The sequence below is a fragment of the Micromonospora sp. NPDC047738 genome (assembly GCF_040642675.1).
Lineage (GTDB): Bacteria > Actinomycetota > Actinomycetes > Mycobacteriales > Micromonosporaceae > Micromonospora.
The window spans coordinates 1-55,614 of record NZ_JBEYSO010000012.1 but is presented as its reverse complement, the minus strand read 5'-3'; the positions used below and the strand labels follow the sequence as shown (position 1 = coordinate 55,614).

Genomic DNA, 55,614 nt, shown 5'->3' with positions numbered 1-55,614 from the left:
CCGGCAGCTACCAGGCCATGCAGGCGGCCGTGCGCAACGTGGGCCGCCCCGGCGTCGCCGCCTACGCCATCTCCGCGGTCGACGTGGCGCTGTGGGACCTCAAGGCCCGCCTGCTGGGGATCCGTCTGGCCCGGCTGCTCGGCCTGGCCAGGGAAACCGTGCCGGTCTACGGCAGCGGCGGCTTCACCACCTACGACGAGGCACAACTACGGGCCCAGTTCACCCACTGGGTGCACGAGCAGGGCATCCCGCGGGTGAAGATGAAGATCGGCGAGTCGTGGGGGACCCGCGTCGAACGCGACCTGGCCCGGGTCGGCACGGCCCGGCAGATCATCGGCCCGGACGCCGAGCTCTACGTCGACGCCAACGGCGGCTACCAGCGCAAACAGGCGATCCGGGTGGGGCAGGCGCTGGCCGACCAGGACGTGCGGTGGTACGAGGAGCCGGTCTCCTCAGACGACCTGGCCGGCCTGCGGCAGGTGCGCGACGCCGTCCTGCCCGACGTGGCCGCCGGGGAGTACGGCTATCACCTGCCGTACTTCGCCGCCATGGTGCGGGCCGGCGCGGTGGACTGCCTGCAGGTGGACGTGTCCCGGTGCGGCGGCATCACCGAGTGGCAGCGGGTGGCCGCGGTGACCGCCGCGGACAACCTCCAGCTCTCCGGCCACTGCGGCCCGCACCTGCACCTCGACGTCGCCGCCGCGACGCCCAACCTGCGGCACCTGGAGTGGTTCCACGACCACGTCCGCATCGAGTCGATGTTGTTCCAGGGCACGGTCACGCCAGAGCCGGGCGGCCTGCTGCGGCCCGACCTGTCCGTGCCCGGGCACGGGCTGCGGTTCGACGAGTCGGCGGCGGCGCCATACCGGATCGGGTGAACCCGGCGCGTCCGCGCCGTGATCGGGCAGGACTGAACGGCGCCGGAACGGGTAGGCCCGGCGCCGGGAGGCGGGCGCCTCCGGGATTGAGGGGGACCATGGCAGTCGCCGCCATCGTCGCAGTGGTGATCGTCGTCGTGCTCGCGCTGATCGTGCTGTCGCTGAGCGTCCGGCTGGTGCAGCAGTACCAGCGCGGTGTCGTGTTCCGCTTCGGCCGGGTGCTGGACCGCATCCGCCAACCCGGGTTCCACCTGATCATCCCGGTCGCGGACCGGATGGTGCGGGTCAGCATGCAGACCACGGTGATCGGGGTGCCGGCACAGGGCGTCATCACCCGCGACAACGTCACGCTCACCGTCGACGCGGTCGTCTACTACCGGGTGGTCGACCCGGTGAAGGCCCTGGTCAACGTGCGGGACTATCCGGCGGCGGTGCTCCAGGTGGCGCAGACCGCGCTGCGGTCGGTGATCGGCAAGGCCGACCTCGACACCCTGCTGCGGGACCGCGACAAGATCAACGCCGAGCTGAAGGCCGTCATCGACGCGCCCACCGAGAAGCCGTGGGGCCTGCTCATCGAGCGGGTCGAGGTCAAGGACGTGTCGCTGCCCGAGGGGATGAAGCGGTCGATGTCCCGGCAGGCCGAGGCGGAGCGGGAACGGCGCGCGCGGGTGATCGCCGCCGACGGTGAGTTCCAGGCCTCCCGCCGGCTCGCCGACGCCTCGCGGGCGATGGCGAACACGCCTGGGGCGTACCAGTTGCGGTTGCTGCAGACGGTGGTGGACGTGGCCGCGGAGAAGAACAGCACGCTGGTCATGCCGTTCCCGGTGGAGCTGCTGCAGTTCTTCCAGGAGTACGGGCGGCGCACCCGCGAGCAGGCGGCGCCCGGTGGGCCGGGGCGGACAGAACCGGCCGAGGCGCTCGGCCCGACCACGGAGGGCGTCGCCGCGGCGGCCGAGGGGGACGGGCACCGACCGCAGCGCTGACCGGGACAGCGCATATACCGGTAATCTGTATATCCTTGTTGCCATGAGCGACAGTCCACTGCGGGAACCCACGTTCCTCGTCCTCACCGCGCTGGCCGAGACACCCCAGCACGGGTACGCCGTCATCGAGGACGTGCGACGCATCTCCGAGGGCCGCGTCCAGCTGCGGGCCGGCACCCTCTATGCCGTCCTCGACCGGCTGCGCGCCGACGGCCTCATCGAGGTCGACCGCGAGGAGGTGGTGCAGTCCCGGCTGCGCCGCTACTACCGGCTCACCGCGCTGGGCGCGACCCGGCTCGCCGACGAGGTCGCCCGGCTGCGCCGCAACGCCGACGCCGCAGGCCGGCGGCTGCGCCGCGCCGGCCTGCTGCCCGAGGGAGGCGCCGCATGAGTAGCACGCGGACCATCAGGCTCGGCAGCGGAGCGGCGGCGTGAGCGCCGGCGGGCTGGAGCGCCGCTACCGCCGGCTGCTCGCCGTCTACCCGTGGGAACACCGCCGGGCGTACGAGGAGGAGATGCTCGCCGTCCTCCTCGACGGCGCGCGGCCCGGCCAGACCCGCCCGAGCGCCGGGGACGCGGTCAACCTGATCGGCGCCGGCCTGCGGGCCCGGCTACGGGTGAGCGCACGGGGGTTCACCGAGCCGGCCTGGGCCGACGCTGCCGCCGTGACCGGCGTCCTGGTGGCGTTGCTGCTGCTCGCGGCCGCCGGCAAGAGCCTGCTCGAACAGGTGGTATCGGACCCGTCCCTGCCGCCGCGGCTCGCGCCGGGCGGTCCCGATCTGGTCGACTGGCTGCGCGTGGCGGGTTGGGCGGCGGTCGGCCTCGCCGCCCTGATCGGGCTGCGCCGGGTCGCGGCCGGACTCGCCTGGGCCGGGGTCGTCGGCTGGCTGGTGCTGGTGGGGCCGGGCATCACCGGCCAACCCAGCTATGTGATCGACACCCTGCCTCAGTTCGCGCTCGCCCTGGTGGCGGCCGCCGCGCTCACCGTGCCCGCGCCGCCCCGCCGGGCGTTGGCGGTGCTGGGTACGCGCCGGCTGGCGGTGTTGCTGCTCGCGCCGCTGGCGGCGGTGGCCCTCCTGGCGCTGAACCGCGCGACCCGCCCGGCCTTTACCTCCGGGCCGGTGTCCTACCAGCGTCTCTACGAGCTTGAGGCGAGCAGTTCGACCGTCGTCTGGCTCTACGTGGCCGGGTTCGCCGTCGCCGGGCTGGCCGTCCTGGTCAGCCTGGCCACGCTCGCCCCGGGGGTACGGCGGCGTGTCGCCGTCATGCTGGCGCCGGTCGCCGCGCTGGCCCTGCTCATCGACACCGCGCTGGCCGGCTGGGCGGCGTCCACGATGCACATGGGGCACGTCATCCCGCTGGTGCCGGCACAGTGGGCAGCGCTGGTGCTCACCCCCGCGGTGACCTTCCTCGCCGGGGTGCTGCTGGTGCGCCGCCGCGAGGAGACGCTGCGCATGGTGGCCCTGGGCCGGGCCGCCGACCGGGAACGGCCCACCGCCTGAGCCGCCGCCGGTGGCCCCGTGCTCAGGCCGGGGCCACCGGCGGCCGTTGGCCGGACTTCGATCAGTCGAGCAGGCCACCGGTGGGTAGCGGCAGTCCGGGCAGCCCGGGCAACAGGGGTGAGAGGCTGGGCGAGGGCGGCCGCGGCGGCTTGGGCAGCGGCAGCAGACCACCGCCGTTGCTCACGGCGCCGCCCGGCGTGATCGAGGCCGGCGGCTGGGACGGCCCGGGCGGCGGAGCGACCGTGCCGGTGCTGGGGCGAGTGGCCGGGGTGGTCGGGACGACGCCGGGCATGGGAGAGACCGGCACGGCGGTGGGCAGGAGCTTTGCCCGCTCCGCGGTGAGGTCCCGCCCGAGCACGTCGAGGTCGACGCGCAGTCGGGCCGCGCTCGCCGGGTCGGTGACCTGGTCGAGTTCGCCGTGCGCCTGGTCGACGAGTGCCTGGGCCTCGTCGAACCGGTGCTCGGTCAGGGCCGTGCGGGCCCGCGTGATCGTGTCCTCGACGTCCCGTATCTCCGCCTGCTGCGGGTAGAGCAGCCTGGTCAGCGACCACAGCGGACTGCCCGGCTCGGCGTTGCGACTGCTGATCCCGAGCCCGGACGCCAGGGCCAGCAGCGCGACGGCGGCCGCCGCGAGACGCACCGCCCAGGGGCGGGGTCGCCTGGTCCGGGCCGGACGTACCGGAAGTGGCGTGGGCTCGACCGGGTCCGCGGCCGGCGCCCCTGGACGGACCTCGGCCGGTTCGGGGACGCCGTCGGCGATGTCGGCCCGCCAGGCGGCGAGCAACTCGGCCAACTCCTCTCCGGCCGGCACCGGCTCGCCTCGTCCCAGCGCGTCGAGCAGCGCATCGTCGCGGGCCAGGATGTCCAGATCCACCGCCTCGCCGCCGTCCGGCGTCCGCCCGCTCATGCCGCCACCTCGTCCAGGGAACCCCCGGCAAGGGTACGGAGCCGGGCGAGCGCGCGAGACTGGGCCATCCGTACCGCCGCCGCCGTCATCCCCACGATGGTGCCCACCTCGTCGGCGGACAGGCCCACCGCGACGCGCAGCAGGATGATCTCCCGCTGGACGTCGGGCAGCCGGTCCAGCAGGGCGGACAGCCGCCGGGCCAGGTCGGTGGCCAGCACCTGCTGCTCCGGCCCGGGCGCGGCGTCGGGCTGATCCAGCGGGGCGTCGGTGGGGGTGACGGCCGCGTCCCGGATGGCCGCGCGTTGGGCGTCGGCGACCTTGTGCGCGGCGATCCCGTAGACGAAGGCGGCGAACGGGACGCCCTGCTCGCGGTAGCGGGGGAGCGCGCGCAGCACCGCCACGCACACCTCCTGGGCCACGTCGTCCGCGGTGGTGTACGCCCCGCCGACCCGCCCCAGGCGGGCCCGGCAGTAACGGACCAGGCCGGGGCGCACGTCGGTGAGCAGTGTCGCGGTCGCCGCCGGGTCGCCCGCGGCGGCCCGGCGGACGAGATCTGGCTGCTGGATCACTGTCATGAGCTCGCGAGGCACCTTCATTACCGGCGGGTTAACCGGCACGCTATCGAGCCTTGCTCAATTTTCCTAGCTCACGGTTTGTGACCAACCCACGCCGGAAAGAAGTTTGTTGCGTTCTCCACGGTCACGCCGATGTGTCAGGCAGCGACGGAGAGGGGAGGGATCAGTGGGCGTCGAGGTCGCCGTGCAAGGGCTGACCAAGTCGTTCGGCGGGCAGCCGGTCTGGTCGGACATCACCCTGACCCTGCCCGCCGGGGAGATCTCCGTCCTGTTGGGACCCTCCGGCACGGGAAAGTCGGTCTTCCTCAAGACACTGGTCGGGCTGCTGCGGCCCGACCGGGGTGCCATCCTGATCGAGGGCAAGGACCTGCCGCGGCTGTCCGAACGCGAGCTGTACGAGGTACGCAAGCTGTTCGGCGTGCTGTTCCAGGACGGCGCCCTGTTCGGCTCGATGAACATCTACGACAACGTGGCGTTCCCGCTGCGCGAGCACACCCGCATGTCCGAGTCCCAGATCCGGGCCGTCGTCACCGAGAAGCTGGACATGGTGGGCCTGGTCGGAGCCGAGAAGAAGCTGCCCGGCGAGATCTCCGGCGGCATGCGCAAACGGGCCGGCCTGGCCCGTGCGCTCGTGCTCGACCCGCAGATCATCCTCTTCGACGAGCCGGACTCCGGGCTGGACCCGGTGCGCACCGCCTACCTCAACCAGCTCATCATCGACCTCAACCAGCGCACCGAGGCGACCTTCCTGATCGTCACCCACGACATCAACACCGCCCGCACCGTGCCCGACAACATCGGCCTGATCTACCACGGCCACCTGGCCATGTTCGGGCCGCGAGAGATGCTGCTGTCCAGCACCGAACCGGTGGTCCGGCAGTTTCTCAACGCCCAGCGGATCGGGCCGATCGGCATGGCCGAGGAGAAGGACGCCGACGAACTGGCCGCCGAGGCGGAGTCCGGGGTAGAACTGCCGCCGCTGCCGCCGATCCCACTGCAACTGCAGCCGTCGGACGGGCTGCCCCGCCGGGCCGAACGCCCACCCGGGCAGTGGTGCCGCGAGCACGGCGTCACCCCGCCGCCCGGCTCGTTCGAGGGCCTCCGGCAGGTGGAGCGACCGACCATCGACCTGGCGCAACACCTCACCGGCGACCCGGGCAGGCACGGCCGGGAGGTGGCCCGATGAGCGCCCCGACCGCCGCCGTCCGCCGCTCCGGTGAGTTCTTCGCGTTCTGTCTGGACACCCTGCGCGGGCTCGGCCGGCGGCCAGTGCAGGTACGCGAGTTCGTCCAGCAGGCGTGGTTCATCAGCTCGGTGTCCATCCTCCCGGCCGCCCTGGTCTCCATCCCGTTCGGTGCGGTCATCGCCCTCCAACTCGGCTCGCTGGTCCGCCAGCTCGGCGCGCAGTCGTTCACCGGCGCCGCCTCGGTGCTCGCCGTGGTCCGCGAAGCCGGCCCGATCGTCACCGCCCTGATCATCGCCGGCGCCGGCGGCTCGGCGATCTGCGCCGACCTGGGCTCCCGGAAGATCCGCGAGGAACTCGACGCCATGCAGGTCCTCGGGATCGACCCGATCCACCGCCTCGTGGTGCCCCGGGTGCTCGCCTCGATGCTGGTCGCCGTCCTGCTCAACGGCCTGGTCAGCGTCGTCGGCGTCACCGGCGGGTACGCGTTCAACGTCGTCCTGCAGGGCGGCACCCCAGGGGCGTACCTGGCCAGCTTCCAGGCCCTCGGGCAACTGCCCGACCTGCTGGTCGGCGAGGTCAAGGCGCTGCTGTTCGGGGCCACCGCCGCGCTGGTCGCCTCCTACAAGGGGATGACCGCCAAAGGCGGCCCGAAGGGCGTCGGCGACGCGGTCAACCAGAGCGTCGTCATCACCTTCATGCTGCTGTTCGCGCTGAACTTCGTCGTCACGGCCGTGTACTTCCAGGTCGTACCGCAGAAGGGAAGCTGACGTGGCCGTGCTGCGCTACCTGGACGACCTCGGCGGGCAGCTCGCCTTCCACCTGCGCGCCCTCGCCTGGGCGCCACGCACCCTGCGCCGCTACAAGCGCGAGGTGATCCGCCTGCTGGCCGAGGTCAGCTTCGGCACCGGCGCACTCGCCGTGCTCGGCGGCACCGTCGGCGTGATCTGCTTCCTCACCTTCTTCACCGGCACCGAGGTCGGGCTGCAGGGCTACCAGGCGCTCGACCAGATCGGCAGCAGCGCGTTCACCGGGTTCGTCTCCGCGTACTTCAACACCCGGGAGATCTCGCCGCTGGTGGCCGCGCTGGCCCTGTCCGCCACGGTGGGCTGCGGGTTCACCGCCCAACTCGGCGCGATGCGGATCTCCGAGGAGGTCGACGCGCTGGAGGTGATGGGGGTGCCGTCCCTGCCGTTCCTGGTCACCACCCGGATGATCGCCGGCTTCATCGCGGTCATCCCGCTGTACGTGATCGGCCTGCTCTCCAGCTACCTGGCCACCCGCACCATCGCGGTCGTCTACTTCGACCAGTCCGCCGGCACCTACGACTACTACTTCCACCTCTTCCTGCCCCCCGGGGACGTGCTCTGGTCCTTCGGCAAGGTGCTGGTGTTCAGCGTGATCGTGGTGCTCGTGCACTGCTGGTACGGCTACACCGCCCAGGGCGGGCCGGCCGGCGTCGGCGTCGCGGTCGGGCGGGCCGTGCGTACCGCCATCGTCGCCGTCAACGTCGTGGACTTCTTCCTGTCCCTGGCCATCTGGGGCGCGACCACCACCGTCCGGATCGCGGGGTGACCATGCGACACCGTGTCCTCGGCATCGTCTTCATCGCCCTGCTCACCGCGGCGCTGACCGGGTCCGTGCTGCAGTACCGCAAGGCGTTCACCCCGGTCGACCGGGTCACCCTGCACGCCGACCGCGCCGGCCTTCACCTCCTCGAGGGCGCCGACGTCAAGGTACGCGGGGTGGTCGTCGGCGACGTCCGCTCGGTCCGCAGCGACGGTGGCGGCGCCGTCATCGGCCTCGCGCTCGACCCGGCCAGCACCGGCCGGATCCCCGCCGACGTGACCGCCCGGCTGCTGCCCAAGACCCTCTTCGGGGAGCGGTACGTCGAACTGGTCCCGCCGGCGGGCAGCACCGCCGGACCGATCCGTGACGGCGCGGTCATCAGCCAGGACCGCAGCCGCACCGCCGTCGAGCTGGAACGCGTGCTCGACCAGGCGCTGCCGCTGCTGCAGTCGATCCGCCCCGACCAACTCGCCACCACCCTCGGCGCGATCTCCACCGCCCTGCAGGGACGCGGCGACCAGCTCGGGGCGAACCTCACCCGGCTCGGCGCGTACCTGCGGCAGCTCAACCCGGAACTGCCCACCATCGCCGAGGACCTCCGCAAGCTCGCCGTCGTGCTGGACAGCTACGACGCCGCGCTGCCCGACCTGCTCGCCCTGCTGCGCGACGTCACCGTCACCGCCGGCACCGTCAGTGACCAGCGCACCCAGCTCGCCGCGTTCCTCGCCGACACCACCGACACCGCCGACACCGCCCGGGGCTTCCTGGACCGGCACGGCGACCAGCTCATCCGCCTCGGCGAGGTCAGCCGGCCGGTGCTGGAACTGCTCGCCACCTACGCCCCCGAGTACCCCTGCCTGGTCAGCGGGCTGGTCGCCCTGCAACCCCGGGTCGAGGAGGTCTTCTCCGGCGGGCGGATGCACATCACCCTCGAGGTCACCCGCGACGGCGGCCCCTACGAGCGGGGCCGCGACGAGCCGGTCTACGGCGCCCAGGACGGCCCGAACTGCCGGCACCTGCCCGACCCGCCGATGCCCGCCCCGCAGGTGCCGGTCGCCGACGGCTACGACTACCGGGGCATCCGTACCCCGCCGCTGCTGCCCGTCGGGCTGCCCGCCGCGTCCGGCGGCGCAGCCCCGGCCGCCGCCTCCCCGGCCATGGGCCAGGCCGGCACCAGTGCGGAACAGGCCCTGGTCAAACCCCTCGTCGGTGGGCTCACCGGCACCCCGCCGGCCGAGGTGCCGGACATCGCGGTGCTGCTCTGGGGGCCGCTGCTGCGCGGAGCGGTGGTGAACGCGCGATGACCGGGAAGACGACCCCCGCGCTGGTCAAACTGGTGATCTTCGCGGCGGTGACGCTGCTGGCCACCGCGCTGCTCGCGCAGACCCTCGGCGCGTTCCCGCCCGGCGGGGTGGCCTACCGGGCCCGGTTCACCGACGTTACCGGCCTGCTGCCCGGCGACGACGTCCGCATCGCCGGAGTGCGGGTCGGCAAGGTCAGCGACATCGCCGTGGTCGACGACAGCGTCGCCGAGGTCACCTTCACCGTCGACCGGGACGTGCCGGTGGCCACCAGCGTCCGCGCCGCCATCCGCTACCGCAACCTGGTCGGCCAGCGCTACCTGGCGTTGACCGAGGGACCGGGCGACGGCCGGCCGCTACGGGCCGACGGGCTGATCCCGCTCACCCAGACCAAACCGGCGCTGGACCTGACCGTGCTGTTCAACGGGTTCCGGCCGCTGTTCACCGCGCTCAACCCCGACGACGTCAACAAGCTCGCGTACGAGATCATCCAGGTGCTGCAGGGCGAGGGCGGCACCGTCGCCAGCCTGCTGCGTCGCACCGCCTCGCTGACCAACACCCTGGCCGACCGGGACGCCGTGATCGGCCGGGTCGTCACCAACCTCAACCAGGTCCTGGCGACCCTGGCCAGCCACGACCAGCAGTTGGACGAGAGCGTCACCCAGCTCCAGCAGTTCGTCTCCGGGCTGTCCGCCGACCGCACCGCCATCGGCGAGGCGCTGGTCAGCCTCGGCGAGCTCACCGACACCACCGCCGGGCTGCTGCGCCAGACCCGGCCGCCGCTGGCCGCCGACGTCCGCGCCCTCGGCGACCTCGCCGGCACCCTCGACCGCAACTCCGCCGTCATCGACGCCACCCTGGGCCGGCTGCCGCAGCGCTACGAGTCGCTGACCCGGGTCGCCTCGTACGGCTCCTGGTTCAACTTCTACCTCTGCGACTTCGACGGCCGGGTGGCCGTCGCCGGCCAGCCGCCGCTGACCACGCCCGGCGTCAGCGCCACCGCCGCCCGCTGCGCCACCGGAGGCAGCCAGTGAAACCCTTCCGCGAACGCAACCCGGTCGTCGTCGGCGCCGTCGGGCTGGCCGTGATTCTGGCCGCCCTGCTCGGCGCCTTCCAGCTCGACCGCCTCGCCGCGCTCACCGGCCGCAGCTACCAGGCCGCGTTCCACGACGCCAGCGGACTCGCCACCGGCAACGAGGTCCGGGTGGCCGGGGTGCGCGTCGGCGTGGTGACCGCCGTGGAACTCGCCCGCGACAGCCAGCCGTATGTCCGGGTCCGCTTCCGGCTCGACGACGACGGCGTACGCCTGGGCCGGGACACCGGCGCCACCATCCGGATCAAGACCGTGCTCGGCCAGAAGTACCTCGCCCTGTCCCCGGCCGGACCGGGCAAGCTGCCCGAGCACGCCCAGATCCCGCTCGACCGCACCGCCGCCCCGTTCGACGTGGTCCAGGCCGTCACCGGGCTCGCCGACACCCTCGACAAGGTCGACACCGACCAGCTCGCGCAGGCGTTCACCACCCTGTCGCAGACCTTCGCCGACACCCCGGCCAGCGTCAGCACCTCCCTGACCGGGCTGTCCCGGCTGTCCCGCACCGTCGCCAGCCGCGACGCCGAGCTGCGCACCCTGCTCGCCCGCGCCCGGGACGTCACCGGCGTGCTCGCCCAACGCGACGAGGAGTTCCGCAAGCTCGTCACCGACGGGGAGAAGCTGCTCACCGAGGTCAGCCGCCGCCGGGACGCCATCCACCAGCTCCTCGTCGGCACCGACCAGCTCGCCACCCAGCTGTCCGGGCTGGTCGCCGACAACCGCACCCAGCTCGAACCGGCCCTGCGCAAGCTGCGCGACGTGGTCGCCGTCCTGCAACGCAACCGCGACGACCTGGAGCAGACCATCAAGCGGATGGGGCCGTTCGTCACCGCGTTTGCCAACGTGGTCGGCAACGGCCGATGGTTCGACTCGTACGTCGACGGCCTGCTGCAGCCGTACCTGCCCACGACGGGAGGACGCTGATGCCCGGTCCGGTCCAGCGCTGGCGGCGCCCGCTCGCCGCGGCCACCGTCCTGCTTCTCGCCGGCGCCGTCGGCGCCGTGGTGTGGCGGCACGAGACACCCCAACGGCGGGTCGTCGCCTACTTCACCCGCGCGGTCGGCGTGTATCCCGGCTCGGACGTCCGGGTGCTCGGCGTCCGCGTCGGCGAGGTCGAGAGGGTCGTCCCGCAGGGGCGCACCGTCCGGGTCGAGATGCGCTACGACCCGGCGTTGCGGTTCCCCGCCGACGCCCAGGCCCTGATCGTCCCGCCCAGCGTGGTCAGCGACCGGTACGTGCAGCTCACCCCGGCGTTCACCGGCGGATCCGCGCTCGCCGACGGCGCCGAGATCCCGGTCGGGCGGACCGCCGCGCCGATGGAGATCGACGACATCTACCGGGCGCTCGACGAGTTCAACCGCACCCTCGGGCCGACGGGCGCCAACGCCGACGGCGCCCTGTCCGACCTGGTCACCACCGGCCGGGCCAACCTGGAGGGCAACGGCGCCAACCTGCACGACACCCTCGACGGGCTGTCCCGCGCGCTGACCACCCTCTCCGACGGCCGCGGCGACCTGTTCGGCACGGTGGCCAACCTGCAACGCTTCACCACCACCCTGGCGCGCAGCGACGAGCAGGTACGCCGCTTCCAGCAGCAGCTCGCCGATGTCGCCGAGCAGCTCGCGGGGGAGAAGGAGGAACTGGCCGCCGCGCTGCGCAATCTGGCCGCCGCGCTGGCCGACGTGACCACCTTTGTCCGGCAGAACCGGGCCGCGCTCACCTCCAACGTCACCGCGCTGGCGGACATCACCCGCATCCTGGTCCGTCAGCAGCAGGCCGTCGTCCAGATCCTCGACGTGGCCCCGCTGGCGCTGAGCAACCTCAACCTCGCGTACAACGCGCGCTCGGGGACGCTGGACACCCGCGACAACCCGCTCGGCCCGTACGACCCGGCCAGCTTCGTCTGCTCACTGATCGTGGACCAGCTCCCCGCCGCCGAGGTGCCGGCGAAGTGCACCGCGCTCGCACAGACCCTGCACTCCCGCAACCTGCCCCTGACCGACCAGCTGCGCAAGCTGCTCAAGCTGCCGCCCGGCGCCCCGGTGGCCGGCGGGTCCCCACCGGGCTCCATCAGCTCCCCCGGTGCGCCGACCGCCGACGAGGCGCCGGGCGGCTTCCCACCCACCACCACGAGCGACCCGACGCTCGGCGGCATCCTGCGAGGCAGCGCATGAGCGAGCGCCAGCGAGTGAATCATCGGCACAGCGCCGTGGTGCTTCATGACGGCGCCGAGCGGAGCGAGGTGGCGGCATGAGCATCCGGCTGCTCCGCCTGCTGGCCGGCGCGCTCGCGGTGGCGCTGCTGCCCGCCGGCTGCGGCCTGCCCGAGGTCGCGGACCTGCCGCTGCCCGGCGGCAAGCCGGCCGGCGACGGCTACACCATCAACGCCGAGTTCGCCGACGTGCTCGACCTGGTGCCGCAGGCCGCCGTCAAGGTCGACGACGTCACCGTCGGCAGCGTGGAGAAGATCTCCCTGTCCGGCTGGCACGCCCGGGTCCGGCTGCGCATCGACCGCGGCGTGCGGCTGCCCGCCAACGCCACCGCCGCCGTACGGCAGAGCAGCCTGCTCGGTGAGAAGTACGTGACGGTGGCCCCGCCGCCCACCGAGCCCGCCCGCGGCCGGCTCGCCGACGGCGACCTCATCCCGCTGTCCCGCACCACTCGCGGCGCCGAGGTGGAGGAGGTCCTCGCCGCCCTCGGACTGCTGCTCAACGGCGGTGGCCTGGCCCAGCTGCGGACCATCAACGAGGAGCTCGGCAAGGCGCTCGCCGGCCGCGAACCCGCCCTGCGGGACACCCTCACCCAGCTCGACACCTTCCTCGCCGGGCTCGACCGGCAGAAGGCCGACATCGTCCGCGCCATCGACGCACTGGACCGGCTGACCGGCCGCCTCGCCCGGCAACGCCAGGTCGTGGGCAATGCGCTGGACTCCCTGGCGCCCGGGCTGACCGTCCTGGCCCGGCAACGCGTCCAGCTCACCAAGGCGCTGACCGCCCTCGGCCAGCTCGGCACGGTCGGCACCCGGGTGGTCGAGCGCAGCCGGGCGGACACCGTCGCCGCCGTACGCTCCCTGCAACCGATCCTGGAGCAGCTCGCCCGGGCCGGCGACGACCTGCCCAAGTCGCTGGACTTCATGCTGTCGTACCCGTTCCCGCCGAACGTCACCGGCGCCATCGTGGGCGACTTCGTGAACCTGTCCGTCACCGCCGACCTGGACGCCGCCAGCATCCTGGCCAACCTGGTGGCCGCCGCACCCGCCCCGGCCCAGCGGAGCCGCCCCGCCTCGGGCGCCAAGGCACCGACCGCGCCCCGGTCACCCGGCACCGGCCCGAACCGACCCGGCGACAAGCCCGGCGGCATCCTCCCCGAGCTGCCGCTGACCGGGTGCCTGCCGGATCTGAAGAACTTCCCGGCCATCTTCACCCCACCCGAGGAGTGCGGACTGCCGGAAGGCTGCCAGCTGCTCAAGCCCGGCTCGACGGTGCCGCTCGGCGGGCTGCTCCTGCCCAAGGGCCTCGTGCCGGCCGGCACGGCGTTCCCCGCCGGCACCGAGCTGCCCGCCGGCACCGTGCTCACCGCCCAGTGCGTGCTCCCGGTGACCGGGGCTGTCGTCGGCCAGCTCGGTGGTCTCACCGACCTCCTCGGAGGAGGGCTGATCAAGTGATCGGACGCACCGCGAAACTCCAGGTCCTCGCCTTCGTGCTGGTGAGCCTCCTCGGCGTCAGCTACGTCGGGATCCGCTACGTCGGCCTCGGGGACCGGCTGTTCGGCACCGGCTACGTCGTCCACGTCGACCTCGCCCGGGCCGGCGGCCTGTTCGCCAACGCCCCGGTCACCTACCGCGGCGTGCCCGTCGGCCGGGTCACCGCCGTCGCGCTGCGCGCCGACGGGGTCCGCGCCGACCTGCGGATCGACCGGGGCGTACGCGTGCCCGACGCGCTGCGGGCCGTGGTCACCCAGCGGTCCGCCGTCGGCGAGCAGTACCTCGACCTGCGCCCCGACCGCGACGGCGGGCCCTACCTTGCCGACGGGGCGGTGATCCCGGCCGACCGGACCGGCCTCCCGCTCGCCCCGGAGACCCTGCTGACCAACCTCGACGCCCTGGTCCGCTCGGTCGACCCGGACGACCTGAGCGTGCTGATCACCGAACTCGGCACCGCGTTCGAGGGCAACGAGCAGGCCCTCGCCCGGATCCTCGACGCGGGTGACGCCCTGCTCACCGAGGCGGACACCCGGCTGCCCGAGACGCTCACCCTGATCCGCGACGCCCGGACAGTGCTCACCACCCAGGCCGAGTCCGCCGAGGCGCTGCGCCGCTGGTCAGCCGGCCTGGCCGAGCTGGCCGCCGCCATCCGCGCCGCCGACCCGGACCTGCGCCGGCTGCTCGCCACCGGACCGCCGGCCGGCGCCGAGCTACGGGCGCTGCTGCGCGGCCTGGAACCCGACGTCGGGGCGCTGCTCGGCAACCTGGTCACCGTCAACGGCATCGCCGCCCGGCGGCTGCCCGGCATCGAGCAGCTGCTCGTGACGTACCCGATCGCGGTGGCCGGCGGATTCACCGTCACCCCCGGTGACGGCACCGCCCACCTGGGCCTCGTGGTCAACGCCGGCGATCCGCCGTCCTGCGTCTACCGGGGCGGCAGCACCAGGTGCAGCGGCAACGAGCGCGCCGCCGGCGCCAGCGTACGCGGGGCACAGAACGCCCCCCGACCGTCCGGCCGGGAGCCGGCGCCGCCGCCGTCCGACCCAGGGGCGAACGCCGGCTACGACCCGGCGACCGGCCTGGTGCTCGGCTCCGACGGACGACCGCTGCAGTTCGGCGGGACCGGCGGCCAGTACCGGACGGCCGGTGACCAGTCCTGGAAACAGCTGTTGCTCGCCGGGGTGACCCCGTGACCGGCGTACCCGAGGAGGTGGCGATGACCAGCCGCAGGAACACCACGCTGAAAGTCATCAAGGGAGCGTTGGCCGGTGGCCCGTCCCCGGCGCGACGCCGCCTGGTCACCCGTCCCGTGCCCCGTCCGGCCGAGCCGATCGAGCAGGTGCTGGAACGCCTCGACCGGGAGCCGGTGGCGGACCCCGCGCCGGCCGGCGACTTGAAGGTCGTCGACGACCCCGTCGGGGTCGAAGACCCGCCCGACCCCGACGACAAGGCGGCCGGCACCGACACCGGGGCCGACCCGAAGGCGAAGGATGCCGACGCCACCGCGGCGGCCGACGGCGGGCGGGCCGAGGCGGCGCCCGGCACGCCGGGCCGCGGCCGGGCGCTGACCGCGCTGCTCGTCGTGCTGCTCGCGGCCGCCCTCGCCGCCGCCGGCGTCTACGGCCACCGCTGGTACGTCGACCGGGCCACCGACCAGGCCCGCGGCGACGCCGTCGCCGCCGCCCGGCAGGCCGCCGTCAACTTCGTCTCGGTCAGCGCCGCCAGCGTCGACCGCGACCTGCAGCGGATCACAGCCGGCGCGACCGGCGACTTCAAGGACGAGTTCACCCGCGGCCAGGCGCAGGTCCGCACGGCCGTGGTGGAGAACAAGGTCCAGTCGCAGGGCACGGTGCTGCGCGCCGGCCTGGTCTCCGGAGACCGCCGGCACGCGGTGGTGCTGGTGGCGGTCGACGCCACGGTGAAGAACGTGAAGTCACCCGACGGGCGGCCGTCGCACTACCGGATCCAGCTCGACCTGGTCCGGGACAAGGACTCGGGCGACTGGCTGGTGTTCAAGCTCCAGTTCGTCGGCTGACCGGAGGAGGAGACCTCGATGCGTGTCCCGAGCGTTATGCGCCGCCCGCCGCGGCTGCGCCCCGTGCCCACCCTGGTCGTCGCGCTGGTCCTGGTGGCGGCGGTGGCCCTCGCCGCCTGGTACGGCGACCGCCGCGCCGGCCAGCGTGACCAGGCCGTACGCCAGGCCCTGGCCACCGCGCCCGCCGCGGCGAAGGCCCTCTTCTCCTACGACTACCGCACCTTCGACGACAGCATCGCCAACGGCCGCACCTTCGCCACCGGCGCGTTCGCCGACGAGTATGCGCAGACCACCGCCGCGCTCAAGCAGACCGCCACGAACCAGCAGGCGGTCGTGCTGGCCGAGGTGTCCGCCACCGGCGTGGTCAGCGCCGACAGCGACCGGGTGGAGCTGCTGCTCTTCCTCAACCAGTACCGGCGGAACGTGACCACGGCGGGGGAGAAGGTCGACCAGAACCGGGTCGTGCTCACCATGGTCCCGGTCGACGGGGAGTGGAAGGTCGTCAAGGCCACCGCGATCTGACCGGCGGGCTTCCGCCATCGGCGCCGGCGGGACAGCATCGTCGAGCCGTCGCCGGCACCGGCCGGCGCGCAGGTCGCTGCGGGGGCTGACCGCGTTTTCCGCCGGTGTGGCCGGGGTAGGTCCTCACGGGACTGACCCGAACACATGCGTGGAGGCCCTTCGATGAGAGACAACTTCGGCAACGCGGTGGGAGACGCGTTCCGTTCGGTGATGCTGTTCCTGCCCAAGGCGGTCGCCTTCATCGCGATCCTGGTGGTCGGCTGGCTGATCGCCAAGGCCGTGCTGAAGCTCGTGGACAAGATCCTGGAGCGGGTGCACTTCGACCGGGCCGTCGAGCGCGGCGGCATCAAGACCGCGCTGGCCCGCTCGAAGTACGACGCCAGCGATATCGTCGCGAGGCTGGCCTACTACGCGGTGCTGCTGGTCACCCTGCAGCTCGCGTTCGGCATCTGGGGCCCGAACCCGATCTCGGACCTGATCCGCGGCGTGGTGGCGTGGCTGCCCAAGGCGTTCGTCGCCATCGTGATCGTGGTGGTGGCCGCGGCGATCGCCAAGGCGGTGAAGGACATCATCGCCAGCGCCCTCGGTGGCCTCTCCTACGGCCGGGTGCTGGCGAACATCGTCTCGGTGTTCATCCTCGGCCTGGGCGTCATCGCCGCGCTCAACCAGATCGGCGTCGCCACCACGGTCACCACCCCGGTGCTGATCGCCGTGCTCGCCACGATCGGCGGCATCCTGGTCGTCGGCGTCGGCGGTGGGCTGGTCCGGCCGATGCAGGCCCGCTGGGAGAGCTGGCTGGCCCGCGCCGAGGAGGAGCGCCGGATCATCGCCGAGCACGCCCGGGCATACCAGGCCGGGCGGCGGGACGTGGCGGCCCAGCTGGGCAGCCCGTACGCCGAGGCGGAGCGGACCCAGCCGGTCGGCCCGCACGGTGCGGCGGAGCCCACCCAGCCGATGCCGCACGCCGGCACGGCGGCCACCCCGCGGCAGCCCACGGCCGGGCAGGCGGTGGACAACGACGCCACGATGGTGATCCCGCCGGCAAACGCGGAGAAGTTCCGCCGCTGACCGCCCGCGTCGCGACCGGGGTGGGGCCCAGCCGGGTCCCACCCCGGCTTTGCGTCCCGGCGGGGCGGCGGGGACGAGCGGCGCCGACTACCATCGGCGCATGACCTGGCGATGTTGATCCCACCCTGAAGGCCGAGGCCGCGGGCCACCGCGGACACCGCATTTCCGGTGTCCGTCACGTCCCCGTGGGAAGGCCTCCATGCTCATTGTCTCCGCGCGCCGATCCGACGTCCGCCCGCTGGCGGCGGCGCTCTACGCGTACGCGTTCCTCACCGACCTCGTCCTGCTCTACCCGGTCTACGCGCTGCTCTTCGCCGACACCGGACTGTCGGTCGGGCAGATCTCCTCGCTGTTCGTCATCTGGTCGGCCACCGGCATTCTGCTGGAGGTGCCCTCCGGCGCCTGGGCCGACGCGGTCTCCCGGCGGCTGCTGCTCTGCCTCGCGCCGCTGCTGCCCGCCGCCGGCTTCGCCCTCTGGGTGCTCGTCCCGTCCTACCCGGCGTTCGCCGTCGGCTTCCTGCTCTGGGGCGCCGGCGGGGCATTGCGCTCCGGCGCCCTGGAGGCGCTGGTCTTCACCGAACTCGACCGGCTAGACGCCACCGGCCGGTACGCCCGCCTGATGGGCCGGGCGAAGACCGCCGAGATCCTGGGTGTGCTCGCCGCGATGGGACTCGCCGGCCCGGTCCTCGCCCTTGGCGGCTACCGGGCCGTCGGCGCGGCCAGCGTCGCCGCCTGCCTGCTCGCCGCGGTGGTCGCGACCCGGTTCCCCGAGCACCGCCCGGCCGCCGGCGCAAACCCGGCCGACGACGATGGCTCGGCCGACGACGACGGGTCGGACGCCGATCCGGGGTGGCTGGCGAGTCTGCGCGGCGGGCTGGCCGAGGCCCGCGCCGACCGGTCGGTCCGAGCCGCGTTGCTGCTGGTACCGGCCGTCGCCGCGATCTGGGGCGCGCTGGAGGAGTACACGCCGCTGCTGGCCCGGGACACCGGCGTCGCGCTGGACCGGGTGCCGCTGCTGCTCGTGCTGGTGTGGGCGGGCACGACGCTCGGCGGGCTGCTGACCCCGGTGGGGGAGCGGTTGACCACCCGCGGGTACGCGGCTCTGCTCGTGGTCGCGGCGGTGGCCCTGGCCGCCGGTGCCCTGGTTCGCCATCCGGCCGGGTTCGTGCTGATCGGGGCGGCGTTCGGCGCGTTCCAACTCGCCACGGTGCTCGCCGACGTCCGGCTGCAGTCCAGGATCACCGGGCCGAGCCGGGCGACGGTCACCTCGGCCGCGGGGATGGCCACCGACGTGAGCATCATCGCGGTCTACGCCGGTTACGGCGTGGTCGCCACCGCCGCCGGCAACGCCGTGGCGTTCGCGGTGGCCCTGGTGCCGTACCTGGTGGTGGCGGTCTGGCTGGCCGCCCGCCGGACCTGACCCGGCCGGGCGGGGGCCGCAGGCCGGTCCCCGCCCGGCCCGCTCAGGCGGGTCGGGTCGAGATCGGGCAGCGGATGGCGAGAAACGGGCGAGCCAAATGAGAGGTATGCCGGATTAGCCCGGTCTCCGCTGCCCGTTCGGGCGGCATCCCGGGCGGCAAACCCAAGTCATTACCCGAGATGTGACCGTCGTCACGCCCGTTTGGCGGTGTTAGAAACAGAGGCACGAGTCGGGGAGGTGCCAGGTGGACGCAGCGCAACGCAGACACCACATCCTCACGCTGGCCCGCCGGCACGGCGAGGTCGACGTGCAGAAGCTGGCCGCCGACCTGGGCGTCGCCCCGGAGACCGTCCGGCGCGACCTGAGCATGCTGGCCCAGCAGGGCGCGGTGCGGCGCACGCACGGTGGCGCGTACCCGGTGGAGACGGCCCGCTTCGAGACCACCCTGGAGACCCGCACCACCCGGATGGTCGCCGAGAAGCGGCGGATCGCCGCCGCCGCGGTCGAACACGTCGGCGACGCGGAGTCGATCTTCATCGACGAGGGCTACACCCCGCAGCTGATCGCCGAGGCGCTACCCACCCACCGACCGCTGACCGTCGTCACGGCCTCGCTGCACACCGCCGCGGCGCTGGCCCACTCACCCACCCTCACGGTCCTCCTGCTCGGCGGCCGCGTCCGCGGCCGCACGCTCGCCACCGTCGACCACTGGGCCACCGCCATGCTCGCCGGCTTCGTCATCGACCTCGCCTTCGTCGGCGCGAACGGGATCTCCCGGGAACACGGGCTGACCACGCCCGACCCGGCCGTGGCCGCGGTCAAGGCGCAGGCGATCGGGGTGGCCCGGCGGGCGGTCTTCGCCGGCGTGCACACCAAGTTCGGCGGCCACAGCTTCTGTCGCTTCGCCGACGTCGCCGACGTCGACACCATCGTCACGGACACCGCGCTACCGGCGTCCGAGGCACACCGCTACTCGCTGCTCGGCCCCGTGGTGCTGCGCGTCTGAGCGCCCGGCCGATCCGCCTCCACCACAACCCCACCACCACCCATGGAGGTTCACTGTGTCCAGAACACGGTCTCCTCGCCGATGGCGCGGCGCGTTCGCGGTCGCCGTCGCGGCCGGCCTGACTCTGACCGCCTGCTCCGGAGCCGGTGGCGGCTCCTCGTCCGGCCCCGGGGGTGGCAAGACCATCACCGTGCTGATGGTCGGCAACCCGCAGATGGAGGACCTGGCGAAGGTCACCGCCGACAACTTCACCAAGCAGACCGGGATCACGGTGCGGTTCACGATCCTGCCGGAGAACGAACTGCGCGACAAGGTCACCCAGGACGTCGCCACCCAGGGCGGACAGTACGACGTGGCGACGATCGGCGCGTACGAGGCACCGATCTGGGCCAAGAACGGCTGGTTGCACGAACTGAGCTCCTACGCCGACGCCGACGGCGGCTATGACGAGGCTGACCTGCTGAAGCCGATGGTCGCCTCGCTCTCCGGCGAGGACGGCAAGCTCTACGCGGCGCCGTTCTACGGCGAGTCGTCCTTCCTCATGTACAACAAGGAACTCTTCGCGGCCAAGGGCCTGACCATGCCGGAGCGGCCGACCTGGCAGCAGGTGGCACAGTTCGCCGCGACGCTGGACGACAAGAAGGCCGGCGTCGCCGGGATCTGCCTGCGTGGCCTGCCCGGCTGGGGCGAGCTCTTCGCGCCACTGACCACCGTCGTCAACACCTTCGGCGGCACCTGGTTCGAGAAGGACTGGACGCCGAAGGTGAACGCGCCCGAGTTCACCGAGGCGACGAAGTTCTACGTCGACCTGATCCGCGCCCACGGTGAGCCCGGCGCCCCGCAGGCCGGCTTCACCGAGTGCCTGAACACCTTCGGCCAGGGCAAGGCGGCGATGTGGTACGACGCCACCTCCGCCGCCGGCACGCTGGAGGACGCCAGCGCCAGCAAGGTCGCCGGCAAGGTCGGCTACGCGTACGCGCCGGTCAACCGGACGACGTCGTCGGGCTGGCTGTGGGCCTGGGCCCTCGCGATGCCGAAGACCACCAAGAACGCCGACGCCGCCTGGAAGTTCATCGCCTGGGCCACCGGCAAGGAGTACGAGAAGCTGGTCGGCTCCTCCCTCGGCTGGTCCCGGGTGCCGGCCGGCAAGCGCCAGTCCACGTACGAGATCCCGGAGTACCGGCAGTCCGCCACCGCCTTCGCCGACCTCACCCTGAAGTCGATCCAGGAGGCCGACCCGGTCAACCCCGGCCGGCAGCCCCGTCCCGCGCTCGGGGTGCAGTTCGTCGGCATCCCCGAGTTCGCCGACCTCGGCACCAAGGTCTCGCAGGAGGTCTCCGCCGCCATCGCCGGCAGCACCACGGTGGAGAAGGCGCTCGCCGACGGCCAGCGACTGGCCGAGGACGTCGCCAAGGAATACCGGTAGCCGCCGCCGGGGCCGGCCGCCGGACGGCCGGCCCCGGCCACCCCACGAGGTGAACCGATGACCCGGACCATCACCGCCGGTGCCGGCGCACCGCCGCGCCGAGCCGTCCGACCCGTCCCGCTCGGCGCACGGCAACGCTGGACCCGCCGCGCCCCGCTGCTGCCCGCACTGATCTTCGCGATCGTGGTGACCCAGATCCCGTTCCTGGTCACCCTCTACCTGTCCACCCTGGACTGGAACGCACTCCGACCCGGCCGCCGCGCGTTCATCGGCCTCGCCAACTACGGCGAGGTGCTCACCGACGCCCGGCTGCGCGCCGCCCTGCTGAACACGGTGCTGCTCACCGCCGCCTCCGTCGTCGTCTCCGTCCTGCTCGGCCTCGGCCTGGCCATCCTGCTCGACCGCCGGTTCCCCGGACGCGGTGTCGTCCGCACCCTGCTCATCACACCGTTCCTGGTGATGCCCATGGCGGCGGCGCTGCTGTGGAAGCACGCCATCTACAACCCGTCGTACGGCCTGATCAACGGCATCGCCGGCGGCAGCACCGACTGGGTGTCGCAGTACCCGATGATCTCCGTGGTGACCACGCTGGTCTGGCAGTGGACCCCCTTCATGATGCTGATCATCCTGGCCGGGCTGCAGGGCCAGTCGCTGGAAACCCTGGAGGCCGCCCGGGTCGACGGGGCTGGGCCGTGGCAGACCTTCACCCGGGTGACGCTGCCCTACCTGCGCCCCTACCTGGAGCTGGGCGCCCTGCTCGGCTCCATCTACCTGGTGCAGACCTTCGACGCCGTCTTCACCATCACCCAGGGCGGCCCCGGCACCGCCACCACCAACCTGCCGTACGAGATCTACCTGACCACCTTCCGCAAGTTCGAGTACGGCGAGGCCGCCGCGGCCGGCGTCGTGGTGGTGATCGGCACGATCGTGGTCGCCACCTTCGCGCTGCGGGTGATCTCCAGCCTCTTCCGGATGGAGGATGCGCGATGACGACACTGACCCGGCACGCGTCCCGGCGCCGGCCCACCAGCCCCGCCCGGCGGGCCAGCGGCGTGCGTGGGGCGGCCTGGACCACGCTGGCCTGGCTCGCCGGACTGCTGTTCTTCCTGCCGGTGCTATGGATGGTGCTCACCGGATTCAAGCGGGAGGTCGACGCGGCCAGCAACCCGCCGACCTGGTTCTTCACCCCCGTGCTCGACGGCTATCGGCAGGTCTTCGACCGGGACCTCACCCCGTACCTGCTCAACTCGGTGACCGCCAGCCTGGTCTCCACCCTGCTGGTGCTCCTGCTGGCCACCCCCGCGGCGTACGCGTTGTCGATCCGGCCGGTCGCCAAGTGGCGGGACGTGCTGTTCTTCTTCATCAGCACCAAGATGCTGCCCGCGGTCGCCGCGCTACTGCCGATCTACCTGCTGGTCAAGCAGCTCGGCATGCTCGACAACGTCTGGACCATGGTCGTCCTCTACACGTCGATGAACCTGCCGCTCGCGGTCTGGATGATGCGCTCGTTCCTGCTGGAGGTCCCGTCGGCGCTGATCGAAGCGGCGGCGATGGACGGCGCCAGCCTGACCGTCACGATCCGGCGGATCCTGCTGCCGATCGTCGCGCCGGGCCTGGCCGCCACCGCGCTGATCTGCTTCATCTTCAGCTGGAACGAGTTCTTCTTCGCGGTGAACCTCACCGCGACCCGGGCCGGCACCTCACCGATCTTCCTGGTCGGCTTCGTCACGTCCGAAGGGTTGTTCCTCGCCCGGCTCTGCGCGGCGGCGACCATCGTGTCGCTGCCGGTGGTGCTGGCCGGCTGGATCGCCCAGAAGCAGCTCGTCCGAGGACTCTCCATGGGGGCGGTCAAATGAAGGCAGCGGTCATCGTCACGCCGGGACAGATCTCGCTGGAGTCCGTGCCGGATCCCACGCCGGGGCCACGGGAGGTGGTCGTCGAGGTCGCCGGGTGCGGGATCTGCGGCACCGACCTGCACATCATGGACGGCGAGTTCGCGCCCGCGTACCCGATCGTGCCCGGCCACGAGTTCGCCGGCACGGTGGTCGCCACCGGGCGGGACGTCACCGAGGTGCGACCGGGCGATGCGGTCGCCGTCGACCCGTCGCTGCACTGCGGCGAGTGCTACCAGTGCCGGCGCGGCCGGGGTAACCTCTGCGAACGCTGGGCGGCCATCGGCGTCACCGCCTCCGGCGGCGCGGCCGAGTACGCGGTGGCGCCGGTGCGGAACTGTTTCCTGCTCCCCGAGAGCATCGCGCCGGCGGACGCCGCGCTGATCGAACCGCTCTCCTGCGCGGTACGCGGCTTCGACGTGCTGCCCCGCCGGCTCGCCGATCACTACCTGATCTACGGCGCCGGCACCATGGGCCTGATGATGCTGGAGCTGGCGAAGCGCTGCGGCGCGGCCAGCGTCAGCGTGGTGGACCCGAACCCGGACCGGCTCGCCACCGCGGTGCGGCTGGGCTGCTCGGCCAGTGCCGCGAGCGCCGACGAGGTGCTCCGCCCCCGGGGGTGGGACGTGGTCATCGACTGTACGGGCGTGCGCGCGGCGATCGACGACGGGCTGGGCCGGGTTGCCCCGGCCGGGACGTTCCTGCAGTTCGGCGTCTCGGAGTACCGCACCCGGGCCACGGTCGAGCCGTACCGGATCTACAACCGGGAGATCACCGTCACCGGCTCGATGGCGGTGCTGCACAGTTTCGAACGGGCCGGGGAACTGTTCGCCGCCGGCGTGCTCGACCCGGAGGTGTTCATCAGCCACCGCTTCCCGCTCGACCGGTACGCCGAGGCGATGGCCCAGTTCCGGGCCGGCGTCGGTCGCAAGATCCAGGTGACCGGGCCGGGCGGTGCTGCCGACAGCCGGACTGGCAAATCAGGCGTTACCGGATGATGTCCCGCCTTTCGGACTACCGTTGGCGGGAGGCGGTCAGCCGCCCGTGCGGGCCGAGGACCGGCCGAGCGGGGCGGACCTCGGGAGGCGATACCGGTGACCATGGAAGCAGAGCGCACCCTGCGCGCGGAGGAGATCAGCCAGCTGGGTGAACTCGCCGCCCAGCTACGGGTGGACTCGATCCGCTGCAGCACCCAGGCCGGCTCCGGGCACCCCACCTCCAGCCTGTCGGCCGCCGACCTGATGGCGGTACTGATCTCCCGGCACCTGCGCTACGACTGGGTGAACGCCCGCAACCGCAACAACGACCACCTGATCTTCTCCAAGGGCCACGCCTCCCCCCTGCTGTACGCGGTCCTCAAGGCGGTCGGCGCGATCAGCGACCAGGAACTGATGGACACCTACCGCCAGCTCGGGTCGCGCCTGCAGGGCCACCCCACCCCGGCGCTGCCCTGGGTGGACGTCGCCACCGGTTCGCTCGGCCAGGGGCTACCGGTCGGCGTCGGCATCGCGCTGGCCGGCCAGTACCTCGACCAGTTGCCGTTCCACGTCTGGGTGCTCTGCGGCGACAGCGAGACCGCCGAGGGCTCCATCTGGGAGGCCCTGGACAAGGCCGGGCACTACGGGCTGCGCAACCTCACCGCGATCGTGGACGTGAACCGGTTCGGGCAGCGGGGGCCGACCGAGCTGGAGTGGGACCTGGACACCTACCGGCGGCGGGTCGAGGCGTTCGGCTGCCATCCCCTGGTCGTCGACGGCCACGACCTGGCGGCGATCGACGCGACGTTCAGCCGCGCCCGGCAGGCGACCGGGCCGACGGTGGTGCTCGCTCGCACGGTAAAGGGCAAGGGCGTGGCCGAGGTCGAGAACAAGCCGGGCTGGCACGGCAAACCCCTGAAACCCGACATGGCTGAACGGGCCGTCCAGGCGCTCGGCGGCGTCCGGCAGATCCGGGTCGCCGGCCCGAAGCCCGAGCCCGCCAAGCCCGCCGCCAAGCCCGAAGCCAAGCCGCCGGAGCTGCCCCGGTACGACAAGGGGGCGAAGGTGGCCACCCGGAACGCGTACGGCGAGGCGCTGCGCGCACTGGGCTCTCGGCCGGACGTCGTCGCCCTGGACGGCGAGGTGAGCGACTCCACGCGGTCCGACAAGTTCGGCGAGGCGTACCCGGACCGGTTCTTCGAGATGTTCATCTCCGAACAGCAACTCGTGGCCGCCGCGGTCGGTCTGCAGGTGCGTGGTTACCGGCCGTTCGCCGCGACCTTCGCGGCCTTCCTCTCCCGCGCCTACGACTTCATCCGCATGGCCGCCATCTCCCGGGCCGACATCGCCCTGTCCGGCTCGCACGCCGGGGTGGAGATCGGGGCGGACGGGCCCTCGCAGATGGGGCTGGAGGACCTGGCCGCAATGCGCGCCGTGCAGGGCTCGACCGTCCTCTATCCCAGTGACGCCGTGTCCTGCGCCGCCCTCGTCGCGCAGCTGGCCGACCGCAAGGGCGTCAGCTACCTGCGCACCACCCGGGGCAAGTACCCGGTGCTCTACGACAACGGCGACGAGTTCCCCATCGGGGGCAGCAAGCTGATCCGCCCCGGTGACGACGTCGCGCTGATCGGCGCCGGGGTGACCGTGCACAACTGCCTCTCCGCCGCCGACGAGCTGGCGCGCGAGGGGATCGACGCGCGGGTCATCGACCTCTATTCGGTCAAGCCGCTGGACCGGCAGCGGCTGCTCGACGCGGTGCGGGACACCGGCGGCCGGCTGGTGGTGGTCGAGGACCACTACCCGGAGGGCGGGCTGGGGTCGGCCGTGCTGGAGTCGCTGGCCGACCTCGCCGACCCGGTGCGGGTGACCCACCTGGCGGTACGCGGGCTGCCCACCTCCGGCACGTCGACCCAGCTGATGGACCAGGCGGGGATCGGGGTGACCGCCATCGTCTCGGCGGCCCGCGCCCTGGGGTGACGGCTCCCGCGTCGTTTCACCCCCGCCGGCGTGGGTACCCGCAGGTCCGGTCCGAGAGGGGGGTCCAGGTGAACTACACCGAGTTCATCCAGTCGGTGGCGGCGAAACCGCTGGCGGCACCGGCGCAGGCCGAGCCGATCACCCGCGCCACGCTCGTGACGCTGGCGGAACGGATCACCGGTGGGCAGGCGCGGGACCTCGCCACCCAGCTTCCCGAGGAACTGCGGTCGTGTGTCGACAAGCCCGACGAGCACCCCGAACCGTTCGGGCTGACGGAGTTCCTCGAACGGGTGCAGAACCGGGCCGCGGTCGACCGCCAGGAGGCCACCGACGGCGCGCGCGCCGTGCTGGACACCCTGCGGGAGAAGATCAGCGCCAAGGAGTACGGCGACGTCGTCGACCAGTTGCCGCAGGAGTTCTGGCAGCTGACCGGACCATCGGTCAACCGGTTCGAAACCCGCCGGGTCGGCACCTAGGGCGATCGCGGGGTCACCCCTGCAGCCGGATCTCAGCCGGCTCGCGATCGCTGCGCAGCCCCTTCCAGGATGGGTGCCGCAGCCGCCGGTCCGGGGTCCAGGACCGGAAGGTGACGTCCCCGACCAGGGCCGGGTCGACCCAGACGGCGTGGCGGGCGTGCTCGCGCGGCACCGGGGAGTCGAACGGCGAATCCGGCCGGCCCAGCGGCTCGAGGCGCCGCTGCAGGTCACGCAGCACGGTCTGGGTGAAGCCGGTGCCGACGTGACCGATGTAGATCAGCTTGTCGTCCGCGTCGTACATGCCGAGCAGCAGGGAACCGATGGTGCCGGCCCGCCGGCCGGACCCCGGCTTCCAGCCACCGACGATCACCTCGACCGTGTCGTTGAGCGGCACCTTGACCCACGCCGGTGCCCGGCGGCCGGGCTGGTACGGCGCACCCAGCTGCTTGGCGACGACCCCCTCCAGGCCGAGTTCGGCCGCCGCCGTGGCCAGGTCCCGGCCGGCCTCGCCGGTCCAGTACGGCGGCGTGTCGACGCTCTCGCCGCTGACGCCCAGCTCCTCCAGCGCCGCGCGGCGCTCGGTGTACGGCAGCGCGGTGAGGTCCCGCCCGTCCAGGTGCAGGAGGTCGAACAAATACAGCCGCACCGGGGTCGACTCGACCAGCGCGGCGGCCGGCGCCCGGACGTGCATCCGGTGCTGCAACGCCGAGAAGCTGGGCCGCCCCTGGCCGTCGAGCGCCACGATCTCCCCGTCGAGCACCGCCCGCCGCCCCGCCATTAGCCGCGCCAGCTCGCCCAGCTCCGGATACGCCCGGGTGACGTCCCGGTCGTTGCGGCTGAGCAGCCGGAACCCGCCGTCGACGTAGGCGATCGCGCGGACGCCGTCCCACTTGAACTCGTAGCCCCAGCCCGACCCGGTGGGCAGCGCGCCGCTGGAGGCGAGCATCGGCGGCACGAGCTTCGGCATCCTGGCACCCACGCCTCGATCATGGCCAACGCCGGCGCCGGGCAACGCCGGTTTCCGGCCTTTCGCCCGGTGGCCGGACCGCCGTCGTTTGTGGCAGGCGGCGGCGGGTAGCCACCCGGTCTCCGGGACGGGAAGGACGGGGCATGGCTGAGCTGGAGTTCGTCGAGAAGGTGGCGGCGGGGGCCGGGGTCCCGGCGGAGACGGCGCGAGCGCTGACCGACGCCACCCTGCGTACGCTCGCGGAGCGGATCAGCGGCGGCGAGGCGGCCGACCTGGCCGACCACGTGGCGCACCAGCTGCGTCCGCTCCTGGCCCGGGCCCGCCCCGAGGAGCCGGAGGCATTCGGGTACGAAGAGTTCCTGCGCCGGGTGGCGGAGCGCGCGGGAGTGGAACGTGAGGTCGCCGAGCGGGGTGCCCGGGCCGTCCTGCGGACCCTGGACCCCGTGGTCGGGCACCAGGAATTCACGAACGCGCTGTCGCAACTGCCGGCGGACATCCGAAGCTTGGCCCAGCCGGTGCCCCGCGGGCGCTGACCGCCCGGATCGGGCGGCCAGCCGGGACGGGCATTTCCGTGGTCCCGGCGGTCGCCCGTGGACCGCCGGGACTCCTCCGGTCAGCCGGGCAGGTACAGGAACGACCACTGGTGGCCGTCGAGGTCCCGGAACCCGCGCATGTACATGAACCCGAGATCCTGGCCCGGGCCCAGCGACTGCCCGCCCGCGACGGCCGCCAGGTCGACCAGCTCGTCGACCCGTTCCCGCCGGTCGACGCTGAGGCCGACGATGACCTCCCGGCTGGTCGTGGTGTCGCACACCGCGGTGCCGGCGAACGCGGCGAAGGCCGCCGGGGTGTGCAGGATCAGGTGGGTGCTGCCGCCGAGGGTGAGCTGGGCGCTCTCCCCGCCGGGCTGCCGGGGCCCGGCGGTGAAGCCGAGGGCGGTGAAGAACTCGACCGCCCGGTCGAGGTCGCGTACCGGCAGGTTGACGAACGTTCCGCTGCTCATCGGGTCTCCTCCGGCGACTCCAGGAGTTGCTTGAGGGCGGCCAGTCGGTCCCGCCAGTATGCCCGGAGCCGGTCCGCCTCGTCGGCGTCGGCCAGCTTCTCGTGCAGGACGGCCACCCGCGCCTTTGCCTCGCCCGCCGGGGTGAAGCCGACGGCGATCCGGGTGGGCCCGCCCGCCCAGTCCGCCCGGAAGGTCTTCGGCGCGGTGGCGGTACGGACCCGGACCGGCACCTCCGGCAGCCACCGCCGGCGTACGGCCTCGTCGGCGAACGCGGCGAACAGCACCGCCACCGGCACCGCCACGGTCCGGCTGCCGGTGGCCTCGAAGCCGCCGCCTCTGCGCTGCCCCGGCTCGCGCAGCCCGCGCGCCTGCTCGTACCCGACGGTGATCGTCTGCGCCCACCAGCCGGGCACGTCGTGCGTTGTGACCAGCCAGCGCGCGATCTCGGTGTGGCCGCGCTCGGCGGCGCCCCACTCGTCGAGCAGCTGGAACCAGTCGTCCCAGGCGCGTCCGGTCCGCTCGTGCAACACCGCATCCGAGACCCGGTCCCGCTGCCCCCGGCCGCCGGGGGCGGCCGGAACGGGGTCGGGCGTGTTGGGGGTCGGGGCGCCGGTGGTGGCCTTGGCGAGTAGTTGGCGGCGGGCGGTCGTGTAGCTCTCGCCGGTCTTCGCCATCCGGGCCCGCACCCGGGTCTTGAACGACTTCTGAGTCGTCATCACATGCTCCCGTCGGCGGCACGGTCGCAGGGACTCACGCTCCCGTCGACCTCGCCGCACTGGAGTGCATGTGGCGTGTCGAGGTGGGCCAAGCGGCACCGCGCCCCGAGGACCCGAGGTCCCCTTTGCCTCCGCGAGGCCGGCGGCGTGAGCACCGGGCAGGAGGTGAGGCGCAGGACTGCGCCGGGGCCAGCATACGCCTCCGAACGCCCGGGGTGGGGGAGGTCAGCTCACCGGGCGGGTTCGGCGGTCTGCTCCCAGATCGACTTCATCTCGTCGAAGGCCTGTTCCATGAGCTGCACCATCGCCTCCCGGGCGCGCTCGCCGTCGTGCCGCTGGATCGCCTGGGCGACCTCGGCGTGCAGCTGCAGCGCCTGCTCGTGCGGGTGGTGGGGCATCAGGTGGTGCTTGTGTCGGCCGGTGAGCACCTCCGCGACCAGATCCTGCAACCGGACGAACATCTCGTTGCCGGAGGCGAGCAGCACCCGCCGATGGAACTCGATGTCGAGGCGCAGGAAGCGCTCCTCGTCGCCGGCCTTGCCGGCGGCCCACATCTTCGCCGCGAGTCCGACCAGATCGCTCGCCTCGTCGTGGCCGGCCCGGTTGGCGGCCAGCAGGGCGGCGTGCGGCTCGATGGCGGTGCGCAGCTCGGTGATCGACCGGAGCTGGGTGATCCGGCTGTCCGAGGCGAGCCGCCAGCGGATCACCTGCGGGTCGAAGACGTTCCAGTCGTGCGCCGGCCGGATCGTCACCCCGACCCGCCGGCGGGTCTCGATGAACCCGATCGACGCCAGGACCCGCAGCACCTCGCGGACCACCGAGCGGGACACCTCGTAGCGGTCCACCAGATCGTCGATGTTGAGGACCGCCCCGGGGGCGAATTCGCCGCCGCAGATGGCGGTGCCGAGGTGCTCAAGGACACGTGCGTGCAGCCCGGCTTCGGCTGGGGCGTGCTGGGCGGTGGTGCCCCCGGAGGAGTACGGTTCCACGCCAAGGATCATATCAGTTGGGTCTACCCCTTGAATAAGTCAGCTTTTTCGGCCTAGCATCCCGACGTTAAGCGGATGTAAACCCCGAGGTGGCGCCCATCAGGGGCCGCGACCGGGACCGAAGGAGAGATAAGCGTGCGACGTCGATCGATAATCGGCACTTCGCTGGCCGTCGTCGCCGCCATGGGCCTGTCCGCCTGCGGCGGCGGGGCCGACGGCGGCAGCGGGTCGAAAACCCTGCGCGTGACGCTGGTGAACCACGTCTGGACGGAGAACATCAAGAAGGCCCTGCCGGAGTTCGAGAAGCAGACGGGCCTCAAGGTCGAGGTCACCCAGCTCGGTGAGGACCAGCTCTCCGACCAGTACAACGTCAAGCTGAACGCCGGGTCCAGCGACCTCGACGTGATGATGTACCGGCCGCTGCAGGAGGGGAAGCTGTTCGCCAAGAACAAGTACCTCGCCGACCTGACCGACCGGACCAAGTCCGACAGCGCCTTCGACTTCAGCGACTTCCAGGCCGGTCCGGTGCAGGCCACCACGTACGAGGACAAGATCGTCGGCGTGCCGATCATCACCGAGCAGGAGGTCCTCTACTACCGCAAGGACCTGCTGGAGAAGTCCGGTTTCACGGCCCCGCCGAAGACCCTTGACGAGCTCAAGACGCAGGCGGCGAAGGTCGCGGCCGACAACCCCGGAGTCGCGGGCTTCGTGTCCCGTACCGGCAAGGCGGCCGCCGTCACGCAGTTCTCCAGCTTCCTGTACAGCTTCGGCGGCGACTTCGTCGACGGCAGCGGGAAGGCCTCGGTCAACACCGAGCAGGCCAAGCAGGCGTACGCCTACTACGGCGGGCTGCTCCGTGACCACGGCCCGAAGAACATCAGCACCGACATGAGCTGGTCCGAGGCGATGGCGATCTTCACCCAGGGCAAGGCGGCCTTCTACACCGAGGCCAACTCGCTCTACAAGAACGCCACCGACCCGGGCAAGTCGAAGGTCTCCGACACCGTCGGCTTCGCGACCTTCCCGGCCGGCCCGGCCGGCTCGAAGCCGTACAACATCCCGTCCTGGGCGCTCGGCATCAACGACGCGTCGAAGAACAAGGACAACGCCTGGAAGTTCATCCAGTGGGCGGCCGGCAAGGAGCAGGCCCTGTCGCAGCAGAAGGCCGGCGTCCCCGGCGCCCGGGCCTCCGTCTGGGACAACCCGGAGGGCACCGCGACCTACCCGAAGGACCTCGCCGAGGCCACCAAGGTCAGCACCGCCAACGGCGTCGGCCACGACCGTCCGCTGGTCGTGAAGGTCGCCCAGGCTCGCGAGATCGTCGGTCAGCCGATCGTCGACGCGATCACCGGCAAGGACGCGGCCGCCTCGGCGGACGCGGCGAACGAGGCGTTCCAGAAGTTCCTCGACGACGAGGCGAAGTAGTCCGACCGCGGGGTGGCGGGGCTGACCGGCTCCGCCACCCCGCGCCGGGACCCTGGCCCTGAACACCCGGAGACCTCATGTCAGCCGTCACCACACCCGTCACCAGATCGCCCGACGCCGGCCCGGCACCCTCGGCGGAGTCGGCCTGGTCGCGCTGGGCCAACGCGCACCGCAAGTGGCTCTTCGCGGCACCCGCCATGGCATTCGTCGCCGTGCTGATCATCTTCCCGGTGGCGTGGACCGGATACCTCAGCCTGACCGACGCCGAGGGCTCGGTACGCGCCGAGAGCCAGTTCATCGGGTTCCAGAACTACCTCGACGTGCTCACCGACACCGACCGGTTCTGGCCGGCGGTGTGGCGCACCGTCTTCTTCACCGGCGTCGTGCTCCTCGTCGAGGTCGTGCTCGGTATGGCGATCGCCCTGCTGCTGTGGCGACCGTTCCGCGGTGAGAAGTGGGTCCGGGTCGCCATCCTCCTGCCGCTGGTGGCCACCCCGGTCGCGGTCGGCATGATGTGGCGGCTGATCTTCGACCCCAACATCGGGATGGCGAACCAGCTGCTCAGCTGGGTAGGCATCGGCCCCCAGCCCTGGCTGGCCGGCCAGAGTTCGGCCCTGCCGACGACGATGTTCATCGACATCTGGCAGTGGACCCCGATGGTCGTGCTGATCCTGCTCGCCGGGTTGACGTCGCTCTCCGACGAGCCCCAGGAGGCGGCCCTCATCGACGGCGCCAGCACCTGGCAGCGGTTCCGGCACGTCACCCTGCCGCTGCTGATGCCCACCGTGATCGTCGCGATCCTGCTGCGCGGCATCGATGCGCTGAAGACCTTCGACATCCTCTACGCCACCAAGGGCCGCGGCGGCGGGTCGTTCCACGAGGTGGAAACCCTCAACGTCTACGCGTACGGCCTCAGCTTCGACTACAACGACTACGGCGTCTCATCGACGGTCCTCATCATCTTCTTCCTGATCATCATCGGCGTCATGTGGGCTCTGACCTACCGCAAGAAGGGGCTGCAGCGATGAACCCGGGCAAGCCGTTCAAGGTGTTCAAGGCGCTGGCGCTGGCCGTCGTGGTGATCTCGCTGGTCGCGCCGCTGCTCTGGATGATCGCCGCCTCGTTCAAGACCAACGTCGACATCTACGACACCAGCAAGGCGTTCTCCTTCTCGCCGACGCTGGACAACTACCACAACGTGCTCCAGCAGGCGAACTACGTCCAGTTCATCGGCAACAGCCTCTGGGTCGCGTTCGCCGCCACGGTGCTCTCCCTCATCCTCGGGGTGCCCGCCGCGTACTCGATGAGCCGCTTCAACATGAAGAAGTCCGCGCTCGTCGTGCTCATGGCCCGGGTCATCCCCGGTGTCTCGCTCCTGGTGCCCTGGTACTACGTCTTCTCGAACCTGCAGATGGTCGGCGGCTTCACGGTGCTGATCCTCAGCCACATGTTCGTGTCGCTGCCGCTGATCGTCTACATCATGATGGGCTTCTTCGACAGCCTGCCCGAGGACCTGGAAGAGGCGGCGTTGGTCGACGGGCTGACCCACATCGGCGCGTTCCGCCGGATCACGCTGCCGCTGTCCGTACCGGGCATCGCGACCGCCGGGATTCTGTCCTTCATCTTCTCCTGGAACAACTTCATGTTCGCCCTGGTGCTCTCCGGCGCGGACACGAAGACCCTGCCCGTGGCGATTTTCGACTTCGTCGGCTACGCCAGCATCGACTGGGGCGGCCTGATGGCCGCGGCCGCCGTGGTCACCCTGCCGATCATGGTGATCGCCCTGTTCGTGCAGAAGTACATCGTCTCCGGCCTCACCGCCGGTGCCACGAAGGGCTGAGCAGCATGACCACCATCGCACGCATCGAGACCTTCCTCGTCGCCCCCCGCTGGCTCTTCGTCCGCGTCGAGACCACCGACGGGATCGTCGGCTGGGGCGAGGCGACCTGCGAGGGCCGGTCCGAGACCGTCCGCACCGCCGTCGAGCAGCTCAGCGAACTGCTGATCGGCCAGGACGCGCTACGCATCGAGGACCACTGGCAGGTCATGACCAAGGGCTCGTTCTACCGCGGTGGGCCGATCCTGGCCAGCGCCGTGGCCGGCCTCGACCAGGCGCTGTGGGACATCGCCGGCAAGCACTACGGCGCCCCGGTGCACCAGCTGCTCGGCGGCCCGGTCCGGGACCGGATCCGGGTGTACGGCTGGGTCGGCGGCGACGAGCCCAGTGAGGTCCGCGACCAGATCAGCGCCGCCGTCGAGACGGGCCTCACCGCGGTGAAGATGAACGCCTCGGGTCGGATGAGCCCGGTGGCCTCGGTGGCCGAACTCGACGGGGTGGTCCAGCGGGTGGCCGCGGCCCGCGAGGTACTCGGTGATCAGCGGGACGTCGCGGTCGACTTCCACGGCCGGTTCAGCCTCGCCACCGCCCGCCGGGTTGCCCCGCTGCTCGAGCCCTTCCGGCCGTTCTTTCTTGAGGAGCCGGTGGTTCCGGAGAACTCGCACCTCATCGGCGAGTTGGTCCGCGCCACCACCACGCCGGTGTCCACCGGGGAGCGGCTCTACAACCGGCAGGAGTTCCTGCCGGTGCTCCAGGCCGGCATCGCGGTCGCCCAGCCGGACCTCTCGCACGCGGGTGGCATCACCGAGGTCCGCAAGATCGCCGCGCTGGCCGAGGTGTACGACGTACAGCTCGCGCCGCACTGCCCGCTCGGCCCGATCGCCCTGGCGTCCTGCCTGCAGGTCGGCTTCGCCACGCCGAACTACCTGATCCAGGAGCAGAGCATCGGCATCCACTACAACCTCGGCGCCGAGGTGCTCGACTACTGCCTCGACAAGAAGCCGCTGAGCTTCGTCGACGGCTACGTCGAGCGGCTCACGGGACCCGGCCTCGGCATCGAGATCGACGAAGACGCGGTGCGGGCGGCGGACAAGCGCGGCCACGCCTGGCGCAGCCCCACCTGGCGGCACCGCGACGGCTCCTACGCGGAATGGTGACCACATGACCGTCAATCTCACCGCTGAACTCGCCGCCGCCCGGATCCTCGCGGTCATCCGGGGCACCGACACCGCCGGTGCGATCGCCGCCGGCACCGCCCTGCTGGAAGAGGGCGTACGCATTGTCGAGGTGGCCCTCACCACGCCGAACGCGGCGTCGGCCGTCGAGGCGCTGCGCGCGGCCGCGCCCGCCGGGTCCCTGGTCGGCGCCGGGACGGTGCTCACCGCCGCCGACGTCGCCGACGTGGCCGCCGCGGGCGCGCAGTTCGTCGTGACGCCGGCCGTGGTCGAGTCGATCCCCGAGGCGGCGCGGCGCGGCCTGCCCGTCGCCGCCGGCGCGTTCACCCCGACCGAGGCGTACACCGCGATGCGGATGGGGGCGTCGGCGATCAAGCTGTTCCCGGTGTCGGTGGGGGGTCCGGCGTACCTGAAGGCGGTGCGCGACCCGTTCCCGGACATCCCGTTCGTCGCGGTCGGCGGGGTGGGTCTGGCCGACCTGCCCGGCTACTTCGCCGCCGGGGCGATCGCCGTCGGCGTGGGCGGGCCGCTGGTTGGCGACGCGGCCTCCGGCGGCGACCTCGACGCCCTGCGGCAACGGGCCCGCGCCTACCTGGCTGCCACCTCATGACCGCCGTCGACCTGCTCACGTTCGGCGAGGCCCTGGTCTCGCTGCGCTCGGCCGGGCCGCTCACCGCCAGCAGCCCGCTCACGCCGCACCTCGCCGGAGCGGAGTGCAATGTGGCCGTCGGCGTGTCCCGGCTCGGGCACCGCGCGGCCTTCGTCGGCCGGGTCAGCGACGACGAGTTGGGCGGGTTCCTGCTGCGGCAGCTGCGTGCCGAATGCGTCGACGTGGCGTACGTGACCCGCGATCCGCAGCGCTCGGCCGGGCTGATGTTCCTGGAGCGGCGCACCGCCGACCTGACCCGGGTGATCTACCAGCGGGCCGGGTCGGCCGGATCGGCGCTCCGCGTCGACGACCTGCGGGCCGCCCTGGCTGCCGGGGCGCGGGTGCTGCACCTGACCGGGATCACCCCGGCGCTGTCCGACAGCGCCCGGGAGGCCACGACGTGGGCGGCGGAGAGCGCCGCCCGGGCCGGGTCACTGGTCTGCCTCGACGTCAACTACCGGGCGAAGCTGTGGAGCCGGGACGCCGCCCGGGCGGTGCTCGCCCCGCTCGCCGACCACGTCTCGGTCGTCGTGGCCTCCGCGGACGAGCTGGACCTCGTCGGCGCGCCGGGCGCCGACGAGCAGACCGTGGTGGCCGGGCTGCTGGACCGGGGTGTGTCGACCGTGCTGGTGAAGCTCGGTGGCGACGGCGCCCGCGCGTACACCCGGGACGGCTGCCAGCACGCGGCGGCGCTGCCCGTGACGGCGGTCGACACCGTCGGCGCGGGGGACGCCTTCACCGCCGGCTACCTCTCCGGCCACCTGGACGGACTCGACCTGGCCGGGCGGCTGCACCGCGCGGTCACCCTCGGCGCCTTCGCCGTCGCCGGGCACGGCGACTGGGAAGCCCTGCCGCGGCGCGACGAGCTGTCCCTCCTGGACGACCTGCTGCCCGGCAGCACCCTTCGCTGATCCACCCCGAGAAAGGCACCCGCGTGAAGATCGTCGCAGCGGACGTCATCGTCTCCAGCCCCGACCGCAACTTCGTCACCCTCAAGATCACCACGGACGAGGGGCTGACCGGACTGGGAGACGGCACCCTCAACGGGCGCGAACTCTCCGTCGCGTCCTACCTGGCCGATCACGTCGTCCCCCTGCTGATCGGGCGGGACCCGCACCAGATCGAGGACACCTGGCAGTTCCTCTACCGGTCGGCGTACTGGCGGCGCGGCCCGGTCACCATGGCCGCCATCGCGGCCGTGGACGTCGCCCTCTGGGACATCAAGGCCAAGGCCGCCGGGATGCCGCTCTACCAGCTGCTCGGCGGCGCCTCCCGGACCGGCATCATGGCCTACGGGCACGCCTCCGGCCGGGACCTGCCGGAGCTGTTCGACTCGATCCGCCACCACCTCGACCTCGGCTTCCGGTCGATCCGGGTGCAGACCTCGGTGCCCGGCATCAACGCCGTCTACGGGGTGGCCGCGCAGCCCAGCGCCGACGGCAAGCGCTACGACTACGAGCCGGCCCAGCGCACCCCGCTGCCCGCCGAGGAGGACTGGGACACCCGCGCCTACCTGCGCCACCTGCCCGGCGTCTTCGAGGCGGTGCGCAACGAGTTCGGCCCCGAGCTGCCGCTGCTGCACGACGGGCACCACCGGATGACCCCCATCCAGGCCGCCAAGCTCGGCAAGGCCCTCGAACCGTACGACCTGTTCTGGCTGGAGGACTGCACCCCGGCCGAGAACCAGGAGGCGTTGCGGCTGGTCCGTCAGCACACCACCACCCCGCTGGCCATCGGCGAGATCTTCAACACCGTCTGGGACTACCAGACCCTGATCCGGGAACAGCTGATCGACTACGTCCGGTCCGCCGTCACCCACACCGGCGGCATCACGGCCATGCGCAAGCTGCTCGACTTCGCCGCCCAGTACCAGATCAAGTCCGGTATCCACGGCCCCACCGACATCTCGCCGGTCGGCATGGCCGCCGCGCTGCACCTGGACCTGGCCATCCACAACTTCGGCATCCAGGAGTACATGCAGCACGGGGCGCTCACCAACGAGGTGTTCCGCCAGTCGTTCACCTTCGCCGACGGGTACCTGCACCCGGGAGAGCAGCCCGGCCTCGGCGTGGAACTCGACGAGGAGGCCGCTGCCCGGTTCCCGTACCAGCCGGCGTACCTGCCGTACAACCGGCTCAAGGACGGCACCGTCCATGACTGGTGAGCGGCGGTCCACCCGGCACGTCGTGGTGATGGGCGTGTCCGGGGCGGGCAAGACGACGGTGGCCCGGGGGATCAGTGAGCTGACCGGGCTGCGGTTCGCCGAGGCGGACGAGTTCCACTCGGCGGCAAACGTGGCGCAGATGCGGGCCGGCATTCCGCTCGACGACGCGCAGCGCTGGCCCTGGCTGCGCGCCCTGGCCGGCTGGATGGCCGACCGGCACGCCGAGGGGGTCTCCACCATCCTGGCCTGCTCGGCGCTGAAGCGCGCCTACCGGGACGTGCTGCGGCAGGGGCCGCCGGACGTGGAGTTCCTCCACCTGGACGGGACGGCGGAGCTGATCCGGGACCGGTTGAGCCGGCGGGTCGGGCACTACATGCCGGCGAGCCTCCTCGACTCGCAACGGGCCACCCTGGAGCAGCTGGACCCGGACGAGTCCGGGGTGGTGCTGCAGGTGACGGCAGCACCCGCCGAACTGGTCACGGCGGCGATCGAGCGGCTCGGCCTGCCGTTGCTGGGCACGGCGACCGCCGGCCGCTGACCGGCCGCCGCCGGCCCGGGGTGCGGGGCGGCGACGCCGAGACACCGGGCCGGTGGCGGCGCGAGCGGGCGGCGCCGATGATCAGTCGGGCAGCGCGTCGAGATAGACCCAGCGGCCGTCCTCCCGGACGAAACGGCTCTGCTCGTCCAGCGAGCCCGGGCGGCCCGCCTCGCGGTAGTGGGCGCGGAACCGGACTGTGCCGGTGGTGTCGAAGAGGCCACCCCGGTCGGTCCCGAGGATCTCCAGCCGGGTCCACCGCTGCCCCGGAGCCAGCCGCAGCCGCGCCGGCCGGGTGCTGGAGTGCCAGCTGCGCAGCAGGTAGTCGGCGTCTCCGACGGCGAAGGCGCTGTACCGGGAGCGCATCAACGCCTCGGCGGTCGCCGCCGTCGACGCGCCCTGGTGGACCGGGCCGCAACAGTCCGTGTACGGCACACCGGAGCCGCACGGACAGGTTTCGATCGGAACGGCCGCGCTCCGGCGGCCAGCGCGCTTCGCCACCCGGCCATTCTCGTCGACCGGTCAGCGCGGCGCGCGGGTCGCCCTGCCCACCGGCTTGCGGCCGGGCGTGCTCGCCGTGTTCCGCTTGCCGAACGACGCCATCGTAGTGGCCTTCTTCGCCGCCTTCGCCGGGGCCCGGCTCGCGGCGGTCGTGCGGGTCAGCGACGCCTCCGTCGCCCGCTTGGCCGGCGCCTTCGCGGCGACCCGCTTCGCCGTGGCCTTCTTCGCGGGCGCCTTCTTCGCCGCTGCCTTCGTGGCCGGCGCCTTCGTCGCCGGCGCCTTCGTGGCGGGCACCTTCTTCGTCCGGGCGGGGGTCGCCGTGGCCGCGGTGGCCTTCTTCCGGGCGGCTCGGGCCGTCGTCGGGGTCGGCTTGCCACCGGGCGTCTTCGCCTGGGTGGCCCCGGTGGCCCGTTTCGCGGCGGTCGTGGCCTTCTTCGCCGCGGCCTTGTTCGGCATCGGGGCCTTCCGCGCGCCGGTGACCTTCCGGGCGCTGCTGGGCCTGGTCGCCGCCTGGGCCATCGTCACTCCTCCTCGGCTGCGTCGTCCGCGCCGGTGGCCCGGGGACGCCCGGGCGTCCGCCGGCCGGCACGCTCGGCGGGCCGGTGTCTTCCCCCGAACCGGGCGACCAAACGCGGATCCGGCCCAGCCGCAGTTGGCCCACTGGCGGAGGTACGGCTCTCTTCCTGGCACCGGTCGGCGAGGACCTCGGCGGCCCGCACGGTGGTCGCGGGACACCGCCGGGCCGGCGGAACCGTTAGCGTGGGACGGAACATGGAGCTGACGACGGGGATCCGCAGCGGCCGGACGGGGTGGGCGGCCGGATGAGCCCGACGCAACGCCGCCTCGACCCGGACCTGGTCCGCCGGTACGTCGCCGCGTCCCTCGGCCCCGCGCCCCAGGTGACCGGATGCGGGCCGATGACCGGCGGCGGCTTCGCCGCCGTCTGGTGGGTGAACCTGGCCGACGGGCGCGCGGTGGTGCTCAAGGTGGGGCCGCCGGCACAGGTGCCGCTGTTGCGCTACGAGCACGACCTGGTCGGCGCCGAGGCCCGCTACCTGCGGCTGGTCACCGAGCGCGCGCCCGCCGTTCCCGTCCCGCCGCTGCTTCACCACGGCAGCGACCCGGTGCTGGGTGACTGGCTGCTCACCGGCCTGCTACCCGGCCGCAGCCTGTGGGAGCTGACCCAGGCCGGCGACGACACCGACGAGGTCCGGGCCGAGTTCGGCGTCGCGCTGGCCGCCGTGCACGGGATCACCGGCGACCGGTACGGCTACGACGGCGGCCGCGCGGGCGCCGACACCTGGCGGGGCGCGTATCTGGCCATGCTGGACGATCTGCTCGCCGACGCGGCGGACTGGCGGGTGCCGTTGCCGGTGCCGGCGGACCGGGTCCGGGAACTCGTCGACCGGCACGCTCCCGTGCTCGACGCGGTACGCCGCCCGGCGCTGCTGCACTTCGACGGCTGGGCGGGCAACGTGCTCGCGGTCGCCGGCCCGGACGGTACGCCCCGACTCAGCGGTCTGGTCGACGGCGAGCGATACCTGTGGGGCGACCCGCTGATGGACCTGGTGTCGCCGCTGTTGTTCCGGCGTACCGAGGACGAGCTGGACGACCCCGTGGTGCGGGCGTACCGGACGATCGCGCCGTTCCCCCTGGACACCGGAACGCGTCGCCGCCTGAGTCTGTACCGGCTGTACCTGTACCTGCTGATGACGGTGGAGATGCCCAGTCGCGGCATCACCGCCGAGTCCGACCCGCGGCGGGTGGCCCGCCTGGCCGAACTGCTCGACCAGGAACTGTCCGACCTCAGACCGGGTGCCCTCACAGCCAGCCGGAGCGGCGGAACAGCCGGTACAGGGTGAACGCGGCCAGCGCCATCACCAGCACGGCGCCCGGGTAGCCGTACCGCCAGCCCAGCTCGGGCATGTGGGCGAAGTTCATGCCGTAGATGCCGGCCACCGCGGTCTGGGTCGCGGCGATAGCCGCCCAGGCGGCGATCTTGCGCATGTCGTTGTTCTGGTCCACCGCGAGCTTCGCCAGCCGGGCCTGCAGAAGGGAGTTGAGCAGATCGTCGTACGTGCCGATCTGCTCCACCGCGCGGGCGAGCCGGCCCTCCACGTCGGCGAACCAGCGGTGCAGCGCCGGCGGCGGGCCGTCCCGCTGCTCCAGCAGGGCGCGCAGTGGCGCGGGCAACGGCAGCACCGCCCGCTTGAACTCCACCACCTCTCGTTTGAGCTGGTAGATCTGCTGGATGTCGGCGTCGCGGTCGCGGGCGAAGACACGTTCCTCGACCCGCTCCAGGTCCCGCTCCAGGTGTCCGGCGACCTCCAGGTAGAGGTCGACCATCCGGGCGCAGACCGCGTACGCGACCGCCCACGGCCCCTCTGCCAGCACGCCCGGCCGGCGTTGGATGTCCTCGCGCACGGGAGTGAGGGTGCCCGTCGCGCCGTGCCGCACGGTGATCACGAACCGGTCGCCGAGGAACACCAGCACGTCCCCGGTGTCGATCACCTCCGAGGTGTCGGTCAGCTCGGCGTGTTCGACGTAGCCGGCGGTGCGCAGCACCAGCAGGGTCACCTCGCCGTGCCGCTGCACGGTGGGGCGGTGCCCGTCGGCGAGGGCCTGCGCGACGCTCAGCTCGTCCAGTCCGAACGTACGCCCGACCGCGGCCAGCACGGCGGCCCCGGGTTCGTGCAGCCCGAGCCAGACGAACGACCGCCGGGTGCGGCGGGCCTGCGCGTACGCGTCAGCGTAGTGCGGCCGGCCCGGCTCCCGCCGGCCGGAGACGTAGACCGCGCAGTCCACCACCGCGTCCGGATTGGACCGTGGCGCCGCGGCCGCCGCCGGGCCCACCGGGCGCCCCAGCAGGCGGGCGAGCAGGGCGGGCAACCGCCGTCCACGCTGCCGGGTCCGTGCCGCCGACCGGTCCACCGCGCACCTCCATCGGCAACTCCAGCTCGGCGCGTTGCCGCGCCGCGACCGGGAGCCGCCGTCCGCCGGGAACTGACGGCCCACGGTACGGCGTGGGGAGGGGCCGGTGGTGTCCGGCTGCCGTCAGCGGGTGGCGGTGGCGAAGACGACGATGTTGTCCGGATAGCTACCGGTACGCGGGTTGAACCGGCCGCCGCAGGTGATCAGGCGCAACCGGGCGTCAGTGCCGCCGCCGTACACCCGGTCGGTGGGGAAGCGGTCCTTCGGGTACGCCCCGACACCGTCCACGGTGAACGAGGCGACCCGGCCGTCGGCGCGGGTGACCCGGACGGTGTCGCCCGGACGGAGCCGACCCAGGTCGAAGAAGACCGCGGGGCCGTGGTCCGAGTCGACGTGCCCGACCATGACCGCGTTGCCCGCCTCCCCCGGGGTGGCGCCGGGGCGGTACCAGCCGACGATCTCCGGGTACTCCAGCGGCGGCACCTCCAGCGCGCCGTCGGCGTCGGTGGCGACCGGGATGATGCCGGCGTCGACGCCGATGCGGGGGATGGTGATGCGGACCGGGTCGGAGCGGGGGAGCACCGGCCCGGGCGGACCGGAACGTTCGGCGGTCGGGGCCACTGCGGCACCCGGCTGCGGTGGCCGCGGGGAGGTGGTGCCGAGACCGGCGGCGACCATTCCGGCGCCGGTGGCACCGGCGATGGTCACCGCGGCGACGATGGCGGCGGTCCGGGCCTTCGACGGCCCGTCACCGGGGCTGCTCTGTGGCGACAGGTGCCCACCTCCGTCCGACGTGGGAGTGGCGCCCGCGCCGGTTGCCGCCCGGCGCGGGCACCCTCGCTCAGGGATGGTGTGGCGAGGCCGTCAGGCGACGGTGGTCGCGCGCCGTCGGCGGCGCACCAACACGTACGTCCCGCCGGCGACCGCCGCGGCGGCCAGCGCGCCGCCCGCGGCGAGCACTCCGGTGTCGCCGCCCTTGCCGCCGGCCCCGGCCGGGGCGCCGCCGATCGGCGTGGCGCCGATGGCGATGACGGTGAAGGTGGCCGTGCCGCCGTTGCTGCCGTTGCCGCAGGTGGTGGTGACCGTGTACGTGCCGAGGGTGAACCCGGCGGTGAAGAGTTCCGCGCTCAGTCCGCCGCCGGCCGCGGCGGTGGTGGACCGCACGTTCTCGTCCCGGTTGGGCCCGGTGACGTGGAAGATCGCGTCACCGTCCTTCGGGTTGCACTCCGTCGTGGTGAGCACGACCGTCCCGCCGACCGGGGTGGTGGCGGGCGATACCGTGGTGTCCGCGAGCGCGGCGGCCGGGAGCAGGAGTGTGCCGAGGCCCACGCCGACCGCCGCCGATCCGAGAATTCTCTGTGCCTTCATCCGCGTCTTCCCTCACTTTTCGTCCGCTGACTGCGTGGGACGCCGTTCGGGTGGCCAACTCCGTGACTAGCACCGGTGTGGCCAACACTAGGAGGGTTGCGGCGGTCACTCGGCGTAAATGAGAAATCCTCGTTGCCGTCACGTGTCCTCCCTCCCGCCGGGGAGCGCCGGACATGCCCGCCCACCCGCGCCCGGAGCACCCGGACGCCGCGGCACCCCTTGCGCCGCCTGTGCCGTTCCGGTGACGGTGCGCTGTCCTGATCCGGTCATGGGGGAGTGAGCGGTCAACCAGCCCGAGGACTCTCCATGCCGTTCCACCGCCACCCGTCCTGCTGGTGGCGGTGGCGAACATTCCGCCCCACCGCACCCGGTTCGGCCGCGTGGCCCGGCCGCCGTTGGATAGCCTCAGGTCACGGGCGGGTGCCGCCCAGGGCGGCCCGGAGGGGGCGGCCCGTGGGAGCAGACCGCAGCCTTCCGGGCCGGGCCGCTGCCGTGACCAACGGCCCTACCCGCGCCGTCCGACCCGGAGAACGATGGTCGGCGTGAACGCCACCAGAGCGTCGGCCAGCTGCCCGATCCGTCCGGGCGAGCCGTGCACGCTGTGTCAGCTCGACGTCACCGGGCCGCCGGACTGCCCGCTGGTCTATCTGGTCATGGGCGATGACGAGCTGCGGGCCGGGGTCCACCGGACCCGACTGGCCAGGCCCGGGACGCAGCGGCCCCGGCCGGGCCGGTGACGGTCAGCCAGGGCCGTGCGAGGTGATCGCCGCGACCCACAGCGTCGCCGTCAGGGCGAGGCAGATGCGCGGCGACGGGGTCAGCGGGCCGGCGGCTCGGGGCGCACCAGACCCACGTCGTACGCGAAGACCACCGCCTGGATCCGGTCGCGCAGGCCGAGCTTGGTGAGGATGGCGGAGACGTGCGTCTTCACCGTGGCGGTGCTCAGGAACAGCCGTTCCGCGATCTCCGCGTTGGACAGCGCCCGCGCGGTGAGGGTCAGCACCTCCACCTCGCGGGCGGTCAGCGCGGCCAGTCGCGCCGGGGTGGCCGCCGGGCCGGGCAGCCGGTCGGCGAACCGGTCGAGCAGCCGCCGGGTCACCGTGGGGGCCAGCAGCGCCTCGCCGCGCGCCACCACCCGCACCGCCTCGGCCAGGTCCGCCGGGCGGGTGTCCTTGAGGAGGAAGGCGCTGGCTCCGGCGCGCAGCGCGGCGTAGACGTGTTCGTCCAGGTCGAACGTGGTGAGCATGACGACGCGGGCGGGGTTGCCGGCGGCCACCAGCTCCCGGGTGGCGGCGATGCCGTCCTGCCGGGGCATCCGGACGTCCATCAGCACCACGTCGGGCCGGGTCCGATTCACCACCGCGACCGCCTCGACGCCGTCGGCGGCCTCCCCGACCACCGTCAGGTCGGGCCGCGCGTCGATAATCATCGTCAGGCCGGCGCGGATCAGGTCCTGGTCGTCGGCGATCACCACCCGGACGCTCACCGGGCCACCCCCACCGGCAGCCTGGCCTGGACGCGGAACCCACCGGCCGGCAGCGGACCGGCGTCCAGGGTGCCGCCCAGCAGCCGGGCCCGCTCGCGCATGCCGACGATGCCCCGGCCCGTACCCGCGCCGGGCCGCCGGGGCGCCGCCGGGCCGTCGTCGACCACCTCCAGCCGCAGCACCCCGTCGTCGTACCGCACGCTGACGTCGGCCCGGGTGGCCTGGCTGTGCCGTAGCGCGTTGGTCAGCGATTCCTGCACGATCCGGTACGCCGACAACTGCACCCCGCCGGGGAGATCGTCGGCGGTGCCGTCCCGGCTCATCGTCACCTGGAGGCCGACCGCTCGGACGGCGTCGGCGAGGGCGTCGAGCTGCGCGAGGCCCGGCTGCGGCCCGTCCGGACCAGACCCGTCGTCGGTGGCCAGGGCGTGCAGCATCGCCCGCAGTTCGGTGAGCGCGGACCGAGCGGCCGCACTGATCGATCCGAGCGCGGCCCGGGCCCGCTCCGGGTGGGCGTCGAAGACGTCCTCGGCGGCGGCGGCCTGCACCGCGATGACGGCGACGTGGTGGGCCACCACGTCGTGCAGTTCGCGGGAGATCCGCTCCCGCTCCCGGGACAGCACCTGCCGCTGTCGGTCGCGCAGCCGGTGGGCGTGACCGCGTTGCAGCTCGCCGAGGGCCCAGCTCAGGCCCAACGCGGTCACTGCGAGCAGCAGGTCCCGCCACCCACCGGTGACCAGCTTCCACGGCGTGGGGGCGACCAGCAGCGCCAGCGCGACCAGGGAGATCCGGGGCGGACGCAGCCGCGCCACGTACGCCAACGGAACGGCGACCAGGCCGAGCCAGCCCAGCTGGGGGCAGAACGCCTCCAGCCCGATCCCGGCGAGCGCGGCCACCGCCAGCGCGTACCCGGGTCGTCGGCGGATCCAGAGCAGGCAGCTGGCCTGTCCGACGGCGAGGCCGAGCGCGGCGGCGGTTCCGCCCGCCGAGGCGGGGCCGATCCCCGGCGTGAGCGCCACGGCCAGTGCGACGCCGAACATCACGGTGGCGATGCCGCCGTCGAGCAGCAGCAGGAAACGGGATGAGGACCGGCAGTTCACAACGCGGATGTTAGGCCGCCGGCGCGCCCGGCCTCATCGGTCGCGGGACGGAGATCGGGGGCTGGACCTGGTCCCGGGACTGACCGGCGAACCCGTCCGCGGCGCGATCCGCGGCCCGCCCGTCCGCGCCTAGCGTGCCACTGAAGGTCGTCCACGGATCCGGCCCCGGGTCCGCACCCAATGGAGGTACGTGCCGATGAACACTGTGACGACTCTCCCGGTCACCGCCGGCCGCCCTGGGCGCCGACGGATGCTGGCGGTGCTCGCCGCCACCGCCGCCACCCTGGTCGTCTGGGCCGTCGCCGTCCCCGTCGCCGGGGTGGATCTGGTGGCCCGCACCGGCGGGACGGATCAGCCGGTGACTCCGGTCGTGGTCGGCGTCGCCACGCTGCTGGCCGGCTTGGCGGGCTGGGCGCTGCTCGCCCTGCTGGAGCGGTTCACCGTCCGGGCGCGAGCCGTCTGGCTCGGCGTCGCCGTGGTGGTGCTGCTGGTGTCGTTGCTCGGGCCGCTGGGTGGGGGAGTGGGTACGGCCGCGACGGTGACGCTGGTCGCGATGCACCTGGTGGCCGCCGCCGTCCTCGTCCCGCTGCTGCCCCGCACCGCCGGGCGCTGACCCGACGGGCGCGGCCCGATCGGGGATGCCGCGACGGGGGCGGCATCCCCGGCCCGGCCGAGCGTCCGCGTGGTCAGCCGGCCGGAACCGGCTCCGGCAGCGGCTCGCCGGTCTCCAGCAGGCTCTTCAGGCTGGCGAGCAGCTCCGGCCAGCCGCCGCTGCCGTCGAGCTGGCCGCTGATCGCCCGGTGCATCTCGCTGTCGGGGGAGAAGTCGTCGTGGGTCACGGTCAGCCGGACCGCCTCGCCGTACGGCGCGAGGTCGAAGGTCACCTTCGACCGCCGTTCCCGGAGGCGTTCGGCGAGCTCCTCGTCCGACCAGCCGAAGTGGGCCGCGTGCTCGGGCTGGAAGCCGTGCCAGCTGTAGGAGAGGCGGCGGTACGGTTCGGCCACCAGCACCCGCTGGCCGATGTCCTTCGGCTCCGTGTCGGGCGCGTCCTGCCAGAGCACCGGCGACCCGACCCGCCAGTCGGAGACCAGCGCCGCCCCGCCCCAGTAGCGGCGGGTGAACTCCGGCTCGATCAGCGCCCGCCAGAGCTGCTCCGGCGTGGTCCGGATGTACGTGGTGTAGACGAACGTGGGGTTCTCCATGGGCTCCCGCTCCAATGCTCTCTGCAGGTCGGCGAGGGCACGCGCCCGTTCGCGGTGGTACCGGCCGATCCAGCGGTCGGCGACGGCGTTGATCGGGGCCGCGTTGAGGTGGTGCAGCTTCTCGCGCCCCCGTCGCGTCGTGGTCACCAGCCCGGCCGCCTCCAGCACGGCGAGGTGCTTGCTCACCGACTGCCGGGTCATGTCGAGCCCGGCGCACAGCTCGCGCAGGCTCTGCCCGTTGCGGACGTTCAGGCTGTCGAGCAGCCGGCGACGGCTCGGGTCCGCCAACGCCCGGAACACCTCGTCCACCGCTCACCCACCCTCGCTAAAGGCAGCCAGGAGGTTGCCTTTCCTCACCATAGGCAGCCGGATGGCTGCCTGTCCACTGGAACGGTGAGGCACGGCGAGATGGGAACCCAGCCTCCTAGGACGCGTTAGCGGGTGTGACACGCCCAGCCAGCTGAAGATCTGCCATCAAGCAGGGACGGACGCCTTCCCGCTCACCGTCATCGGGAAGGCCCGCAAGGTCGAGCTGCAGCACATCCGCGTGGCCGGTACGCCGGCCCGCCGGTCACTCCCCGGTGCGTCCGTCGTTCAGCTCGCGGACGATGTCGAGGTGACCGGCGTGCCGGGCGTACTCCTGCAGCACGTGGAAGAGGATCGCGGCCAGCGTCGGCCGGCTGGCCTCGTCGGTGAACCGGCCGCCCAGCGCGGCGGGCGCGCTCAGCGGGGTCGCCTCGACGATCTGCCGGGTCCGTGCCCCGCCCCGGCGCAGGGCGGTCACCAGGTCGGCGACCCTCTCGTGCGGGCCGACGTGCCAGCGGTCGTCGGCGCGGTCGCCCCACGGGTCCGGCACCGGTTCGCCGAGGAACCCCCAGACCAGCCAGCGCCGCTCCATGAACGTCAGGTGCTTGACCAGCTCGACCGGCGTCCAGCCCGAGGGCACCCGGGCGGTGCGGGCCTGCGCGTCGGTCAGCCCGGCGAGCCGGTCGGCGACCGTGTCCCGGTAGTAGTCGAGATAGGTGAGGAACAGGGCCGGCACGTCGGACGACGGGCCGGGCTCCGGGAACGGCACGCGCATGCCCGGCAGTATGCCGCAGGGGGTGGCGGCCATCTGGCCTATCGACCCGCACTGATGCGAGCACCTATAGTCATGTTGCTCAATGCTGTGACCTCGTGACACGGGGTGAACTGACGGGTTGGAAGCAGCAAGGAGAAACATCATGACAAGCAGGGTTCGCACCGTGCGCAGAGCGGCATCCGCGGTCGTCGCCACCGTCCTGGCCGCCGGGTCTTCGCTGGCGGTCACATCGCCGGCCGCGCAGGCCGCAGGGGCGACCGGGTCGGCGCAAGCCGTGCTCACCTGGGATCGCCACGCCGAGACGGCGATCTGGGACACCGCACGGCAGGCGCCGCAGGTGCAGTCGCGCGGTGCCGCGATGGTGCACGGCGCCATCTACGACGCGGTGAACGCCATCGCCGGCACGCCGTACCAGCCGTACCTGACCGCACCGCCGGCCGACGGCTCCGAGTCCGTCGATGCCGCCGTGGCCGCCGCGGCGTACCGGGTGCTCGACGCGATCTTCCCCGAGCAGCACGACGCCCTCCGCGCGAAGTACGACGAGTCGCTCGCCGCGATCCCGGCCGGCCCCGCCAGACAACGGGGGATCGACATCGGCACGCGGGCCGCCGCCGCGATGATCGACGCCCGACGCGACGACGGGGCGTTCGGTCCGCAGACCTTCCCCGTCGGGACCGAGCCCGGCCAGTGGCGGCCCACGCCACCGTCGTTCGCCAACGACGGCGGCTGGGTCGGCCACATGACGCCGTTCGTCCTTCCCCGCGCGTCGGTCTTTCGCACCTCCGGCCCGCCCGCGCTCACCAGCGCGCAGTACGCCAGGGACTACAACGAGGTCAAGACGGTGGGCTCGGCCACCAGCACGGTCCGCACCACCGACCAGACCGAGGCGGCGATCTGGTGGCACGACCGGCGCCTGGGCGAGTGGGAGATCAAGCGCCAACTCGTGACCACCCAGCGGCTGAACGCTCTCCAGGCGGCACGCATGTTCGCCATGGTGGACCTCGCCGAGGCGGACGCCGTCATCGCCTGCTTCAACGAGAAGGAGACGTGGAACCGCTGGCGGCCCATCACCGCGATCCGCCTGGGCGACACCGACGGCAACCCGGGTACGCTCGCCGATCCCGCCTGGACACCGCTGCTGGTCACGCCACCGCACCCCGACTACACGTCCGGCCACACCTGCAACACCGGCGCCACCATGTCGGCGTTGGCGTACTTCTTCGGCCGGGACGACATCGCCTTCAGCGCCTACAGCAGCGACTCCGGCACGAGAAGACACTTCAGCAGCTTCTCGCAGGCGCTCACCGAGGTCATCGACGCCCGGGTGTGGGGCGGCATCCACACCCGCAGCGCCGACCTGCAGGGGGCACGGATCGGCCTGCAGACCACGGCGTACCTGGTCCGGCACCACTTCCGCCCGCTGAGGTGAGCGTCGCGCTCCCCAGCGGTGGCGGTGGGACAGGCCTACCCGGACCGTCCGATCCTCGCCGGGACCGGTGGGGGAGGGGCTGGCCTCCTAACGTCCGTCGGGCGTCGGGGCGAGAGGCGGTGCCGTCTCCGGCTCAGCCCCAGACGCGGCCTCGGTTTGCCGCAGTCCCCGGGTGAGCGCCACGGTGGCTACCAGAGACAGGCCGGCCATCGCCGCCACGGCCCAGCTGGCCGGCAGCCGGTCGGCGATCACGCCGGCCATTGCCGCGAACACCGCCTGGCCGGCCATCATGCCGTTCTGGTGCAGGCCGAGCACCTGTCCCCGCATCCGCTCCGGTGAGTGGGCGATCAGCCGCTCCTGCAACGGCAGCGACGCGGCGAAACCGGCCGAGGCGACCAGCGCGACGAGCATCGCCAGCGGCAGCGCGGGGTGCACGACGAAGGCGAGGTACGGCAGGGCGAGCAGCAACCGCAGCGGCCGGACGGCCCAGTCCCGCTGGGCCGGCGTGAGGAACCGCCCGACGACCACGTCACCGGCGAGCATGCCGAGGGCACCCGCGGCGAACAGGAAGCCGGCCCGCGCCCCGGCGTACGGGATGAACAGCGCCTCGCAGCCCACCACGAGACCGTTGGGCACCCACAGGTTCAGATAGAGCGACCGGCGGCGCGGGTCGGCCCACAGTTCCCGGTTGATCCGCAGCGTGCGGGCCGTCGACGCCCGTTCGCTCGCCCGGGCCGGCCGTTCGGCCAGGCCGAACCAGCCCAGCGCGGTGGCCACGGCCCGCAGCGCCGCGGCGATCAGGAACACCTGGTACGGGCTGAGCCAGACCAGCAGCACGCCACCCGCCCCGAACCCGGCGATCTGCATGACACCGACACTCGTGTTCATCGTCGACCGGCCGAGCACGTACGCGCCGGGCGGCAGCATGTCGCTGATCATCGCCCAGCGCGCGCCGCTGGTGATCGAGCCGGCGTACGCGGTGCCGAAGATGATGGCGAATCGGGCCCACAGCGGAAGTGTCGGCACCGCCTGGAGGGCCGCGCCGGCGGTGGCGATCAGCGCGGCGAGGGTCAACGCTCGGCGCGGTGGCAGGCTGTCGGCGGCGGACAGCAGGGTCAGGCTGCCGAGCACGCCGGCCAGCGGAGCGCCGAACACGCTCAGCGCGGTGAGCAGGGCGGAGTCGGTCGCCGCGTAGGTCAGCGAGCCCAACGCAAGCGCCGAGGTGGTGTGCGCGGCGAGGCCGGCGCAGTTGGCGACGAACAGGTTTCGGAACTCGCGGACCGCGAAGAGATCGGAGTACGTCCTCACGCCGAGGATCCTTCAGGCCGGCGCGCCGGGCCCGTAGAGTTACGCCTGGAGGCGAAACATGGGTGTCTGGCAGGTGCCGGCGGACCTGCTCGCGCGGAGCCGGTTCACGGTCTCCCCGATGACCGACACGGTCGCCGCGTTGCGGGCGCTGAACGATCCGCGTCGACCCTGGCAGCGGGCCTGGCGCCGGCCCTACGCCGAGGCGTTCCAGCGGATGGTGGCCGACCGGCCGGTGGTGGGGGCGTTGCTGGCGGCGTCGTTCCAGCCCCGGTGGACGGCCGATTTCCTCACCCTCGCCCCCGAGGCGGCGAACCCGACGTTCGCCGAGGAGTTGGCCGCCGTCGCGCGCCGCGGCGACGAGCAGATCCGGGCCGACCTGCGGGCGACCCGGCCCGGGCCACTGGCCGAGGTGCTGCTGGGCGACGGGCTCACCGACCAGGTGGTGGGCCTGCTGGACTGGGTCTGGACGCACACCGTACAGCCCGAGTGGCCGGAGCGGGAACGCCGGCTGCGCGCCGACATCGTGGCCCGCACCGCGCGGCTGAGCGCGTACGGCTGGGCGGGCGTCTTCGCCGACCTCAACCGCAACGTGCGGTGGGTGGGTGACGGCTGCCTCCAGGTCAACGACTACCCGGCTCCGCCGCTGCCGCTCGACCAGGCCGAGCAACTCGTCTTCGTCCCGGCGCACTGCGCCCGGGGCTGGGTGGTGTGGGACCGGCCCACCCGGTTCGGCATGGTCTACGCGGCCAGCGGGGTGCTGGCCGACGCCGGGGCGGTGGCGCCGGACGGGCTGGAGCGGTTGATCGGCGCCAACCGGGCGGCCATCCTGGCCCGGTTGGACACTCCGTTGAGCACCTCGCACCTGGTGGCCCTCACCGGCCTCTCCCTCGGCACGGTCGGCGACCACCTGCGGGTGCTGCTGGACGCGGGCGCCGTGACCAGACGACGGTCCGGCCGGGAAGTGCTCTACTGGCGTACCGCACTGGGCGCCGCCCTGGTGGGCGCCGGCCGCGTCGGGTGACGGTGCGCGCCGCCCACTCGGCCCCGAGGTCACCCTTCGGCGGTCCGCCAGAACTGGCGCGGCGCGTACCCGTCGCGGCGCAGCCAGTGTTCGGTGTAGACGATCCGCTGCGCCGGCACCACGACCAGCGGCACGGTCGGCGGCTCGTCCAGCGGCCGGGACCGCTCCACGTGGTCGGCCTGCCACCGGTACGCCGGCCAGTGGTGCTCGAACTCCGGGTCACCCGGATGGAGCACCCGGGCCCGGCCGAAGACCTGCGCGCCGCGGCTGCTGGCCTGCCCGACCAGGGGAGCGAAGACGCCGATGGAGACGCGCGGGTCGGCGGCGAGGTTGCGCATCTTCGGCGAGGTCGCCACGGCGGTGAACATCAGGGTGAAGTCGAGGTGGAAGTAGCGCACCGGGGTGGCGAGGGGACCGTCCGGGCCGGTGGTGGCCAGCACGCACATGTTCTGCGACGGCAGCAGGTTGAGGATCCGCTCCTCGAGGCGCTCCCGGTCGAGGCGGGCGGTGGGGGCGGGACCGGCGAGCCAGGGATTGGTGACGGGCATGCATGATCTTCCCATCCACCCTGGCGTCCGGTGGTGGTGGCGGGCCTGATTCCACGACCTGCACAGGCGGCGGTGGTGCGGTGGACGGATCCCGCACCGTAACCCGGTCGGCGGAAGCCGCGACCACTGGTAGGTTCGCTGGCCGTGACGGGGACTGCGGGGGAACAGTTGGGCGCGCGCTTCGCGCGGCTCTGGGCGGCCAGCACCATGTCGGCGCTGGGCAGCGGGATGGCGACGGTGGCCGCGCCGCTGTACGTCGCGTCGCGGACCGACGATCCGCTGATCGTGTCGGCGGGCGCCGCGGTCGCGTGGCTGCCGTGGCTGCTGTTCGCGCTGCCCGGCGGGGTGCTCGTGGACCGGGTGGACCGGCGCCGGCTCATGGTGGTCATCGACTGGGTGCGGGTGGCCGTGCTGATGGTGCTGGCCGCCGCGATGGTCACCGACCGGGCCGGGGTGGCACTGCTGTACGCGGTGCTGTTCGTGGTCAACACCGGCGAGGTGGTGTTCCGCACCGCCGCCCAGGCGGTCGTGCCGGCGGTGGTGCCCCGGTCGAGGCTGGAACGGGCCAACGGCTGGCTCGGCGGCGGCACCCAGGTGATGCAGAACATGGTCGCCGGCCCGCTCGGCGGCTTCCTCTTCGTGGTGGCCCCCGCCATCCCGTTCGGCGTCAACGCCGGCACGTACGCCCTCAGCGCCGTGCTGGTCGGGCTGCTCGCCGGGACGTACCGCGGCTCGCTGGAGCCGGGCCGGCGCCGTTCGGTCCGCGCCGAGGTCGCCGAGGGGTTCCGGTGGCTGCTCTCGCAGCGGCTGCTGCGCACCATGACGCTGCTGATCGGCATGCTCAACGTCACCCTCACCGCCGCCCTGGCGGTGCTGGTGCTGCTGGCCACCGACCGGCTGGGTCTCGGCTCGGTCGGCTACGGCGCGCTGTTCACCTGCATTGCCATCGGTGGGCTGCTCGGCTCGGCCGTCGGTGACCGGCTCGTCGCCGCGATCACCGCGACCTGGACGATCCGGATCGGTCTGCTGATCGAGGCCGGTCTGCACCTGGCTCTGGCCGCCTCGCGCAGCGCCGTGGTCGTCGGGCTGGCGCTGTTCGTCTTCGGGGTGCACAGCGCGCTGTGGAACATGGTGGCGAACTCGCTGCGGCAGCGGCTCACCCCGCCCGCGCTGCTGGGCCGGGTGGGCAGCACCAACCTGTTCCTCGCCGCCGGCGGCAACTGCGTCGGCGCGCTGCTCGGCGGGGTGGTCGCCAACCGGTTCGGGATCACCGCGCCGTACTGGGTGGGTTTCGTGGTCGCGCTGGTGGTGATCGCGGTGACCTGGCGGGTCTTCGACCGGGCGACGGTCGCCGCCGCGTACGCATCCGGCTCGGCCCCGGCGGCGCCGGAAACCCAGGCGAGCGTCGCCTGAGCGGCCTCGCTGCCCGGCCGGTCGGGCGGTGTGTCGTGGGGCCGCGCCGCACGGGCACAGGGATGTGACAGCGTGGGCGGGTGAACCCGTCCCCGGTCGACGTCGACCTCGCGCTGGTGGGCGGCGGCGGCGCCGCCTCGCTGGTGCTGGCCGCCCTGGACCGGCATGACCTGACCGGCCTGCGGGTCGCCGTGGTCGACCCGGTGCACAAGCGGGGACAGGATCGCACCTGGGCGTTCTGGGGCACCCCGGGCGGCGACCTCGACCCGCTGCTGACCGCCAGCTGGTCACGGGTCGACGTGGTCACGCCCGCCGGCCGCCGGGTCCTGTCGCTCGACCCGCTGCGGTACGCCATGATCCGCTCCGCCCCGGTCTACGACCGGGCTGCCGCGGCCGAACGCCGCCTCGGCGCCGTGCGGATCGGCGCGCCGGCCGGGACGCTGCACGACGACGGCCACCGGGTGACCGTGTACGACCCGGCCGGGCGGGTGCTGGTCCGGGCCGGCTGGGTGCTCGACTCGCGGCCACGGCCGCCCGAGCGGCCCGGGCGGACCACCTGGTTGCAGCATTTCCGCGGCTGGTGGCTGGCGGCCGACCGGCCCACGTTCGACCCGGACCGGGCGGTGCTGATGGACTTCCGCACTCCGCAGCCCGTCCGGGGCGTCTCCTTCGGCTACGTGCTACCGGTCGACGACCGGTACGCGCTGGTCGAGTACACCGAGTTCGCACCCGCCCAGCTCACCGACGCCGGGTACGACGCAGCACTGCGCGGGTACGCCGCCCAGCTCGGCCTCGACCTGACCGCGCTGCGGGTACGCGAGGTGGAGAACGGGATCATCCCGATGACCGACGGCCCGTTCCTGCCCCGCCCGTCGCCCCGGGTGGTCCGGCTCGGCACCGCCGGCGGCGCCACCCGACCGTCGACCGGGTTCACCTTCGCCGCCATGCTCCGGCAGGCCGACCAGATAGCCCGGGCGCTCGCCGCCGGCCAGGCGCCGGTGCCGGCGCCCGCCTACCCCCGGCGGCACCGGTGGCTCGACGCGGTGGCACTGCGCGCCCTGGACCGCGGACACGTCGGCGGGGTCGAGTTCTTCGCCCGGCTGTTCGACCGCAACCCGCCGGAGCGGGTGCTGCGCTTCCTCGACGGCGGCACCTCACCGGCGGAGGAACTGGCGGTGATGCGGTCCAGCCCACTGCTGCCGATGACCGGCGCGGTGGTCGGCGACGCCGTCGACCGGCTCCGCGCCCGGCTGCGTCGCGACCCGACCCCCACCCCGGTACCCGAGGCCGGGTCGCGCGCGGCCGGTCAGGCCGGCTCGTAGGTGGCGACCACCACGAACAGCGAGTGCCCGTCTCGACCGGTCAGTCAGACGGGATCTCCGCTGACCGGCCTTTCCTCATCGGATTTGCGGCGTGGAAACCCGGCCGTTTACGGCCGGGAGGAAACGTCGCCCCTCCCTTGCGATGAGTGTCTTACATGGACGGTAAAATGTGAGGCGTGGGGGATGTGGTGAAGCGGGCGTACAAGTACCGCTTCTATCCGTCTCCTGAACAGGCCGAACAGTTGTCCCGGACGTTCGGGTGCGTGCGTCTGGTGTACAACCGGGCGCTGGAAGCACGCACTCGGGCGTGGGCGCTGGACCGCCGGCGCACCACCTACGTTGAGTCGTCGGGGTGGCTGACCGAGTGGAAACGCACGCAGGAGTTGGCGTTCCTGAACGAGGTGTCCTCGGTGCCGTTGCAGCAGACGCTGCGGCACTTGCAGGCCGGGTTTATGGCGTTCTGGGACAAGCGGGCCCGGTACCCGCGGTTCAAGTCCAAGCGCAAGTCCCGGGCGTCGGCCGAATACACCCGCTCCGCGTTCCGTTGGCGTGACGGTCAGCTCACGCTGGCCAAGATGAACACCCCGCTGCACATCGTGTGGTCCCGGCCCCTGCCCGAAGGGGCGCAGCCGTCGACCGTCACGGTGTCCCGGGACGCCGCCGGCCGCTGGTTCGTCTCCATCCTGATCGAGGACCCGACGGTGAAGACGCTGCCGCCGGTCGCGGCCGTGGTCGGTGTGGACGCGGGCATCACCAGCCTGCTCACCCTGTCCCACCCGATCCCCGGAATCAGCGACGGGCAGGGCAAGGTGGCCAACCCGCGGTACGGGCAGGCCGACCGGCGCAAGCTGGCCAAGGCTCAGCGGAACCTGGCCCGCAAACAGAAGGGCTCCAACAACCGGGCCAAAGCCCGGCTCGCGGTGGCCCGGATCCATGCCCGTATCGCCGACCGGCG

At 72.9% G+C, this 55,614-nt stretch carries 58 protein-coding genes (1 of these 58 only partly in view); 41 read left to right on the top strand and 17 right to left on the bottom strand.

The window, feature by feature from the left end; translation table 11 throughout:
- The 4 genes from ABZ783_RS20205 to ABZ783_RS20190 all read left to right on the top strand — a co-directional run.
- Positions 1-878, top strand: the 3' portion of a protein-coding gene (locus tag ABZ783_RS20205; protein ID WP_357440343.1) for an enolase C-terminal domain-like protein. The gene continues 232 nt to the left of window position 1, outside the view; 878 of the gene's 1,110 nt are visible here — the last part of the coding sequence; the start codon falls outside the window, past its left edge; the stop codon is at positions 876-878.
- Positions 879-976: 98 nt separating this feature from the next.
- A complete protein-coding gene (locus tag ABZ783_RS20200) occupies positions 977-1,861 on the top strand; it encodes an SPFH domain-containing protein (RefSeq protein ID WP_357440341.1) in 885 nt (294 codons plus the stop codon).
- 43 nt (positions 1,862-1,904) lie between these two features.
- Entirely contained in the window at positions 1,905-2,252 is a 348-nt protein-coding gene (locus tag ABZ783_RS20195) for a PadR family transcriptional regulator (protein WP_357440338.1), read from the top strand.
- Positions 2,253-2,292: 40 nt separating this feature from the next.
- Positions 2,293-3,363 carry a hypothetical protein gene (locus ABZ783_RS20190; protein ID WP_357440335.1) on the top strand — a complete coding sequence of 357 codons (1,071 nt, stop codon included), beginning with the start codon at positions 2,293-2,295 and terminating at the stop codon, positions 3,361-3,363.
- A gap of 61 nt (positions 3,364-3,424) precedes the next feature.
- Here ABZ783_RS20190 and ABZ783_RS20185 read toward each other — a convergent pair whose 3' ends face one another.
- Both ABZ783_RS20185 and shbA read right to left on the bottom strand, forming a co-directional pair.
- The gene (locus tag ABZ783_RS20185) at positions 3,425-4,270 is read right to left on the bottom strand and encodes an anti-sigma-D factor RsdA (RefSeq protein ID WP_357440333.1); all 846 of its coding nucleotides are present in this window, start codon (positions 4,268-4,270) and stop codon (positions 3,425-3,427) included.
- Complete coding sequence (gene shbA, locus ABZ783_RS20180) at positions 4,267-4,845, bottom strand: RNA polymerase sigma factor ShbA (RefSeq protein WP_357440330.1); 579 nt, start codon at positions 4,843-4,845, stop codon at positions 4,267-4,269. The genes ABZ783_RS20185 and shbA overlap by 4 nt, the downstream gene beginning before the upstream one ends.
- 166 nt (positions 4,846-5,011) lie before the next feature.
- Here shbA and ABZ783_RS20175 point away from each other — a divergent pair, with 166 nt between their 5' ends.
- The 20 genes from ABZ783_RS20175 to ABZ783_RS20080 all read left to right on the top strand — a co-directional run bounded on the left by ABZ783_RS20175 (position 5,012) and on the right by ABZ783_RS20080 (position 26,489).
- Complete coding sequence (locus ABZ783_RS20175; RefSeq protein WP_357440327.1) at positions 5,012-6,031, top strand: ABC transporter ATP-binding protein; 1,020 nt, start codon at positions 5,012-5,014, stop codon at positions 6,029-6,031.
- Complete coding sequence (locus tag ABZ783_RS20170; protein ID WP_073834518.1) at positions 6,028-6,798, top strand: ABC transporter permease; 771 nt, start codon at positions 6,028-6,030, stop codon at positions 6,796-6,798. Before ABZ783_RS20175 ends, ABZ783_RS20170 begins: the two co-directional genes overlap by 4 nt.
- A gap of 10 nt (positions 6,799-6,808) precedes the next feature.
- Complete coding sequence (locus tag ABZ783_RS20165; RefSeq protein ID WP_338013282.1) at positions 6,809-7,603, top strand: ABC transporter permease; 795 nt, start codon at positions 6,809-6,811, stop codon at positions 7,601-7,603.
- A 2-nt stretch (positions 7,604-7,605) separates the two neighbouring features.
- Positions 7,606-8,901: an MCE family protein gene (locus tag ABZ783_RS20160; RefSeq protein WP_357440323.1), complete on the top strand. Its 1,296-nt coding sequence runs from the start codon at positions 7,606-7,608 to the stop codon at positions 8,899-8,901.
- The gene (locus tag ABZ783_RS20155; protein WP_357440321.1) at positions 8,898-9,932 is read left to right on the top strand and encodes an MCE family protein; all 1,035 of its coding nucleotides are present in this window, start codon (positions 8,898-8,900) and stop codon (positions 9,930-9,932) included. Before ABZ783_RS20160 ends, ABZ783_RS20155 begins: the two co-directional genes overlap by 4 nt.
- Positions 9,929-10,912 (top strand): MCE family protein, encoded by a 984-nt coding sequence (locus tag ABZ783_RS20150; protein ID WP_357440319.1) that lies wholly within the window; start codon positions 9,929-9,931, stop codon positions 10,910-10,912. The genes ABZ783_RS20155 and ABZ783_RS20150 overlap by 4 nt, the downstream gene beginning before the upstream one ends.
- Positions 10,912-12,162, top strand: coding sequence for an MCE family protein (locus ABZ783_RS20145; RefSeq protein WP_357440317.1), 1,251 nt, complete (start codon positions 10,912-10,914; stop codon positions 12,160-12,162). Before ABZ783_RS20150 ends, ABZ783_RS20145 begins: the two co-directional genes overlap by 1 nt.
- A gap of 76 nt (positions 12,163-12,238) precedes the next feature.
- Positions 12,239-13,651 carry an MCE family protein gene (locus ABZ783_RS20140; protein ID WP_357440315.1) on the top strand — a complete coding sequence of 471 codons (1,413 nt, stop codon included), beginning with the start codon at positions 12,239-12,241 and terminating at the stop codon, positions 13,649-13,651.
- Positions 13,648-14,883: an MlaD family protein gene (locus ABZ783_RS20135; protein WP_357440313.1), complete on the top strand. Its 1,236-nt coding sequence runs from the start codon at positions 13,648-13,650 to the stop codon at positions 14,881-14,883. The genes ABZ783_RS20140 and ABZ783_RS20135 overlap by 4 nt, the downstream gene beginning before the upstream one ends.
- A 23-nt stretch (positions 14,884-14,906) precedes the next feature.
- Complete coding sequence (locus ABZ783_RS20130; protein WP_357440311.1) at positions 14,907-15,725, top strand: hypothetical protein; 819 nt, start codon at positions 14,907-14,909, stop codon at positions 15,723-15,725.
- An 18-nt stretch (positions 15,726-15,743) separates the two neighbouring features.
- Complete coding sequence (locus ABZ783_RS20125) at positions 15,744-16,247, top strand: hypothetical protein (RefSeq protein ID WP_357440308.1); 504 nt, start codon at positions 15,744-15,746, stop codon at positions 16,245-16,247.
- 162 nt (positions 16,248-16,409) lie between these two features.
- Complete coding sequence (locus tag ABZ783_RS20120) at positions 16,410-17,315, top strand: hypothetical protein (protein WP_357440305.1); 906 nt, start codon at positions 16,410-16,412, stop codon at positions 17,313-17,315.
- A 199-nt stretch (positions 17,316-17,514) separates the two neighbouring features.
- The gene (locus ABZ783_RS20115) at positions 17,515-18,735 is read left to right on the top strand and encodes an MFS transporter (protein ID WP_357440302.1); all 1,221 of its coding nucleotides are present in this window, start codon (positions 17,515-17,517) and stop codon (positions 18,733-18,735) included.
- 244 nt (positions 18,736-18,979) lie between these two features.
- Positions 18,980-19,741: a DeoR/GlpR family DNA-binding transcription regulator gene (locus ABZ783_RS20110; RefSeq protein WP_357440299.1), complete on the top strand. Its 762-nt coding sequence runs from the start codon at positions 18,980-18,982 to the stop codon at positions 19,739-19,741.
- A 55-nt stretch (positions 19,742-19,796) separates the two neighbouring features.
- Positions 19,797-21,167 carry a sugar ABC transporter substrate-binding protein gene (locus tag ABZ783_RS20105; protein WP_357440297.1) on the top strand — a complete coding sequence of 457 codons (1,371 nt, stop codon included), beginning with the start codon at positions 19,797-19,799 and terminating at the stop codon, positions 21,165-21,167.
- Positions 21,168-21,224: 57 nt separating this feature from the next.
- Entirely contained in the window at positions 21,225-22,157 is a 933-nt protein-coding gene (locus ABZ783_RS20100; RefSeq protein WP_357440293.1) for a sugar ABC transporter permease, read from the top strand.
- A complete protein-coding gene (locus ABZ783_RS20095) occupies positions 22,154-23,023 on the top strand; it encodes a carbohydrate ABC transporter permease (protein WP_357440290.1) in 870 nt (289 codons plus the stop codon). The genes ABZ783_RS20100 and ABZ783_RS20095 overlap by 4 nt, the downstream gene beginning before the upstream one ends.
- Complete coding sequence (locus ABZ783_RS20090) at positions 23,020-24,057, top strand: zinc-dependent alcohol dehydrogenase family protein (protein ID WP_357440288.1); 1,038 nt, start codon at positions 23,020-23,022, stop codon at positions 24,055-24,057. The genes ABZ783_RS20095 and ABZ783_RS20090 overlap by 4 nt, the downstream gene beginning before the upstream one ends.
- 102 nt (positions 24,058-24,159) lie before the next feature.
- A complete protein-coding gene (locus tag ABZ783_RS20085; protein WP_357440698.1) occupies positions 24,160-26,013 on the top strand; it encodes a transketolase in 1,854 nt (617 codons plus the stop codon).
- A gap of 68 nt (positions 26,014-26,081) precedes the next feature.
- Positions 26,082-26,489: a DUF2267 domain-containing protein gene (locus ABZ783_RS20080; protein ID WP_357440285.1), complete on the top strand. Its 408-nt coding sequence runs from the start codon at positions 26,082-26,084 to the stop codon at positions 26,487-26,489.
- A 13-nt stretch (positions 26,490-26,502) separates the two neighbouring features.
- Here ABZ783_RS20080 and ligD read toward each other — a convergent pair whose 3' ends face one another.
- Positions 26,503-27,456 carry a non-homologous end-joining DNA ligase gene (gene ligD / locus ABZ783_RS20075; protein ID WP_357440695.1) on the bottom strand — a complete coding sequence of 318 codons (954 nt, stop codon included), beginning with the start codon at positions 27,454-27,456 and terminating at the stop codon, positions 26,503-26,505.
- 143 nt (positions 27,457-27,599) lie between these two features.
- Between ligD and ABZ783_RS20070 the strand changes: the two genes are divergently transcribed.
- Positions 27,600-27,989, top strand: a complete 390-nt coding sequence (locus ABZ783_RS20070) for a DUF2267 domain-containing protein (RefSeq protein ID WP_357440282.1) — start codon at positions 27,600-27,602, stop codon at positions 27,987-27,989.
- Between the two features lie 80 nt (positions 27,990-28,069).
- Here ABZ783_RS20070 and ABZ783_RS20065 read toward each other — a convergent pair whose 3' ends face one another.
- The 3 genes from ABZ783_RS20065 to ABZ783_RS20055 all read right to left on the bottom strand — a co-directional run bounded on the left by ABZ783_RS20065 (position 28,070) and on the right by ABZ783_RS20055 (position 30,164).
- On the bottom strand, positions 28,070-28,459 hold the full coding sequence (locus ABZ783_RS20065) for a VOC family protein (protein ID WP_357440279.1): 390 nt from the start codon (positions 28,457-28,459) through the stop codon (positions 28,070-28,072).
- Positions 28,456-29,175 carry a hypothetical protein gene (locus ABZ783_RS20060; protein WP_357440276.1) on the bottom strand — a complete coding sequence of 240 codons (720 nt, stop codon included), beginning with the start codon at positions 29,173-29,175 and terminating at the stop codon, positions 28,456-28,458. Before ABZ783_RS20060 ends, ABZ783_RS20065 begins: the two co-directional genes overlap by 4 nt.
- Positions 29,176-29,405: 230 nt before the next feature.
- Positions 29,406-30,164, bottom strand: coding sequence for a FadR/GntR family transcriptional regulator (locus tag ABZ783_RS20055; RefSeq protein ID WP_241825229.1), 759 nt, complete (start codon positions 30,162-30,164; stop codon positions 29,406-29,408).
- A 135-nt stretch (positions 30,165-30,299) separates the two neighbouring features.
- Here ABZ783_RS20055 and ABZ783_RS20050 point away from each other — a divergent pair, with 135 nt between their 5' ends.
- From ABZ783_RS20050 to ABZ783_RS20015, 8 genes are all read left to right on the top strand, one after another.
- Positions 30,300-31,589, top strand: coding sequence for a sugar ABC transporter substrate-binding protein (locus ABZ783_RS20050; RefSeq protein WP_357440273.1), 1,290 nt, complete (start codon positions 30,300-30,302; stop codon positions 31,587-31,589).
- A gap of 77 nt (positions 31,590-31,666) precedes the next feature.
- The gene (locus tag ABZ783_RS20045) at positions 31,667-32,617 is read left to right on the top strand and encodes a sugar ABC transporter permease (protein WP_357440270.1); all 951 of its coding nucleotides are present in this window, start codon (positions 31,667-31,669) and stop codon (positions 32,615-32,617) included.
- Positions 32,614-33,429, top strand: a complete 816-nt coding sequence (locus ABZ783_RS20040) for a carbohydrate ABC transporter permease (RefSeq protein ID WP_073834538.1) — start codon at positions 32,614-32,616, stop codon at positions 33,427-33,429. Before ABZ783_RS20045 ends, ABZ783_RS20040 begins: the two co-directional genes overlap by 4 nt.
- 5 nt (positions 33,430-33,434) lie before the next feature.
- Complete coding sequence (dgoD, locus tag ABZ783_RS20035) at positions 33,435-34,583, top strand: galactonate dehydratase (RefSeq protein ID WP_357440267.1); 1,149 nt, start codon at positions 33,435-33,437, stop codon at positions 34,581-34,583.
- 4 nt (positions 34,584-34,587) lie between these two features.
- Positions 34,588-35,211, top strand: a complete 624-nt coding sequence (locus ABZ783_RS20030) for a bifunctional 4-hydroxy-2-oxoglutarate aldolase/2-dehydro-3-deoxy-phosphogluconate aldolase (protein WP_357440265.1) — start codon at positions 34,588-34,590, stop codon at positions 35,209-35,211.
- Complete coding sequence (locus ABZ783_RS20025; RefSeq protein ID WP_357440263.1) at positions 35,208-36,161, top strand: sugar kinase; 954 nt, start codon at positions 35,208-35,210, stop codon at positions 36,159-36,161. Before ABZ783_RS20030 ends, ABZ783_RS20025 begins: the two co-directional genes overlap by 4 nt.
- A gap of 23 nt (positions 36,162-36,184) precedes the next feature.
- Positions 36,185-37,414: a D-mannonate dehydratase ManD gene (gene manD, locus ABZ783_RS20020; RefSeq protein ID WP_357440261.1), complete on the top strand. Its 1,230-nt coding sequence runs from the start codon at positions 36,185-36,187 to the stop codon at positions 37,412-37,414.
- Positions 37,404-37,952: a gluconokinase gene (locus ABZ783_RS20015; RefSeq protein ID WP_357440258.1), complete on the top strand. Its 549-nt coding sequence runs from the start codon at positions 37,404-37,406 to the stop codon at positions 37,950-37,952. The genes manD and ABZ783_RS20015 overlap by 11 nt, the downstream gene beginning before the upstream one ends.
- A gap of 81 nt (positions 37,953-38,033) precedes the next feature.
- Here the strand turns inward: ABZ783_RS20015 and ABZ783_RS20010 are convergent, their stop codons facing one another.
- Entirely contained in the window at positions 38,034-38,450 is a 417-nt protein-coding gene (locus ABZ783_RS20010) for a YchJ family protein (protein WP_357440255.1), read from the bottom strand.
- Positions 38,451-38,471: 21 nt separating this feature from the next.
- Positions 38,472-38,969, bottom strand: coding sequence for a hypothetical protein (locus tag ABZ783_RS20005; protein ID WP_357440252.1), 498 nt, complete (start codon positions 38,967-38,969; stop codon positions 38,472-38,474).
- Between the two features lie 302 nt (positions 38,970-39,271).
- On the opposite strand from ABZ783_RS20005, the gene ABZ783_RS20000 reads away from it, so the two are divergent.
- Positions 39,272-40,312, top strand: coding sequence for an aminoglycoside phosphotransferase family protein (locus ABZ783_RS20000; protein WP_357440249.1), 1,041 nt, complete (start codon positions 39,272-39,274; stop codon positions 40,310-40,312).
- Here ABZ783_RS20000 and ABZ783_RS19995 read toward each other — a convergent pair.
- The 3 genes from ABZ783_RS19995 to ABZ783_RS19985 form a co-directional block, all read right to left on the bottom strand.
- The gene (locus ABZ783_RS19995) at positions 40,272-41,381 is read right to left on the bottom strand and encodes a magnesium and cobalt transport protein CorA (RefSeq protein ID WP_357440246.1); all 1,110 of its coding nucleotides are present in this window, start codon (positions 41,379-41,381) and stop codon (positions 40,272-40,274) included. The two genes, ABZ783_RS20000 and ABZ783_RS19995, sit on opposite strands and share 41 nt — an antisense overlap.
- 123 nt (positions 41,382-41,504) lie before the next feature.
- Entirely contained in the window at positions 41,505-42,089 is a 585-nt protein-coding gene (locus tag ABZ783_RS19990) for a class F sortase (protein ID WP_357440243.1), read from the bottom strand.
- Positions 42,090-42,245: 156 nt separating this feature from the next.
- Positions 42,246-42,749 (bottom strand): hypothetical protein, encoded by a 504-nt coding sequence (locus ABZ783_RS19985; protein ID WP_357440240.1) that lies wholly within the window; start codon positions 42,747-42,749, stop codon positions 42,246-42,248.
- A 542-nt stretch (positions 42,750-43,291) separates the two neighbouring features.
- On the opposite strand from ABZ783_RS19985, the gene ABZ783_RS19980 reads away from it, so the two are divergent.
- Complete coding sequence (locus ABZ783_RS19980) at positions 43,292-43,486, top strand: DUF6767 domain-containing protein (RefSeq protein ID WP_357440237.1); 195 nt, start codon at positions 43,292-43,294, stop codon at positions 43,484-43,486.
- A gap of 80 nt (positions 43,487-43,566) precedes the next feature.
- On the opposite strand, the gene ABZ783_RS19975 is transcribed toward ABZ783_RS19980, so the two are convergent.
- Complete coding sequence (locus tag ABZ783_RS19975) at positions 43,567-44,235, bottom strand: response regulator transcription factor (protein WP_357440235.1); 669 nt, start codon at positions 44,233-44,235, stop codon at positions 43,567-43,569.
- Entirely contained in the window at positions 44,232-45,335 is a 1,104-nt protein-coding gene (locus tag ABZ783_RS19970) for a histidine kinase (protein WP_357440233.1), read from the bottom strand. Before ABZ783_RS19970 ends, ABZ783_RS19975 begins: the two co-directional genes overlap by 4 nt.
- A gap of 196 nt (positions 45,336-45,531) precedes the next feature.
- Between ABZ783_RS19970 and ABZ783_RS19965 the strand changes: the two genes are divergently transcribed.
- A complete protein-coding gene (locus tag ABZ783_RS19965) occupies positions 45,532-45,948 on the top strand; it encodes a DUF6069 family protein (protein WP_357440230.1) in 417 nt (138 codons plus the stop codon).
- A 73-nt stretch (positions 45,949-46,021) separates the two neighbouring features.
- On the opposite strand, the gene ABZ783_RS19960 is transcribed toward ABZ783_RS19965, so the two are convergent.
- Both ABZ783_RS19960 and ABZ783_RS19955 read right to left on the bottom strand, forming a co-directional pair.
- Positions 46,022-46,846, bottom strand: a complete 825-nt coding sequence (locus ABZ783_RS19960; protein ID WP_357440228.1) for a metalloregulator ArsR/SmtB family transcription factor — start codon at positions 46,844-46,846, stop codon at positions 46,022-46,024.
- 262 nt (positions 46,847-47,108) lie between these two features.
- Positions 47,109-47,618, bottom strand: coding sequence for a DinB family protein (locus ABZ783_RS19955; protein WP_357440225.1), 510 nt, complete (start codon positions 47,616-47,618; stop codon positions 47,109-47,111).
- A 142-nt stretch (positions 47,619-47,760) separates the two neighbouring features.
- Between ABZ783_RS19955 and ABZ783_RS19950 the strand changes: the two genes are divergently transcribed.
- Positions 47,761-49,047: a vanadium-dependent haloperoxidase gene (locus ABZ783_RS19950; protein ID WP_357440223.1), complete on the top strand. Its 1,287-nt coding sequence runs from the start codon at positions 47,761-47,763 to the stop codon at positions 49,045-49,047.
- Between the two features lie 87 nt (positions 49,048-49,134).
- Here ABZ783_RS19950 and ABZ783_RS19945 read toward each other — a convergent pair whose 3' ends face one another.
- Entirely contained in the window at positions 49,135-50,355 is a 1,221-nt protein-coding gene (locus ABZ783_RS19945; protein WP_357440220.1) for an MFS transporter, read from the bottom strand.
- 58 nt (positions 50,356-50,413) lie between these two features.
- Between ABZ783_RS19945 and ABZ783_RS19940 the strand changes: the two genes are divergently transcribed.
- Positions 50,414-51,376, top strand: a complete 963-nt coding sequence (locus ABZ783_RS19940; RefSeq protein WP_357440217.1) for a winged helix-turn-helix domain-containing protein — start codon at positions 50,414-50,416, stop codon at positions 51,374-51,376.
- Positions 51,377-51,405: 29 nt separating this feature from the next.
- Here the strand turns inward: ABZ783_RS19940 and ABZ783_RS19935 are convergent, their stop codons facing one another.
- Positions 51,406-51,924, bottom strand: coding sequence for a pyridoxamine 5'-phosphate oxidase family protein (locus ABZ783_RS19935; RefSeq protein WP_357440215.1), 519 nt, complete (start codon positions 51,922-51,924; stop codon positions 51,406-51,408).
- 144 nt (positions 51,925-52,068) lie between these two features.
- On the opposite strand from ABZ783_RS19935, the gene ABZ783_RS19930 reads away from it, so the two are divergent.
- The 3 genes from ABZ783_RS19930 to ABZ783_RS19920 all read left to right on the top strand — a co-directional run.
- A complete protein-coding gene (locus ABZ783_RS19930) occupies positions 52,069-53,337 on the top strand; it encodes an MFS transporter (protein WP_357440213.1) in 1,269 nt (422 codons plus the stop codon).
- Positions 53,338-53,417: 80 nt separating this feature from the next.
- The gene (locus tag ABZ783_RS19925) at positions 53,418-54,659 is read left to right on the top strand and encodes a lycopene cyclase family protein (protein ID WP_357440211.1); all 1,242 of its coding nucleotides are present in this window, start codon (positions 53,418-53,420) and stop codon (positions 54,657-54,659) included.
- A gap of 176 nt (positions 54,660-54,835) precedes the next feature.
- Positions 54,836-55,614: transposase (locus ABZ783_RS19920; RefSeq protein WP_357440208.1), on the top strand; the 779-nt coding region annotated here is incomplete at its 3' end.

Bases quoted from the DNA above. Each gene is read 5' to 3' on its own strand.
- ABZ783_RS20200 (WP_357440341.1), top strand. From the start codon at position 977: ATGGCAGTCGCCGCCATCGTCGCAGTGGTGATCGTCGTCGTGCTCGCG.
- ABZ783_RS20195 (WP_357440338.1), top strand. From the start codon at position 1,905: ATGAGCGACAGTCCACTGCGGGAACCCACGTTCCTCGTCCTCACCGCG.
- ABZ783_RS20185 (WP_357440333.1), bottom strand. From the start codon at position 4,270: ATGAGCGGGCGGACGCCGGACGGCGGCGAGGCGGTGGATCTGGACATC.
- shbA (WP_357440330.1), bottom strand. From the start codon at position 4,845: ATGACAGTGATCCAGCAGCCAGATCTCGTCCGCCGGGCCGCCGCGGGC.
- ABZ783_RS20170 (WP_073834518.1), top strand. From the start codon at position 6,028: ATGAGCGCCCCGACCGCCGCCGTCCGCCGCTCCGGTGAGTTCTTCGCG.
- ABZ783_RS20160 (WP_357440323.1), top strand. From the start codon at position 7,606: ATGCGACACCGTGTCCTCGGCATCGTCTTCATCGCCCTGCTCACCGCG.
- ABZ783_RS20155 (WP_357440321.1), top strand. From the start codon at position 8,898: ATGACCGGGAAGACGACCCCCGCGCTGGTCAAACTGGTGATCTTCGCG.
- ABZ783_RS20145 (WP_357440317.1), top strand. From the start codon at position 10,912: ATGCCCGGTCCGGTCCAGCGCTGGCGGCGCCCGCTCGCCGCGGCCACC.
- ABZ783_RS20140 (WP_357440315.1), top strand. From the start codon at position 12,239: ATGAGCATCCGGCTGCTCCGCCTGCTGGCCGGCGCGCTCGCGGTGGCG.
- ABZ783_RS20130 (WP_357440311.1), top strand. From the start codon at position 14,907: ATGACCAGCCGCAGGAACACCACGCTGAAAGTCATCAAGGGAGCGTTG.
- ABZ783_RS20125 (WP_357440308.1), top strand. From the start codon at position 15,744: ATGCGTGTCCCGAGCGTTATGCGCCGCCCGCCGCGGCTGCGCCCCGTG.
- ABZ783_RS20120 (WP_357440305.1), top strand. From the start codon at position 16,410: ATGAGAGACAACTTCGGCAACGCGGTGGGAGACGCGTTCCGTTCGGTG.
- ABZ783_RS20115 (WP_357440302.1), top strand. From the start codon at position 17,515: ATGCTCATTGTCTCCGCGCGCCGATCCGACGTCCGCCCGCTGGCGGCG.
- ABZ783_RS20100 (WP_357440293.1), top strand. From the start codon at position 21,225: ATGACCCGGACCATCACCGCCGGTGCCGGCGCACCGCCGCGCCGAGCC.
- ABZ783_RS20095 (WP_357440290.1), top strand. From the start codon at position 22,154: ATGACGACACTGACCCGGCACGCGTCCCGGCGCCGGCCCACCAGCCCC.
- ABZ783_RS20090 (WP_357440288.1), top strand. From the start codon at position 23,020: ATGAAGGCAGCGGTCATCGTCACGCCGGGACAGATCTCGCTGGAGTCC.
- ABZ783_RS20085 (WP_357440698.1), top strand. From the start codon at position 24,160: ATGGAAGCAGAGCGCACCCTGCGCGCGGAGGAGATCAGCCAGCTGGGT.
- ligD (WP_357440695.1), bottom strand. From the start codon at position 27,456: ATGCCGAAGCTCGTGCCGCCGATGCTCGCCTCCAGCGGCGCGCTGCCC.
- ABZ783_RS20070 (WP_357440282.1), top strand. From the start codon at position 27,600: ATGGCTGAGCTGGAGTTCGTCGAGAAGGTGGCGGCGGGGGCCGGGGTC.
- ABZ783_RS20065 (WP_357440279.1), bottom strand. From the start codon at position 28,459: ATGAGCAGCGGAACGTTCGTCAACCTGCCGGTACGCGACCTCGACCGG.
- ABZ783_RS20060 (WP_357440276.1), bottom strand. From the start codon at position 29,175: ATGACGACTCAGAAGTCGTTCAAGACCCGGGTGCGGGCCCGGATGGCG.
- ABZ783_RS20045 (WP_357440270.1), top strand. From the start codon at position 31,667: ATGTCAGCCGTCACCACACCCGTCACCAGATCGCCCGACGCCGGCCCG.
- ABZ783_RS20040 (WP_073834538.1), top strand. From the start codon at position 32,614: ATGAACCCGGGCAAGCCGTTCAAGGTGTTCAAGGCGCTGGCGCTGGCC.
- dgoD (WP_357440267.1), top strand. From the start codon at position 33,435: ATGACCACCATCGCACGCATCGAGACCTTCCTCGTCGCCCCCCGCTGG.
- ABZ783_RS20030 (WP_357440265.1), top strand. From the start codon at position 34,588: ATGACCGTCAATCTCACCGCTGAACTCGCCGCCGCCCGGATCCTCGCG.
- ABZ783_RS20025 (WP_357440263.1), top strand. From the start codon at position 35,208: ATGACCGCCGTCGACCTGCTCACGTTCGGCGAGGCCCTGGTCTCGCTG.
- ABZ783_RS20015 (WP_357440258.1), top strand. From the start codon at position 37,404: ATGACTGGTGAGCGGCGGTCCACCCGGCACGTCGTGGTGATGGGCGTG.
- ABZ783_RS20005 (WP_357440252.1), bottom strand. From the start codon at position 38,969: ATGGCCCAGGCGGCGACCAGGCCCAGCAGCGCCCGGAAGGTCACCGGC.
- ABZ783_RS20000 (WP_357440249.1), top strand. From the start codon at position 39,272: ATGAGCCCGACGCAACGCCGCCTCGACCCGGACCTGGTCCGCCGGTAC.
- ABZ783_RS19985 (WP_357440240.1), bottom strand. From the start codon at position 42,749: ATGAAGGCACAGAGAATTCTCGGATCGGCGGCGGTCGGCGTGGGCCTC.
- ABZ783_RS19965 (WP_357440230.1), top strand. From the start codon at position 45,532: ATGAACACTGTGACGACTCTCCCGGTCACCGCCGGCCGCCCTGGGCGC.
- ABZ783_RS19955 (WP_357440225.1), bottom strand. From the start codon at position 47,618: ATGCGCGTGCCGTTCCCGGAGCCCGGCCCGTCGTCCGACGTGCCGGCC.
- ABZ783_RS19950 (WP_357440223.1), top strand. From the start codon at position 47,761: ATGACAAGCAGGGTTCGCACCGTGCGCAGAGCGGCATCCGCGGTCGTC.
- ABZ783_RS19940 (WP_357440217.1), top strand. From the start codon at position 50,414: ATGGGTGTCTGGCAGGTGCCGGCGGACCTGCTCGCGCGGAGCCGGTTC.
- ABZ783_RS19935 (WP_357440215.1), bottom strand. From the start codon at position 51,924: ATGCCCGTCACCAATCCCTGGCTCGCCGGTCCCGCCCCCACCGCCCGC.